The organism is Rhodopseudomonas sp. RCAM05734 (assembly GCF_052658035.1).
On record NZ_CP199742.1, the window covers coordinates 1,361,542 to 1,416,950 of the forward strand.

A 55,409-nucleotide genomic window follows, 5' to 3' on the forward strand; every position below is an offset into this window, starting at 1 on the left:
TGAGTGACGGCGCAGCGACGTCCATCACGAAGCCGCTCCTGTTTCCCGGACGCGCTGCGACGTGAGTGACGATGCGCAGCATCGTCCGAAACGGTGCTGCGCAGATCCGGGATCCCGGTCTGTTGAGTGACCGGGGCCCCGGATCAGCAGCGCACTACGCCGCGTCCGAGGCACGAGAGATGAGTTCAGAAATCCAGATCCACATAAGTGCGCGACGCCGGGACGCCGGCCAGCCATTCGCTGAGCAGAGGACGGAATGACGGGCGGGATTTCACCCGCGCGTACCACGCCTTTGCCGCGTCGTCCTCGCTCCATGGCACGTCGCCCAGATAGTCGATCGCCGACAGATGCGCGGCCGCGACCAGGTCCGCATAGCTGAGCCGGTCGCCGGCGAGAAAGTTCCGCGTGCGCGCCAGCCAGCCGATATAGGCCAGATGATAGCGCACATTGGCGGTGGCGGCGCGGATCACGTCCATGGACGGCGCGCCGCCGCCGACATCCTCGCTCATGAAGCGCTTGTAGATGCGCTCGTTGACCAGAGGGCCGGAGGCCTCCTCGAAGAACTTTTCGTTGAACCACGCCATCAGCCGGCGCACCTCGATGCGCTCGGCCATTGCCACCGGCAGCAGCCGGCGGTCGCCCATCGCAGGACCATGGGCCTCGTCGAGATATTCGGCGATGATACCGGCGCCGGGAATCGGCGGAAAACCATCGGTGACCAGCACCGGCGTATTGCCTGCGGGATTCAGCACCAGAAACGCTTCCCGCCGCTCCCATGTGCGTTCCTCCACCAGGCGCAGGTCAAGGCCGTATTCGCCGACGATGAGACGGACGAAGCGCGACTGCGGACAGAACGAGTGATGGTAGAGCGTGAACATGAAGGCCTTGATAGGGATGCGATCGTTAACAAAACGTCTCAATGGGGGGAGCACCAGCCATGCGGCGGGAACGCGCAAACTAGCGAAGCGAACGATGGAGGCAAGGTGCCATTTCAGTGTTTTTGCGATTGCGGCAATGGACCGAATAGGCGAGAAGAACCCGGCTTTTTCAGGCCGGGGCCGAGCAAGGACGTATAAAATCCATGATGTCTGATGTAATACGGGCGATCATCCTCGGCATCGTCGAGGGCGTGACCGAGTTCCTTCCGGTATCATCCACCGGCCATTTGCTGCTGGCGGAGCGCTTCTTCGATCTGGGCGAGGGCCCGTTCTGGAAGAGCTTTGCGATCCTGATCCAGCTCGGCGCCATTCTCGCCATCGTCGCGCTGTATTTCGGCAAGTTGTGGCATATCGCGCTGAACATGTTCACCGATCCCGCGGCGCGGCGCTTCGTGATCGGCGTGCTGGTCGCGTTCCTGCCGGCAGCGGTGATCGGCGCGGCGGTTGGCAGCTATATCAAGCTCTATCTGTTCAATCCCTGGGTGGTCTGCTTCTCGCTGATCGTCGGCGGCGCGATTCTGCTGTGGATCGACCAGCTCGATCTCGATCCCGTCTATGACGACGCCACCACCTTCTCGCTGCCCATGTATTTCAAGATCGGCTGCGCGCAGTGCCTGGCCATGATCCCCGGCGTGTCGCGCTCCGGCGCCACCATCGTCGGCGCCATGCTGCTCGGCGCCGACAAGCGCGCGTCGGCCGAGTTCTCGTTCTTCCTGGCGATCCCGACCATGGTCGGCGCCTTCGTCTACGACCTCTACAAGAGCCGCGGCGAGATGACGATGGATCACGGCTATCTGATCGCCATCGGCTTCGCGGTGTCGTTCATCACCGCCATCATCGTGGTGAAGGCATTCCTCACTTACGTCACCCGGCACGGCTTCGTGCTGTTCGCCTGGTGGCGGGTGGTCGTCGGCACCGTCGGCCTGCTGGCGCTGGCACTGGGGCGGTAGGGGCTTTCGAGGGATCCATGCCCCGGACGCGATGCAATACGAAGTATTGCTTCGCAGAGCCGGGGCCGCGTCGGGCTCCGGCATTTGGTACGGTCCCGGTTCTGCGCAGCAGCACTCCGTGCTGCGGCGCGCCCGGGACAAGGGATTCTTAGTTCACACCGTTATGGGCGAACTGGCCGGTGGCGCGGAAGCGCCAGAGATATTGCGGGGCGATCGCTTCCAGCGAATCGGCTGCAATGCCGAGGCCGTCCAGCGTCAGCCCGGCCGCCTTGGCGGCGTCCGACACCACATTGTCGGTTCGCAGCAGCGCCACCTGGTCCGGCGTCAGCTTGAAGGCGCCCGGTGCGAACTGCAGGAACATGGCCTTCATTTTGGCGATGCCGAACGGCACCGGCACCAGCATGCGCTTGCGCTCGATGGTGGCCAGGATGATCTCGACGATCTCGCGCATGGTCAGCACTTCCGGGCCGCCCAGCTCGTAGGTGGCGCCAGGCACCGTCTTGCCGTCGACGGCGTCGGCCACGGCGGTGGCGACGTCGCCCACATAGACCGGCTGCATTTTCGTATCCGCGCCGAACACCGGCATCACCGGCGCCATCCGGGCCAAGGTGGCGAATCGGTTGGTGAACTGGTCCTCGGGGCCGAACACCACCGAGGGCCGCAGGATCGTTGCATTGGGCACCGCTTCCAGCACCGCGGCCTCGCCGGCGGCCTTGGCGCGGGCATAGGCGGATTCGGAATTGGCGTCGGCGCCGATCGCCGAGACATGGACCATGCGGGCCCCGATCGCCTTCGCGCCCTCGGCAATGGTCCTGGCGCCCTGCGCCTGCACGGCGTCGAAGCGCTGCGCGCCTGATTCGGTCAGGATGCCGCAAAGATTGACCACGATGCTGGCGTCGCGCATCGCCGCGGTCACCGAGGCCGGGTAGCGCAGATTGGCCTGCACGGCATGGATCTGGCCGACCTTGCCGAGCGGCTGCAGGTGGCCGGCGAGTTCCGGCCGGCGCACGGCCACCCGGACCCGGTAATCGCGCTTCACCAGCGCCCGGACCACATGGCGGCCGAGAAAGCCCGAGCCGCCGAAAACCGTGACGAGGGTATCGATGGGGGCGGTCATGGCGGGGTTCCTCGGGGTCGGTGGTGCGGCGCAAAACGGGTTTGAAGAGGCACTTTCGCGATACGCCATGACGGTTGCGCTGTACAGCGGATTTGAACCGCGAAAGCAATTTGACAATCGTGTAACCGGTCCGTACTAACCGCGCGTCGGCCCAGGTGGCGGAATTGGTAGACGCGCTGGCTTCAGGTGCCAGTAGCTTAACGGCTGTGAAGGTTCGAGTCCTTTCCTGGGCACCATTCCCACAATACGTTGTTGTAATTGCTCAACTTCCCCTTCTCGGGGGAATTTGGCCGTCTCTCTGGTACACAGAGACGGTACACATGCTCCTGCGAATGCCCTCACCGATACGGCTCAAAAACTCCACCGCTCACTACTTGCGTAGACGTGTCCCGGCGGACGTGCTCGCCGTGGCGATTGGCGTGACGCTTCGTATCCCGGTCGGAGAAGATGTCGTCCCCGTGCGCGTCGGTGGCACCGGCATCGTCAAGGTGTCCCTGCGCACCACAGATCCGAAGCAAGCCAAAGAGCGGCAGGCTACGGCCTTGTCGTACCTCAACAGCTTCTGGCAGTCGTTGCGGGACGGCCCGGCTCGCTTGACGCACCAGCGCGTGATCGGGCTCGCCGGAGAATGGTATCGCCAGACAAAGAAGGAATGGGAGGCCGACCCCGGGCGGGCCTCGCTCTGGGGGATACTGAACCACGCGGCCCAGAAGTGGGACATGGTCAAGGCACAGGCAGAGATGGAGCCCTACGTCGCCGAGCTTCTTGAGCAGAGGGCGCTGCAGGTCGATGACGAAACGCGGGTTAGGTTGGCAACCGCCATGCACGGTGCGTTCAAGGACGCCACGGCGCTGCTGGAGCGGCGCGGTAGAGGGGACTACGGCCCGGACACGATAGAGCAGCGGTTTGGCGTGTGGGCGCCGGAAGCCGCCCTGAACGGCACGCCTGCGAAGGTGCCGACCATGACCCTTTTCGCCGATTGGGAACGGGAAGCCCGTCTCGCCAATCGCACCGACAAGACAATCAGCGAGTACAGGTCCCTCATGCAGCGTTTCGTGGACTTCGTTGGCCATGACGATGCCCTGCTGATCACCCCGGATGACGTGATCAGATGGAAGGATGCCCGGCTTGCGGCTGGCATCTCGTTGAAGACGGTCAAGCACACCGATATAGCGGTCCTCAAATCAGTGCTCGGTTGGGCTACGGAGAACCGACGCATTCCAGCCAATCCTGTGCCGCAACTCAAATTGAAGTTGGGGAAGAAGAACCAAGAGCGCGAGCGGGGTCTCACAGCGGTTGAAGCGATCGACATCCTGCGGGCTGCGAGCGCCTACAAAGCCGCTCCGAGAGAACTTGCGCAGACGGCTGCAGCCAAGCGGTGGGTGCCCTGGCTGTGCGCCTACACGGGCTCGCGGGTCGGCGAGATGGTTCAACTTCGCCGGGAGGATGTTGAGCAGCGGGGCGCTTACCTGATTGTCACGATCACGCCAGAGGCAGGCAAGGTGAAGGACAAGAAGACGAGGCGCGTGGTGCTGCATCTGCATCTCCTCGACATTGGCTTCGTCAAGTTCGTGAACAGCTCCCCGGATGGCTACCTCTTCGTGAAGGCCAAAGACCGGGCAGAAGCCGATGGGCGTGTCCGCGCTGTCAAGAACCGGCTGTGCGAGTTCGTGCGGAAGATCGTTCCGGACGAGCGGGTTGCGCCCAACCACGGATGGCGACACCGCTTCCAGACGGTCGGTCGTGACGTGGACGCGAGCGAGGGTATCGTGAATGCCATCTGCGGCCACGGGCGGCGCGATGTGGCCGACGACTATGGTGATCGGACCTTCACGGCGATGGCGGTCGCGCTGGCCAAGTTCCCCCGGTACGAACTCAATTAGTCTGCCATGCGATTGCTAGTGGCTCGCCCACGAGACGTTGCTTGACACTAGTCAGCTTGCGTCACCAGTCTATCCGAAACGATTCGGGGGGCGTGGGCAGGCAATGGCGCAAGACGATGCAAGAGAGAATCAACTGGTTGACCTGTTCAATCTAGAGCGCCCCGCTAATCGGGTTAGGCATGGCGTGGACGCTGTCCTAACTGTCTCAGGCACAGAGGTTGAATTTGAGTTGAAGTCGGTCACGACAGCTCGTGGCGGTCTGAGCACTGTCAGAGACCTCGGTAAGGATCACATCGAGAAGTGGCGTAACAAGCACTGGATCGTCGCATTCTACGACGGCGTGAAAATCCAAGAATGCAAGTACGGTAGCCCGGATGCGATGGCATTCTGGGTAAACAAGATCTGGTCTTCGATTAAACCTGACTTCGACATAGCAGAACACGTTCCGCCGTTGCTGACGCTCAAGGCTATGGAGAGCGTCATCGGCAAGAAGTCCTTCTACTCCCTGAATGACGCTAAGGCGCTGCACAAGGCGCAGTACACAGCAAGTCAGTACAAGGACATGATGGACGTGAAGGAAGGCTACAGCCCTGACCGAATGCTGGAGATATTCCGGCATAGGACGGCGTATCTGATCGAACGAGGATCAACTCTGAACAACCCCCACATCCCGATGGCCTTCCTAGAGGCCCTTCCATCGCTCGATAAGAAGGAGCCAGCAAAGAGCCTCAGGAAGCTCGTTCGCGCTTGGCTGAAGGCGTCGAAATAGGTTTGGATTTTCCGAGGGCTACCGCGACGGCGCGAGCGACAGCGTATCCCATTGGGGGAGAGACCGAGTTGCCGATCAGACCAAGCGCTTTGTAGACGGGAGCCTCGAATGGCCAGTCAGCGGGGAAACCCTGCAGGACCATACAATCCTCGATAGACAGCCGGAAGTCGCCGTTCTTGGCAACAAACGCGGACGCCGCTACCCTGTTCGCCGCCACGCCGTTGGGCCAGATGCGTAACTGTGCCCACGTGTTCGCTGATGTCGCACTATTCACTACACTCGTGGTGTTCCGAGGGCCGGTCCATCCACTGCGTATAGTAGGGGCCAATCCGTCGAAACCTATATCGGGGAGCCCCAAAGCCTCGCGAGCGCCCATAGTTCGCAGTAGACCATCGGTCGTTTGTCCGGTGGTGTGGGTTGGCCTTGGCGCTTGGAAACGATCAGCGGCTTCTTTGTCGGCAAATCCGACGAATAACACCCGCTTCCGACGCTGCGGCACACCGAAGTCCGCAGCCTCAAGGGTAATCATCTGTATGCGATAGCGGCTCTTCAACGGCTCGAAGATCGTCTGCTGAACGTAATCCTCGAACTTCTTGGTAGCCAATCCCGAGACGTTCTCACATACGAATGCACGGGGGCGCGCTTCGCGAACTGCCCTGACAAGTTCGGGAATCATATCTCGCACATCCGCCGCGCCGCGCCGGCTTCCCCCGTGGCTAAATGGCTGGCACGGAGGACCACCGTGCACCACATCAACCTTCCCTCGGTAAGGCTTCCAGTCAATCTGGGTAACGTCGCCGGCATCCCCGGCAAAGACCTTCCAGCGGGGACGTGCGGTCTTGAGAAGCCCTTCCACCATTGGAAGGATGTCATATGATGCTGTGTGTTTGTACCCGGCTCTGTCGAACCCAATGTCGAGACCGCCGCCGCCGCTGAATAAGCTCAGTGCAGACAACCCGTTTGACCGCAGCTTGGGCATCAAGGTGTAAGGATCGAGGCGCGGCGTGGGAATGGGTAGTTTGGGAACGTCACACTCGCCACGCATGGCACGCGCCTTCGCGGCCCCAGAAGCAAGACTGGTCTGCCTAAACCGCTCCCGTTCAACGTCGCTGATGTCCCAGCCGCTGTACCACGGCGCATCGGTGCCGCGAGCGGTGTAGGGCTTTTCTTTGAGCGATTCTGCCAATGGGAACTCCGATGTCTGTCCCCGAACAAGGGCAGAGAGACTGCTGGCACGCTCTACGGTTACGTTCCCGAGGATGCAATGGCTGTGATTATGATTCAATCCGCGCCGTTTGTGAATCCCCTAAGTGTCCATTCGGCGGCGGCTGCAAATACACTGATCGGGGCAGACAGATCGTTATGCCGCTCCTACCCTTGCAGCTCACCAGCAGCGCCCGCTGCACCGTCTGCCATGCCTTCTAGGGCGCGATACACGGAAGCCCGACCAATCCCCAGCGCCTTTGCTATGGCTGACGGCCCCATGCCCTCCGCCTTCAATGCCTTGACCTTCACGATGTCGATGCTGGGCTTGCGTCCTTTGTAGACGCCACGGGCCTTGGCATCCGCGATCCCTTCGAGTTGACGCTCCTTACGCAGGTTGGTCTCGAACTCGGCGAACACGCCCAGCATGTCGAAGAAAGCCTTGCCTGCTGCGGTGCTGGTGTCGATTGGCTGCTCGGTGGCCTTGAGGCTCGCTCCCTTGGCCCTGATGGTGCGGGCGATGTCCTGCAGGTCACCGATGCTTCGAGCCAAGCGGTCGATGCGGGTCACCATCAGCACGTCACCTTCCCGCAGGAAGTCGAGGACGGTCTGCAGCTCAGCTCGGCCAACGGTTGTCGTGCCGGAACGCTTCTCCGACCGGATCAAGTCGCACCCGGCGAGGCGCAGCGCGGTCTGCTGCAGTTCGAGGCTCTGGTCGGTGGTGCTGACGCGGGCGTATCCGATGATGGTCATGGTCGCTCCTGTGTCTCGTTAGGGTCTAGACCATGGTGGGATAGTGTCTCATAATCCGCAAGTCAACCCTTATGAGACGGGAATTGTTGTCTCAGACGATGCCTCGCTGGGCTGTACCCATCCGAGACGATGGCAATCGGGCTTTACTGTCCGCGTTGGAGCGACAGGCTTTGGAGTTGAGACGAAACATCCAGTGAGCCAGACATACCGGCCCCACATGGTGGCCGTGGTTGCCCGTGACGACATGACCTAAGCCTGCAAGTCGAAGCATCAACACGGCGCGGCGACGCTCGCTGATGCAATCCGATCAATCATCAACACCGCAGGACGGTTCGCCTTGGCTGAGCCCACCCATTGGGATCGACCCCCGGTACGGGGAAGTCAGCTCCAATTCCAGTCGAGGGGTGGGCTTCGCACATTTCTGTCAGAAAATCCGGGGTGTGTACTCGCTCCAGCTTCGCCAGTGGCCTCGGCAGGCTGGGGACATGACACAGCCGTTTGCTTCAAACTCCAGGACCTTCGCAGCGTTCGTCCAGCGCCGCGCTCTGGGAGCTTCTCTGGCCACCCACGCGCTACCGGCTCTGGCCCGAAATGAAGCGTGCAGCACGAGTGAATTGGCGCCGAAGATGAGCATGGGCATCACCTTCGAGCGCCGACGCAATCAGCTATGCAGCGGCGAGATGATCGCAGCGACCCGGTCCACAGCCCTTGGATTGTTCGGGGATGGCTAACCTTCGCCTAAAACCAAAAACAGACAGATCGCCACAATGCCCAATCACTTCAGCATGACTGTCACAACCTACCCACCGTCAGGGAGGCTATAGGGCGGGTTCGGCGAGTGAGCTATAATTGATCCTTGAAAAGGCCCAGCACGAAGGGACACCCTTAGGATCACCCTCATACGGGGTCTCTCTGGGGGGCTCCTTGATACTGGGCCACTTACCCGACTTGATCACAGTCATCCTCAGTGCAGCTCCCTATGCACTATAGGGTGTGTAAAGGGGCGCGCTAAAGGGAGGAGGGCAACCAAATCTCAGGTTGTATCCCTACCGCGCACGCCCGCTACGGCTTCCAGACGGCCTATGGGTTAGCCAAGTAGAACTCGCGCAGAAGCCAGACAGGGAAGGCGTGCCCCTGACCATCATGACGATGCCGTATGCGATGCTCCTCGCAGAGCGTGGCGAGGGAGGCAGCATCGTCAGCGAAGGTTTGTGCTGGGTTTGCCAACAGATCGGCAGGTTCGTTGAAGGCGGTCCAGTACGCCTCTACAGTTAAGAGTTGAGCAGGATCGCGCCCCACCCGTTCGAGGGCGGTGGCGGCTGCGGCCGCATGCTGTGTTGCGGTGTTGTTTGGCATCATTGATCCCCAAGACGATTGCCGCTCGCAGAGCGCCTACGAATGGCAGGGGATGTTGACCTCCCGCAGGATCGCAAAGGCGGTGGCGGTGGTCAAGGTAACTGCGCAACGATAAGCGTACATTCGGCTTGCTTCACAGTACACGGAGCAGGTACACAGAGGGCAAGGGACGGTCAAAATCCCTGAGCATAATCAATGCCATGCAACGGTGATGGCCCAATCCTTTCCTGGGCACCATTCCCCCTTTTAAGTCATTGACTTAAAAGAGAATAAGCGAGATCAGCGGCTTGCCGCGACCGGCCTGCGCGTGCGCGCCGGAGATCCCGTGGGCCTTTGCCGGCCGGCGCAGAGTGAGGCGCCGAAGGCCGCGGCCTCTGTCAGCATTTTCCTCCGACATTCAGTCAGCAGCCCGAAGCGCCCGAGCCGCCGGATACCATCCGCGTCTTCCCCACTCGCCCAGGCATTCCGGGAATCGCCGCGCTTTGCCGACAGGCGCGTTCGCAACTGCGGTTGAGCGTCATGGATGCTTTGGCGCCGGTGGTGCTCACGATCAGCTGCGAGGACGCACCACGAGGTTCCGGCCTCCGCCAGCCGGCTTCGCCGCCTGTCGCATCGGCAGCCACGCCACCGGGCGTGGCGTGGCAACGACGACCTCAGCTCGTCCGCGGCGCTTCCTTGACGCGGCTGACAAGTTGCGTTGGATCGACGAAGCGCATGGCGATCAGGAGCCAGACCAGCGTCACCACCATGTAGACGATGGCCATGGCGTCGACCGATTGCGGGGCGCGGACGCCGGCGGCGAACACCGCGTAGTACAGCGCCACCACCAGCGTCTGCGAGTCCGGACCGGCGGTGAGGAAGGTCAGCTCGAACATCGCGATGGTCCGCACCATCACCAGCAGCGACGACGCCAGAATGCCGGGCAGCAGCAGCGGCGCCAGCACGTACCAGAAGATCTTGAGCGTGTTGGCGCCGAACACCCGCGCCGCCGATTCCAGGTTCTGGTCGATCTGCTCGATGAACGGCACCATGATCAGGATCACAAAGGGCAGCGCCGGCACCAGGTTGGCGAGGATCACGCCCCACAGCGTGCCGGCGAGATGCGCCTTGTACATCACCGTTGCGAACGGGATGCCGTAGGTGATCGGCGGGATCACCAGCGGCAGCAGGAACAGCAGCATCACCGCCTTCTTGCCGGTGAATTCGCGGCGCGCCAGCACATAGGCCGCCGGCACGCCGATCACGATCGACAGCGCCACCACCGCGAACACCACCTGCAGGGTGACGATGAGGATGTCGTACGGCTGGAATTCCTTCCAGGCTGAGAAATACCATTTGGTGGTGTAGCCTTCGGGCAGCCAGGTGCCGAGCCAGCGGGTGGCGAAGGAGTTGGTCATCACCGCCGCCACCATCAGGGCGATGTTGATGACGAAGAACGTCATCAGACCGAGCAGCAGGCCGTTCCAGGCGCGGGCGAGAATACGTGCCATAAGACTAGCCTTTCCCGCTGCTGGCGGGGCCACGATAGAAGAAGTTGCGCGTCGACGACACCGCCAGCACGACGGCGAGCTGGGTGAAGCCCATGATCATGGCGATCGCCGAAGCATACGAGTAGTCGTATTCCTCGAACGCCGCTTCATAGGCCGCGAGCGAGATGACGCGCGTGGAGCCGGACGGCGCGCCCACCAGCACGGCGGAGGGAAACACCGAATAGGCCTGCACGAACGACAGGCAGAAGGTGATGGCGAGGCCGGGCATCAGCAGCGGCAGATAGATCTGGCGGAACTGCTCCCACGGGCTGGCGCCGAGCGTCGCCGCGGCGCGCGCCAGCGTCGGGTCGATGCCGGTGACGTAGGAAAGCGTCAGCAGGAAGGCGAAGGGAAAGCCCGAGATCACCAGCGAGATGAACACGCCGATGAAATTATGCGTCAGGCGGATCGGGCCGTCATACAGGTGCACAAGCTGCAGAAATTGCGACAGCCAGCCGCGCGGGCCGAAATAAGTCAGCATGCCCTCGGCGATCAGCACGGTGCCGAGCGTGATCGGCACGATCAGCAGCGTGGTGATCACGCGGCGGTAGCTGCTCTTATGGCGCATCCGGAAGGCGATGGGCAGCGCCAGCGCCATGTTCAGCAGGGTCACCGGCAGCGCCAGCTGCATGGTGGTGATGATGGTGCGCCATTGCCGGCTGTCGGAAAAGAATTTTGTGTAGTTCGACAGCCAGTCGCCGCCCTTGGTGGGCTGGAACGAGATCACGAAGCCGTAGAGGAAGGGATAGACGAACAGCACGATCATCAGCAGCGCCGCGGGGACGACCAGCAGCGCGATCCTGTCGGTGCGCGGGACGTGCGTCGCCGTGGCGGAGGAGGAGGGCGCGCTCATGACTGCGCCTCGCGCGGATAGATCAGCACCCGTTCGGGGGGCACCGAGAGCTGCACGGTTTCGCCCAGTCGCATGGTCGCCGGCCCGCGGGCATGCAGCTTGATGCCATCGGCAGTCTCGACGTCGAGCAGCGAGTCGCGGCCGCAATACTCCACATTGGTGACGCTTCCGCCGATGGCGTTGGCGTCGCTCATGCCCGGACCGATCTCGTCCGGCCGGATCGCCACATAGACCTTGGGGCCGGTCAGCGGCTGCATGGCGATGCCGGTGAGCCGCAGGCCGTGGCCGGCGACGGTGACGCGGTCGCCTTCGGTCTTCTCGACGTCGAGCTCCAGCACGTTGCGATAGCCCATGAAGCGGGCGACATGGATATTGGCCGGTTCGCCATAGACTTGCGGCGGCGTGCCGACCTGCTGGATCTTGCCGTCCTTCATCACCACGATGCGGTCGGCCAGCGACAGCGCCTCGTCCTGGTCATGGGTGACGTAGATCGTGGTGCGGCCGAGCTCGCGATGGATGCGCTTGATTTCCGAGCGCATTTCCAGCCGCAGCTTGGCGTCGAGATTGGACAAAGGCTCGTCCATCAGCAGCAGCGGCGGCTCGATGACGATGGCGCGGGCGATCGCCACGCGCTGCTGCTGGCCGCCGGAGAGTTGGCCGGGCAGCTTGTGCTCCTGGCCCTCGAGCTGCACCAGCTTGAACGCCCTGGCGAGGCGCGCATCGGTCTCGGCCTTGGGCACGCCGCGCATGGTCAGCCCGAAGGCGACGTTCTTGCGCACGGTCATGTGTGGGAACAGCGCGTAGTTCTGGAACACCATGCCGAAGCCGCGTTTCTCCGGCGGCAGCACGTCGATGCGGGTGTCATCGAGGGAGATGCTGCCCTCCGACAGCGGCATCAGCCCGGCGATGCAGTTCAGCGCCGTGGTCTTGCCGCAGCCGGAAGGTCCGAGCAGCGCGACGAATTCGCCGCGGCCGATGGTGATGTTGAAATTGTCCAGCGCGTTGAAGATCGCGCTGCCCGGCGCGCCGAAACGCCGGCACACCGACTCGAGACGCAGCTGCTTGAAGTCGCTTGTCATGAATTACTCGCGCGCAGGAGATGAAGTGCATCTGCGAAGGTCGAATGCGGCCTTCGCAGATGTCGTCGTGTCGGGTTGCCGCAGAGCCGCAGGCCTACTTGCTCTTCGCGGCGCCGATTTCCTGATCCCAGCGCCGGAAGGCGTAGACCAGCTTCTCCGGCAGCAGCGGAATCTGCTTCGGGTTGTCGGCGATGAACTTGGCGTATTCCGGCCGGCCGAATTCGGCGATTGCCTTCTGGCTGGCGTCCGGCGCCATCGACAGCGGCACGTCCTTGACCGACGGACCCGGATAGAAATAGCCAAGGTCGTAGGTGGTGGCCTGGGCTTCCTTGCTCAGCAGATAGCTGGTGAGATCGATCAGCACCGCCATCTTCTCCGGCGACACGCCGCGCGGGATGCACAGGTAGTGCGCGTCGAGGATCCAGTTGAAGTTCTTCAGGAAGAACACCTTGGCTTCCTTCGGCACGATGCCGAGCACGCGCGGGTTGATGTCCCAGCCCATCTGCGACGGGATCATGTCGCGCGAGCCCTCGCCGAATTCCTTCATCACGATGCCGGTGCCGGTCGGGTAGTACTCGACGTACTGGCCGAGTTCCTTCAGGAAAGCCCAGGTCTTGTCCCAGCCCTTCTCCGGATCGGACGGGTCCTTGTCGCCGAGAATATAGGGCAGGCCCATCATGAAGACGCGGGCCGGGCCGGAATTGGCCGGGCGCGCATACATGAACTTGTTCGGATTGGCCTTGGCCCAAGCCAGCAGCTCCTCGGCGGTGGCAGGCACCTGCTTCACCTTGCCGGGCATGTATTCCATCACCGGGCCGGCCTCGCAGAACGACACGCAGACGCCCTGGTTGACGGCCAGCGCCTGCATCTGCTTGGCGCCGGGCAGGAAGATGTCATCGAGCTTCGGCAGCGACGAGGCATAATCGGTGACGATCGGCACCCACAGCTTCTGGTCGACGCCGGTGGACAGCACGTCGATGCCGGTCAGTACGCCGTCGATGTCGACGCGGTTGGCATCCTGCTGCGCCTTGATCTTGCCCGGCAGTTCCGGGGCCGGCGCCTTGGAGAAGGTGATGCGCGACACCAGTTTTGGATTTTTGTCGCGATAGGCCTCGATGGCACTTTGGGTCAGCGCCAGATTGCCGGCGACGTCGACGATGTTCAGGGTCACCGGCGAGGTCGGCATTTTCAATGTCTGGGCGAAGGCGCGGAGATCGAAGCCGACGGTGCTGCCGGCAAGGCCGGCCACGACGGCGCGTCGCGTAGGTCTGAAATTCATGGTCGTTCTCCCTTGGGTTTGCCGATGTTTCGGCTTGTTGTTCTGGGTCTTCGGGACGAAGCGTCAGTCCGAATTGACGTAGTGCGGAAACATCTTGCTGATCTCCACGGCGTTGGCGACCGTGCCGGCTAGGTGGTGCCGCGTCATGGCCTGGGCGGCATCGGGATCGCCGGCGGCGATGGCGTCGACGATGGCGCGGTGGTCGGCCATGATCGCCTCGGCCTTGCCGGGCGAGGGCAGATGCAGCCGTCGGAGCCGGTCGATATGGCCGCTGCGGCTGCGCACCAGTTCCCACAGCCCCTGCCGGTCCGCGGCGGCATAGAGGTGCTGGTGGAAGGCGTTGTCCTCGGCCATGAAGGTCTTGAAATTGCCCTCGGCGCTGAACTGCTGCTGCAGGGTAATGATGCGGTAGAGGTCGTGCACCAGCTCGTCGCTGTGATCGAGCGCCAGCGTCCGCACCAGTTCAAGCTCCAGCGCCTGGCGCAGAAAGTGCGCCTGCTGGGCCAGGAAAATGTCGATCCGGCTGACCACCGTCGCGTGCTGCGGGAAAACCTCGACCAGGCCTTCATCGTCCAGTCGCATCAGCGCATCGCGCACCGGCGTGGCACTGACGCCGAACTGCGCCGCAAGGCTGGCGCGCGACAACGGCGCGCCCGGCGGCAGGTCCAGCGAAATGATCATGCTGCGCAGCCGCTCGAACACCTGCGGCGCCGCCTGGCGGTCACGGTCGAGCCGTTCAGCGCGCGGGACGATGCGACGGGGCTCTGGCTTGGGCGCGTTCATGTTGAAGCCGGACCATTCGTCACATGGCGGCTTGCCAGTGACGTACTAATATATTAGTGCTTTAGCTAATCAGTCAAGAACATCGTATCGGGAGGGCACACTATGAGCAGGACTACCCGGATTTGCGCCAGTCTGGCCGGAATCGCCGGCCTCGTTCTGTCGGGCCTTGCGGCCCAGGCGCAGCAGAAGACCGAGATTGCGCTGTCGCGGCAGCCCGGCATTTTCTACATGCCGAGCCACATCATGGAAAAACAGAAGCTGATCGAGAAGCACGCCGCGGCGCTCGGCCTGCCCGGCATCACGACGAAATGGGTGACGTTCTCCGGCGGCGGCGCGCAGACCGATGCGCTGCTCGCCGGCGGCGTCGACATCCTCAACACCGGCACCGGCAATCTGTTGCTGCTGTGGGATCGCACCAAGGGCGGCGTCAAGGGCATCGTCGCCACCTCGGCGCAGCCGATGACGCTGATCAGCCGCGACCCGCATATCAAGTCGATCAAGGATTTCGGCCCGGGCGACAAGATCGCGGTGCCGACCGTGAAGATCTCCACCCAGGCCATCGTGCTGCAGATCGCGGCGGCGGAAGCCTTCGGTGCCGACCAGTGGTCGAAGCTCGATGCCAACACCGTGCAGCTCGGCCATCCCGATGCCTATGCGGCGCTGTCGAACTCGCAACACGAGGTGCGCAGCCACTTCTCGATCCCGCCCTTCACCTTTCTGGAGATGAAGAACGTGCCCGGCGCTCATGTGGTGCTAAACTCGCCGGACGTGATGGGCGGACCGCTGAGCCAGGCGCAGTTCTTCACCACCACCAAATTCGCGGACGCCAATCCGAAGATCATCCAGGCGGTGCGCGATGCCACCAAGGAAGCGCAGGACCTGATCCGCTCCGACACCAAAACCTCGGTGGAGATCTACAAGGAGATCACCGGCGACAAGACCAGCGTCGAGGACCTGCTGACCTGGCTCAAGGAGCCCGGCATGATGGAGTGGAATTTGCAGCCGCAGGGCACCATGAAATTCGCCGCCCATCTGTACAAGACCGGCACGCTGAAGACCCAGCCGAAGGCCTGGACCGACTATTACTTGCCGGCCTCGGCCGATCTCAAGGGCAACTGATGACCGCTCTGCTCGATGTCAGCGGCGTCACGCTGCGGTACAAGACCTCCAGCGTCGTCGTCACCGCGACGGAGAAGGTCTCGTTCAGCGTTGATCGCTCCGATCGCTTCGTACTGCTGGGGCCGTCCGGCTGCGGCAAGTCTACGCTGCTCAAGGCCGTCGGCGGCTACATGACGCCCAGCGAAGGCACGATGCGGATCAACGGCCGGGAGATCACCGAGCCCGGCGCCGACCGGATGATGATCTTCCAGGAGTTCGACCGGCTGCTGCCGTGGAAGACGGTGCTGGAAAACGTGATGTTTCCGCTGCTGATGACGCGCAAGCTCGACAGGAAGGACGCCGAAGTCCGCGCCCGCGCCTATATCGAGAAGGTCAGTCTCACCCGCGTCGTCGATTCCTATCCGCATACTCTGTCCGGCGGCATGAAGCAGCGCGTCGCCATTGCCCGCGGCATGGCGATGGAGCCGGACATCCTGCTGATGGACGAGCCTTTCGCGGCACTGGACGCGCTGACGCGGCGCACCTGCCAAGACGAGCTGCTGCAGCTGTGGGAAGAGACGAAGTTCACGGTGATGTTCGTCACCCATTCGATCGCCGAAGCGATCAAGATCGGCAACCGCATCCTGCTGCTGTCGCCGCATCCCGGCCGGGTCAAGGCCGAGGTGATCGACGTGGACAAGGTTTCCAGCGAGGACGGCAGTGCCGCCCGCCTTGAAAAGCAGATCCACGATCTGCTGTTCGCCGACAGCGCAACCGCGCACTGAGGATCACGTCATGGGCGAAGCCAGAATCCTGATGCGCAGCGACGCCGTCGCAGCGGCCGATCCGGCGGCGGTGGAGCGCAAGCTCAGCCTTCCCGAACTGCTGTGGAATGACGGCTTCGTCCGGAAGGCCGCCATCATCGTCTTCCTCGCCGCGGTGTGGGAGATCTACGGCACCCTGCTCGACAATTCGCTGCTGTTCCCGACCTTCCACGACACCGTCATCACCATGTTCGACAAGGTGAAGGACGGCACCATCCCGCTGCGGGCCTGGGCGTCGCTGAAGGTGCTGTTCATGGGCTACGGCGCCGGCATCGTGCTGGCCGCTTTGTTCACCGTATTGGCGATCAGCACGCGGATCGGCACCGACTTCCTGGAAACCATGACCGCGATGTTCAACCCGCTGCCGGCGATCGCGCTGCTGCCGCTGGCGCTGATCTGGTTCGGCCTCGGCAATGGCAGCCTAGTGTTCGTGCTGATCCATTCGGTGCTGTGGCCGGTGGCGCTCAACACCCATTCCGGCTTCAAGAGCGTGTCGAACACGTTGCGCATGGTCGGCCGCAACTACGGCCTGCGCGGTCTGCCCTATGTGGCGCGCATTCTGATTCCCGCGGCGTTCGGCTCGATCCTCACCGGTCTGAAGATCGGCTGGGCCTTCGCCTGGCGCACCTTGATTGCCGCCGAACTGGTGTTCGGTGTGTCGTCGGGACAGGGCGGGCTCGGCTGGTTCATCTTCGAGAACCGTAACCTGCTCGATATTCCCGCGGTCTTCGCCGGGTTGTTGACCGTGATCGTGATCGGCCTGATCGTGGAAAACCTGATCTTCCGCACGATCGAGCGCAACACCGTGCAAAAATGGGGTCTCCAGACCTGAATCGGTGGGATGGGTAGAACTTTTTGCGAAACCCATCAGGAATTTGAGAAGAGAGCGATGGGTTTCGCAAGGGCTCAACCCATCCTACGAAGGATGCTTTCATGACCGACCGTAAGAAGACTCCCGACCAGCTCCGCAGCGCGCGCTGGTTTGCGCCCGACGATCTGCGCGCCTTCGGTCATCGCTCGCGTGCGATGCAGCAAGGTTATGCGCCCGAGGAGTGGAAGGGCCGTCCGGTCATCGCCATCCTCAACACATGGTCGGATGCGCAGCCCTGCCACATGCACTTCAAGACCAGGGTCGATGACGTCAAGCGCGGCATCCTGATGGCCGGCGGCTTCCCGATGGAATTGCCGGCGCTGTCGCTGTCGGAATCCTTCCTCAAGCCGACCACCATGCTCTACCGCAACATGCTGGCGATGGACGCCGAGGAACTTTTGCGCGGGCACCCCGTGGATGGCGTGGTGCTGATGGGCGGCTGCGACAAGACCACGCCGGGCCTGCTGCTCGGTGCCACCAGCGCCGGCTATCCCGCGATCTATCTCCCGGCCGGTCCGATGCTGCGCGGCAACTGGAAGGGCAAGGTTCTCGGCTCCGGCTCCGACGCCTGGAAGTACTGGGATGAGCGCCGCGCCGGCAAGATTTCCGACAAGGAATGGGTCGAGGTCGAAGGCGGCATCGCCCGCAGTTACGGCACCTGCATGACCATGGGCACCGCGTCGACGATGACCGCGATCGCGGAATCCATCGGCATGACCCTGCCCGGCGCCTCGTCGATCCCCGCCGCCGATGCCGGCCACATCCGCATGGCCAGCGAATGCGGCCGCCGCATCGTCGACATGGTGTGGGAGGATCTCACACCCAACAAAATTCAAACGCGCAAGGCGTTCGAGAACGCCATCACCGTGGCCATGGCCATGGGCTGCTCCACCAATGCCATCATCCATCTCATCGCCCAGGCGCGCCGCGCCGGACAGGACATCGGCCTCGACGATTTCGAGATCGCCTCCCGCAAGGTGCCTGTCATCGCCAACGTCCGCCCCTCCGGCGACAAGTACCTGATGGAAGACTTCTACTACGCGGGCGGCCTGCCGGCGTTGATGAGCCGCATCAAGGAGCATCTGCATCTCGACGTCATGACCGTCACCGGCAAGACGCTGGGCGAAAACATCGCCGATGCCGAAGTCTACAACGACGACGTCATCCGCACCGTCGACAAGGCGATCTACGCCGAGGGTGCGCTCGCCGTACTCAAGGGCAACCTGGCGCCCGACGGCTGCGTGATCAAGCCGTCGGCCTGCGAGCCGCGCTTTCTCAAGCATACCGGCCCGGCGCTGGTGTTCGACGACTATCCCAGCATGAAGAAGGCCACCGACGACGAGAATCTCGACGTCACCGCCGACCACGTGCTGATCCTGCGCAATGCCGGGCCGCAGGGCGGGCCGGGCATGCCGGAATGGGGGATGCTGCCGATCCCCAAAAAACTGGTGAAGCAGGGCGTGCGCGACATGGTGCGCCTCTCTGACGCCCGCATGAGCGGCACCAGCTACGGCGCCTGCATCCTGCATGTGGCGCCGGAAGCCTTCATCGGCGGGCCGCTGGCACTGGTCGAGAATGGCGACATGATCACGCTGGACGTCGATGCCCGCACCATCAACCTCGACATCTCCGACGAAGAAATGGCGAAGCGTCGCGCCGCGTGGACGGCGCCGGAGCGCAACTACGAGCGCGGCTATGGCTGGATGTTCACCAAACATATCCAGCAGGCCAACGAAGGCTGCGACTTCGATTTTCTCAAGACGGACTTTGGCGCCCCGGTGAAGGAGCCGGTGATCTACTGACACATTCGCCACGTCGTCCCCGCGCAGGCGGGGACCCATACACGCTGGAGACATAGCTGGACACCCAACTCGTAGTTTCAGCTTCATCGACAGTGGTTAGGGATCCCCGCCTGCGCGGGGACGACAGTTGAGGGGGTCGCGCCAGTGTCGGTGCCCCCAAGCAATAAACACAAGTCATCCGCTCAATCTGGAGTCCCCCATGTCCAAACTCTCCGACGCCACCCGCGCCAAGCTCAAGACCATCTCCACCGCCACGGTGGCCACCGCTTTGTTCAAGCGCGGCTTCCGCAGCCAGTGCATCCAGGACGTCCATCCGCTCGGCCCGGACCAGCCGACCCTGGTCGGCGAGGCCTTCACCCTGCGCTACATGCCGGCGCGCGAAGATCTCAACAAGCTCGACGTGTTCCGCGACCGCAGCCATCCGCAGCGCAAGGCGGTGGAGGACTGCCCGCCCGATGCGGTGCTGGTGATGGACAGCCGCAAGGATGCCCGCGCCGCCTCGGCCGGTGCCATCCTGGTGACGCGGCTGATGAAGCGCGGCGTCGCCGGCGTCATCACCGACGGTGGCTTTCGCGACTCCGCGGAAATCGCCAAGCTCGGCTTCCCGGCCTATCATCACCGCCCGAGCGCGCCGACCAACCTGACGCTGCATCAGGCCATCGAGATCAACGGGCCGATCGGCTGCGGCGATGCGCCGGTGTTTCCCGGCGACGTGATTCTCGGCGACAGCGACGGCGTCATCGTCATCCCCGCGCACCTCGCCGACGAGATCGCCAACGAGGCCTTCGAGATGACCGCGTTCGAGGATTTTGTTACCGAGCAGGTGAATGCCGGCAAATCGATTCTGGGCCTCTATCCCGCCACAGACGAGCAGACCCTGGTCGACTTCGCGGCCTGGCGCAAAACCAACAACCGGTAGTCGGCTTCGCATACGATCCATCTGTCCGCGCCCGCGCGCAACCCTAATCAGAAAGACCAAGCCATGTTGATGTTCAACAATCTGATCGACGGTGAATGGCTGTCCGACGGCGCCCGTTCGCCCAACGTCAATCCGTCCGACACCAAGGACATCGTCGGCGAGGCCGTGCGCGGCACCCGCGCCCAGGCGGAAGCCGCCGTCGCCGCGGCCAAGGCCGCGTTCCCGTCGTGGTCGCGATCGACGCCGCAGGTCCGCTACGACATCCTCAAGAAGGCGTCCGACGAAATTCTCGCCCGCAAGGACGAACTCGGCCGCCTGCTGTCGCGCGAGGAGGGCAAGACCCTGCCGGAGGGCGTCGGCGAGGCCGCGCGCGCCGGGCAGATCTTTGCGTTCTTCGCCGGCGAGTGCCTGCGCATGGCCGGCGAGAAGCTGGCGTCGGTCAGGCCGGGCATCGACATCGAGGTGACCCGCGAGGCCGTCGGCGTGGTCGGCCTGATCACGCCGTGGAATTTCCCGATCGCCATTCCGGCCTGGAAGATCGCCCCGGCGCTGGCCTATGGCAACACCGTGGTGATCAAGCCCGCCGATCTGGTGCCGGGCTCGACCTGGGCGCTGGTCGACATCCTGCATCGCGCGGGCCTGCCCAAGGGCGTGCTCAACCTGGTGATCGGCCGCGGTTCCGAGGTCGGTGCCGCGCTGCTCGAACATCCCGATGTCGCCGCGATCTCCTTCACCGGTTCGGTGGCCACCGGCCAGAAGGTGGCTGCCGCCTGCATCGCCTCGCGGCCGATGAAGAAATTCCAGCTGGAGATGGGCGGCAAGAATCCGCTGGTGGTGCTCGACGACGCCGACCTGAAGGTCGCGGTGGAAGCCGCCGTCAACAGCGCGTTCTTCTCCACCGGTCAGCGCTGCACCGCGGCGTCGCGGCTGATCGTCACCAAGGGCATCCACGACAAGTTCGTGGCGGCGCTGACCGAGCGCCTCGGCGGTCTCAAGATCGACGACGCGGTGAAGGCCGGCACCGATATCGGCCCGGTGGTTGACCAGAGCCAGCTCGACCAGGACATGAAGTATGTCGCCATCGGCAAGGAAGAGGGCGCCAGGCTTTCTTTCGGCGGCGAGCTGCTGAAGCGCGATGCACCCGGCTTCTATCTGCAGCCGGCTCTGTTCACGGAAGTCACCAACACCATGCGCATCGCGCGCGAGGAGATCTTCGGGCCGGTCGCCGCCGTGATTCGCGTCAACGACTATGCCGAGGCGCTGGCGACCGCCAACGACACCGAGTTCGGCCTTTCGGCGGGCATCTGCACCACCAGCCTGAAATATGCCTCGGACTTCAAGCGCAATTCGGAAGCCGGCATGGTGATGGTCAATCTGCCGATCGCCGGCGTCGACTATCACGTGCCGTTCGGCGGCCGCAAGGGCTCGAGCTTCGGCCCGCGCGAGCAGGGCCGCTACGCCGCGGAGTTCTACACCGTCGTCAAGACCGCCTACACGCTGCCGTAACAGCGCAAGCATCGATGTTGCGCCGGCGGTCCGCCGCCGGCGCAACATGCTCCTCCGCCGGCGAAGAGTAGATGTTTGGTCCCAGCATTTGATGGTGCATTATTCTCCGACGGTTGGAAGGATGCGCTATGGGACAGGTTCACCACGGGAGCGCCACAACGACAGCGGCGGTCCGTCGAGCGATACAACATAGTCAAGAGAGCCTGAGGGTCTTGGCCAGGCGGCATGGGATCAATCCCAAGACCGTCGCCAAGTGGAAGGCGCGGGCCTCGGTCGAAGATCTACGAACCGGGCCGAAAGACCCGAAGTCGACGGTTCTGACGGTCGAGGAAGAGGCGCTTATTGTCGCCTTCCGGCGGCACACGCTGCTGCCGCTCGATGACTGCTTGTATGCCCTGCAACCAACCATCCCGCATCTGACGCGCTCGTCACTGCATCGCTGCCTGCAGCGCCACGACATCTCGCGATTGCCTGAAGTCGAGGGCGACAAGCCAGATCGGCGTAAGTTCAAGACCTATCCGATCGGCTACTTTCACATCGACATCGCCGAGGTCCGCACCGAGCAGGGCAAGCTCTATCTGTTCGTGGGGATCGACCGGACCTCAAAGTTCGCCTTCGTCGAGTTGCACGAGAAAGCCACTCGGCGCATCGCCGGCGACTTCCTGCGCCACCTGATCGCGGCCGTGCCCTACAAGATCCACACCGTGCTGACCGACAATGGCACGCACTTCACCACGCCCGGTGCCGGTGGCTCAGCGGTCCCTGAGATCAAGCTGGCCCTCGAGCGTGGCGAGCCGGTCTGGGCCCATGGCTTTGAGTTGGCTTGCGCCCAGGCCGACATCGATCATCGCCTCACCAAGCCCAAGCACCCCTGGACCAATGGCCAGGTCGAACGGATGAACCGGACTATCAAGGAAGCGACCGTCAAGCGCTTCCACTACGAGACCCACGACCAACTCCGTCGCCACCTCGGCGACTTCATCGACGCCTACAACTTCGCGCGTCGGCTAAAGACCCTGCAGGGCCTCACACCCTACGAGTACGTTTGTAAGATCTGGACAAAAGAGCCCACCAGATTCAATGTTGATCCGACCCATCAAAGTCCGGGACTAAACAAGTAGAGCGGGATTCATCTCCGTGGAATCGTGTCCCGGACGCAGTGCAATGCGCCTCCGTAAGGAGGCGTAGTGCGCTGCAGAGCCGGGACCGCCAAAGGCTCCGGCGTCTGATGCGATCCCGGATCTGCGGAGCGGCACTTCCGTGCGAAGCTTCGCTTCGCTAGGCCGCACCGCGTCCGGGACAAGATTGAAATGCTTCAGTCTTGATGGATCAGAGTCTAGCTCGTTCGATCTTTCGGGCCGCTCAATCCGCGAACTGGTTGGTGGCGCGGATGATCGGGGCCCAGCGGTCGATTTCGCTGATCAAGGTGGCGTTGAGCGCGGCGGGCGTGGCCTGGTCCTGCGTGACAGGGTCGGTGTTGATGTCGTTGAAGCGCTTCACCAGCTCGGGGTCGCGCAGCGCCTCCTGCAACGTCCTGGATAGTTTCTCGATGATTGCGTCGGGCGTGCCCTTCGGCGCGTAGATGCCGTGCCATGCGCCGACCTCAAAACCCTTCAGCCCCGCTTCGTCGGCGGTCGGCAGATCAGGCATCGACGACAGTCGCGTCTTCGTGGTGATGGCGTAGCTCTTCACCAGCTTGCCGGCGATGGGCCCGGTGGTGTTGGTGGTCTGGTCGCAGGTGAGGTCGATCTGCCGCGCGATCAGGTCGTTCATCACCGGACCGTTGCCCTTGTAGGGCACGGACAGGATCTCCTTGCCGACCGCGGTCATGAACAGCATGCCGCACAGCTGCGAGGCGGCGCCGAGGCCGGCATTGCCGAAGGTCATCTTGTCGCCGTTGGCCTTGATGTAGGTGACGAGTTCGGCCAGCGTATTCGGCGGCAGGTCGGGACGGCCGATGATGGTCATCGGCGCGTTGGTGACCAGGCCGATCGGCGCGAACGCCGTTTTGGTATCGTAGGGCAGCCGGCGATACAGCGTTGCGGCGGTCGAGATGCCGATGTGATGGATCAGCAGCGTGTAGCCGTCGGGCTCGGCGCGCGCCGCGCGGGCTGCGGCAATGGTGCCGCCGGCGCCGGTGGCATTCTCGATAATGATGGTCTGCCCCAGCAGTTTCGACATCGTCGCTGCGGTGACGCGCGCCACCGTATCCGTCGCGCCGCCGGCCGCGAACGGCACCAGCATGGTGATGGCCTTGCTGGGATAGGTCTGCGCACCGGCGGGCGTGGTCGCCATGGCGAGTGCGATGGCAGCAATGGCTTTCAGCTTCATAGTTGCCTCCCTGATTGTTGTTTTATGAGTCGCGGCCATGGCCCGCATGTCGCGGGTCACGTCGTTTAGACGTTGGAGCTGTGGATCGCCGCGACCACCGCGTCGGTCACTTCCTGGGTCGTCGCGGTGCCGCCGACGTCCGGGGTCATGATGCCGGCGCCGGTGACCTGCTCGACCGCGCGCATCAGCCGCGCCGCGGCGTCGGCCTCGCCGAGATGGTCGAGCATCTGCGCCGCGGTCCAGAAGCTGGCGACCGGATTGGCGATGCCCTTGCCGGTGATGTCGAAGGCCGAGCCGTGGATCGGTTCGAACATCGATGGGAAGCGGCGCTCCGGATCGATATTGGCGGTCGGCGCCACGCCGAGGCTGCCGGCCAGCGCGCCGGCGAGGTCCGAGAGGATGTCGGCATGCAGGTTGGTGGCGACGATGGTGTCGAGGCTTTTGGGATGCAGCGTCATCCGCACGGTCATGGCGTCGACCAGCATCTTGTCCCAGGTCACATCAGGGAATTCCTTCGACACTTCCTCGGCGATCTCGTCCCACATCACCATGCCGTGGCGCTGCGCGTTGGACTTGGTGACCACGGTGAGGAATTTGCGCGGGCGCGACTGCGCCAGCTTGAAGGCGTAGCGCATGATCCGCTGCACGCCGACGCGGGTGAAGATCGCCACCTCGGTGCCGACCTCCTCCGGCAGCCCGCGATGCACGCGACCGCCGCAGCCGGCATATTCGCCCTCGGAGTTCTCGCGCACGATCACCCAGTCGAGGTCGCCAATCCCGACATTGCGCAATGGCGAGGTGATGCCGGGCAGGATCTTGGTCGGGCGCACATTGGCGTACTGGTCGAAACCCTGGCAGATTGGCAGCCGCAGCCCCCACAGGGTGATGTGGTCGGGCACATCCGGCGCGCCGACGGCACCGAAATAGATCGCATCGAATCTTTTGAGCTGGGCGAGGCCGTCGGCCGGCATCATCACGCCATGCTTGCGATAATAGGCCGAGCCCCAGTCGAAGGTCTCGACGTTGAACTTCACATCGCCGATGCGCTGCTGCAGGCTTTCGAGCACGGTGGTGCCGGCTTCGATGACTTCGGGGCCGATACCATCGGCCGGAATGGCCGCGATGGAATATTCGCGCATGGGATGTTCCTCACCTGGGTCGTCTTGTTTTGTGCCTGACGCTTCGAACTTCGCCGCACGTGTCCCGGATCTGCGAGGCACCGCGCCCAAGGGGGCGCGCTGCATCGCGTCCGGGACACGCTGACGTCGACCCGCGTGGCGACGGCACCCTGCGGCCTCGCTCCTCCCGGCTCAAGCGCGTTGGTTTATACAAATAAATGATATAATCCGGGGTGGGAGAGGCCCGATGGATCTGCATCAGTTGCGCTGTTTTGTGGCCGCCGCCGAAGAACTGCACTTCGGACGCGCAGCGCAGCAGCTCGACATGATGCCGTCGGCGCTGGGCCGCCATGTCCGTATGCTCGAGGACGATCTCGGCACCCGGTTGCTGACGCGGACGACGCGCAGCGTGGCGCTCACCGACGACGGTGCGGTCCTGCTCAAGCAGGCCCATGAACTGCTGGCGCAGGCCGATCGGCTGGCGGCCAGCTTTCGCGCCCGCGGGCGGGCGCGCGCCGCGACGATCCGCGTCGGCGCCATTGACAGCGCCGCGGCCGGCCTGCTGCCAGCGCTGCTGCACGATATGCGCGACCGCCAGCCGGGCGTCGGCGTAAAGCTGGTGGAAGACAAGACCATCCGCCTGCTGCCGCAGTTGCTGTCGGGCCGGCTCGATCTGGCGTTCGTGCGGCCGCCGGATAGCGCCGACAAGCGGCTGCAGTTTCTGTTTCTGTTTCACGAGACCGCGGTCGTCGCCGTGTCCGAACGGCACTCCTTCGCTAACCGGACCAGCCTGACCATTGCCGATCTGGCCAGCGCGCCGCTGATCGTGCCCGAGCGCCGGTCGCGGCCGCACAGCCATGACCTGACCATGAAGCTGTTTGCGGAAGCCGGCCTTCAGGCCCACGTCGCCCAGATCGCGGACGAGAAGCAGACCATCGTCAATCTCGTCGCCGCCGAAATCGGCGTCGCCATCGTCCCGCGATGGACGTCACGGATGGCGGCGCGCGGCGTCCGCTACGTGCCGCTGGCGCTGTCGGCCATGAACAGGCTTCCGCTCGCTGCCGCCTGGACCCGCGGGACCCGCGATCCCGCCCGGGACACCCTGATCGAGATGCTGCAGGCCAACCTGTCGCGCTACATGATTGAGGCGTAACAGGTAGTGGCAGACGATCATTTCATCTCAATCCGGATGTCCGATTCATGCCAGTGACCACCCGACAGGGCGACGCCCTCTACTGGGACCGGCAGGGCCGCGGCCCGGCGCTCATTCTCGGCGCCGGCCTCGGCGGCGTCGGCAACTACTGGACGCCGAACATGGCGGCGTTGACGCAGCACTTCACCGTCTACCGCTTTGACCAGCGCGGCACCGGGCAGTCCTGCCGGACGCCTGTGGCCTCGATCGAGCAGATGTCGGCGGATCTGGTGGCTGTGATGGACGACGCCGGGCTCGAGCGCGCGATGTATCTCGGCCATTCCACCGGCGGCGCCATCGGCGTGGCTACCGCGCTGGATCATCCCGGCCGGCTGTCCGCCATGATGATCTATGCCAGCACCACCTGCGGCGATCCCTATCGCCGCAAGATCCTCGGGCTGCGCTCCCGGCTGTACGGCGAACTCGGCATCGCCGCCTATGCGCAATACAGTTCGCTGCTGCTCTATCCGCCGTACTGGATCAATGCGCACGAACAGGAAATCGCTGAGGCCGAGGCGGCGACCACCGGCCAGCTTGAAAATGCCGAAGTCCAGGACAGCCGGTTCGATGCGATCCTCAACTTCGACCGGCGGGACGAGCTGTCGCGTATCGCGATTCCCACCCTTGTGGTCTGTGCGGACGACGATATCCTCACCCCGAAGTACTTCTCCGAGGAGTTTGTCCGACTGATACCGGGGGCGCGAGCATACTGGGCGGCGCGCGGCGGCCACGCGCTGTCGCGCACCGAGCCGGACTTGTTTGCGCGGATCGCGATCGATTTCTTCCAGGGAGTTTCGGCCTCATGAAGATTCTGCGTGCTATCCTGCTGACGACGATCGCGCTGGCATCCTGCGCCGCGGCCCGGGCCGATGACTGGCCGCCGCACAATCTGCGCATCCTGGTGCCGTTCCCGGCCGGCGGCAGCTCCGATACGCAGGCCCGGGTGATCGCCGATGAATTGTCGAAGCGACTGGGCAGGCCGGTGGTGGTCGAGAACAAGCCCGGCGCCGGCGGCAATCTCGCCGCCGCCGAGGCCGCGCGCGCCACGCCCGACGGCACCACGCTGTACATGGGCACGACCGCCACCAACGCTGCCAACGTCAATCTCTACGAAAAGCTGTCCTACGATCCGGTGCGCGACTTCCAGCCTCTGACCCTGGTGACGATCTATCCGCAGGTCATCGTTCCCGGCGAGCGCTTCAAGGATCTCGACCTCGCCGGGCTGATCGCGGCGATCAAAAGCGACGGCGACAAGCTCAATTTCGGCTCTTCGGGGGTGGGCTCGCCGACCCATCTCGGCGGCGAGCTGTTCAACCGCGAGACCGGCACTCACCTGATGCATGTGCCGTATCGCGGCCAGGGACCGGCGATCACCGACCTCATCGGCGGTCGTCTGGACATGATGTTTCCGTCGATTCCCGACGCGCTGCCGATGTTGCAGGCGGGCCGGCTGCGCGCGGTGGCCATCATGGCGGAGCAGCGCTCGAAGGTTTTGCCAGATGTGCCGACCACCGGCGAACTCGGTCATCCCCGCCTGCTCAGCGCCATCTGGGGCGCGCTCTACACCACGGCCGGCACACCGAAACCGGTGGTCGACCGCCTCAGCACCGAGCTTGCGGCGATCGTCGACTCCGCAAAATTCAAGGAAAAGTTCGAGGCGATGGGTTTCGAGGTGCGCTCCTCCACGCCGGAGCAGCTCGCCGCCTTCGGGGAGTCCGAGACCCGGCGCTGGGGCGAGATTATCAAGGCGCTGGGTATCCGGCTGAACTAACCCTGCCGTCTCGACTGCCCGGCGAGCGTTCTCCCGGCCGGTGCAGGGCTGGGATGATTTCACTTTTTCCGGGATGTGAAATAGCATTGCCTGCTGGTAAAGGCGGGCGATGAAGAAGAAACCTGTTGTCGGAGTGATTGGCAATTCGCACCTCATCGAGGGGCGCTTTACCGTGCAGGCGGTCGGCGAGCGCAACCTCCGCGCCGTGGCCGAGGTCGCCGACGCGCTGCCGCTGATGTTCGCCGGCGCGCCCGATATCACCGACATCGGCGCGCTGCTGGACGTGGTCGACGGCATCCTGCTGACTGGCGCCCGCGCCAACGTCCATCCGGCCCGGTTTCGCGCCGAGCCGCATCCCCGCCACGAGCCTTATGACGATGCCCGCGACGCCATGGCGCTGGCGCTGGTCGAGGCTTGCGTCGCCCGCGGCGTGCCGCTGTTCGGCATCTGCCGCGGCTTCCAGGAGATGAACGTTGCCTTCGGCGGCTCGCTGCATCCGGAAATCCGCGAGCTGCCGGGGCGGATGAACCATCGCATGCCGCGGCTGGAGACCGGCGAGATCCACCCGGATGCCAGCGTCGTCTTCGCCGACCGGCATGCCGTCAGCCTGGTGCGGGACGGCCGCTTCGCGCAACTGCTCGGCTGCGAAACCATCCGGGTCAACTCGCTGCACGGCCAGGGCATTCTGGAGCTCGGCGACCGCGTGGTGGTCGAGGGCGTGGCGGAGGACGGCACCATCGAGGCGATCCGCATCGCCGACGCGCCGGGCTTCGCGCTTGGGGTGCAGTGGCACGCCGAATACGATCCGCAAAGCAATCCCATCAACCGCACCTTGTTTCAAACCTTTGGCGCGGCATTGCGCGGCTAGCGTCGGCTTAGAATTGTGTCCCGGACGCAGTGCAATGCGCCTCCGTCAGGAGGCGTAGTGCACTGCAGATCCGGGACCACCACAAACGATACCGCCTGATACGGTGCCGCTCCGCGTCCGGGACAAGATTGAAATGCTTCAGTCTTGATGGATCAGACTATAGGTCGGCTCAGCCGGTCAAACTCGCCCACAGGGCTTCTGCGGCGCGGCCCTGATGTGCGGCGGGGCGATACAGGCGGATGTCCACCGGAATGTGCCAGCGCTTGCCGCCGGCGACCACCAGCCGGCCGTGGTCGAGGTCATCCTGAGCGAGACTCCGCGGCAGCCAGGCGATGCCGCGTCGTGCCGCCGCCATCGACAGCAGGGTCGCCGCCAGTTGCGAGGTGAACACCGGGTCGAGTGCCGCCGCCGCCGCGCGGGTGGCGACGATGCGTCCCAGGCCGGAATCGCGGCTGTAGGCGAGATAGGGCCGCGGCTTGCGTACCGCCGCGTCCAGCGACCACATCGCGGCCCCGCCCGATGTCACGGCGCATAGCGGCAGCAGCACGTCGTGGCCGATCACCACACTGCGGAACTGGTCGGATGGCAGCCGGTCGGAGCTGTCGCCATGGGTGTGACACAGCAGAAACTGGGCGCGCCCCCGGCGCATGATCTCCTCGCATGCGGTCATGGTATCGGAGGTCAGGTTGATGGCACCGAGCGGCGCGGCGCGTTCGCGCTCGCGAATCCACTTCGGGAAAAACGTGAAGGACAGTGCGTGGGTGGCGGTGAACGACAGCGCGTCGGTTTCGCGGCCGCCCATGGCGCGCGTTTCCTGCCGCAACTGGCCGATGTCCCGGGCCAGGGCCTCGGCGCGCCCGTGCAGATGCGCGCCGGCCGCGGTCAGCGCGACGCCATGGGTCGAACGCGTCACCAGCCGCGTGCCGATCCAGCTTTCCAGCGCCTGGATGCGGCGGCTGAACGCCGGCTGCGTCACATGGCGCGCTTCTGCCGCGCGGGTGAAATTCAGCGCATCGGCCAGCGCGACGAAATCCTCAAGCCAGCCTAGATCCATTGGTTATGCCGATTGTGCATGACAAAATCAGCTTATGGCATTGGCGTCGCCGGGCGTCCAGACGTAGGAGGGGGCAGCCACGAGCCCCTCATCCAGGAAATCGCCATGCGCATCGTTGACGTCCGTGAGATCACCCAGCCGATCGCCTCGCCGATCCGCAACGCCTATATCGACTTCTCCAGGATGACCACCAGCCTGGTTGCCGTGGTCACCGATGTCATCAGGGACGGCCGCCGCGTGGTCGGCTACGGCTTCAACTCCAACGGCCGCTACGGCCAGGGCGGTTTGATTCGCGAGCGTTTCCAGAATCGCATTCTCGAAGCCAAACCCGAGAGCCTGCTCAACGACGCCGGCGACAATCTCGATCCCCATAAAATCTGGGCGGCGATGATGTCCAACGAAAAGCCCGGTGGTCATGGCGAGCGCTCGGTGGCCGTCGGCACGCTGGACATGGCGATCTGGGATGCGACGGCGAAGATCGCGGGCAAGCCGCTGTTCCGCATGCTGGCCGAGAGCAAGAACCGTGAGGCCAATCCGCGGGTGTTCGTCTATGCCGCCGGCGGCTACTACTATCCTGGCAAGGATGACAATGCGTTGCGCGCCGAGATGCGCAGCTATCTCAACCGCGGCTACAACGTCGTCAAGATGAAGATAGGCGGTGCACCGATCGAAGAGGACCGACGTCGCATCGAGGCGGTGCTGGCCGAGATCGGCTCGGAGGCGCGCCTCGCGGTGGATGCCAACGGCCGCCTCGACCTCGAGACCGCCATCGCCTACGCCAAAATGCTGCGCGACTATCCGCTGTTCTGGTACGAGGAGGTCGGCGATCCCCTCGATTATGCGTTGCAGGCATCGCTGAGCGAATTCTATCCCGGCCCGATGGCGACCGGCGAGAACCTGTTCTCGCACCAGGATGCGCGCAATCTCTTGCGCTACGGCGGCATGCGGCCGGACCGCGACTGGCTGCAGTTCGATTGCGCGCTGTCCTATGGGCTGGTCGAATATCTGCGCACCCTCGACGTGCTCGACCAGTTCGGCTGGTCGCCGTCGCGCTGCATCCCCCATGGCGGCCACCAGATGTCGCTCAACATCGCCGCCGGCCTTGGGCTGGGCGGCAACGAAAGCTATCCCGACCTGTTCCAGCCCTATGGTGGCTTCCCCGACAGCGTGAAGGTCATCGACGGCCACATCACCATGCCGGAGCTGCCGGGCATCGGCTTTGAGGGCAAGTCGGACCTCATCAAGGTGATGCGAGAACTGGCGGAGTAGACTCACGCAGGCACCGCGTCGTTCCCCGGACGCGGTGCACTGCGCCGCGCTTGCGGCGTAGTGCGCTGCTAATCCGGCAACTGTAATTTTCGTGATCAAGCGTGAAAGGGCGCTTGATCACGAAGCACCGCATTGAGGGTGACGAGCAGCTTGCGAGCGACGGCGATCAGGGCGATTTTGGCGGGTTTGCCCGCGTCTCTCAGGGCACGATAGGCTGCTGCGAACCGGGATTTGGTTCGAGTGACGGAGACGGCCGCCATGTAGAGGGCTTCGCGGACCCGGCGCCTGCCGCCGTGGATCTTGCGGGCACCGCGGAACTTGCCGCTATCGACATTGAAGGGCGCCAGTCCAGCCAAAGCGGCGATGGCCTTTGGCGAGCGGGAGCCGAGTTCCGGCATCAGTGCCAACAGCGTGGCGGCGCAAACCGGGCCGATGCCCGGCACCGAGCGCATCAGGCGTTGTGCGGCGTGCAGGCCCTGCTGCCCGGCAATCAGGGTGGCGATCCGCCGATCGATGCGCTGGATAGCCTGATCGAGCCAGGCGATATGCTGCATCAGCTCGTCCAGCAGGTCGGCGCCGGTTGCGGCAAGGCGGGTGCGCTCCTGCTTGCGGCAGGCGACGAGCTGATCGCGGCGCTTGTGCAGGTCGGCAAGCTGCTCCCGCGCCGGGTCGGTGGTGCCGTCGGCGCCGGGCCGCAGGCATTGGGCCATCGCCGCCAGCATCCGCGCGTCGATTGCGTCGGTCTTGGCGAGCAAGCCGATGGAGCGGGCGAAATCCCGGGCGCGGGCGGGGTTGACCCGCGCGAAAGCGATGCCGGCCGCGCTCAAGGCCCGGCGCAGCGCCTTGTCGTAGTGGCCGGTGGCCTCGAACAGCACGAATACATCGCTGCCGGCCCACCCCGCGATCAAGGCGTTGACCGCCTCGGGGAGGTTGTCGATGCGGCGCACCGTGCCGATGTTGCTGTCGAAGACGTCAAGAAAGTCCTTGGAGATATCGATTCCAACGAAGCCAGGATGTATGATCATGATGCTTGTCCCAGTGCTGCGAGGTCCGCGGCGAACGGCCTCGATCAACTGTTCAGGTGTGGGTAATGTAGCGCGGGCGGGTGCCAAGCCGGATCACGGTCTTCATGACCAGGGGCCCAACGGCATCCCGCCCGCACCCATCATGACAGATCCCGACTACACAGGGGCCCACGCTTGAGTAAGGTGTATCTGGATCCCGGATCTGCGCAGCAGCATGCGATGCTGCGCATCGCTGCCGCAGCGCGTCCGGGAAACGGCAGCAGCGGCGCGTGAACAATGCAAATTTCCCAATCACTGATATTGACAAAAATCCTATATCAGACTTATAGTCCCCTCGTCCTGCTCAACGAGGGGCGCTGTCATGAGGCGTCTTGAGAGTGGAGGAGGATGCGGTGTCCCGCGCGCGTGCCTCGCAAGCACGCCCCAGGAGGCTGGGGTCACCGTCCGGGCCCTACTACGGGGGCTCTGCCTTGAGTGGCTGGACGCGGATGGCGAAAGGCGGGCGAAATCCCGCCGGGGTGGCTCCCAAAGGGAGTTCACGTGCCAGCCCGGAAGCACGGTCCCCTCGCCATAAACCCCGCGGTGGCGCGCCCGCAGGCGCCGCGAGCTGCTTCGCCGTTGTGACGGCGGTGCGGATCGCGTCCCAACCACCATCCTAGCGCCTGCCGGCGCGCCGCTCCCCTCATGTCTGGAGGGGAGATCTGCTCATACCTCGGACGCCATGGGCGCCGCGAGAATGCGAGGGCTTGGCTGTTTGACATTCGAATCGAAAAGCGAGGCGGCACGCGCCGATGCGCAGCGCACGTCTAGGAGCAAGGGCCGAAGCCGGCGCGCTCGCGCGCGCGCAATGCCTCTCGTCACCCCGCAAATTGGGCGCTAACGTCGCCCGCAGCCCACGAATCGCGGCGCCAGCAAAGGTTTTTGACGTCCATGACCACCCGACTGCACCGCGGCGACCTGCCGGATCTCAGCCGCTACACCGATTCGGTGGCCATCGACACCGAGACCATGGGCCTCAACCCGCATCGCGACCGGCTCTGCGTGGTGCAGCTGTCGCCCGGCGATGGCAGTGCCGATGTGGTGCAGATCCCGCTGGGGCATACCGACGCGCCGAACCTGAAGAAGCTGCTGGCCGATCCGAAGATTGTGAAGATCTTCCACTTCGCCCGCTTCGACCTCGCCGCCCTGTACAACGCGCTCGGCGTGATGCCGTCGCCGGTCTATTGCACCAAGATCGCGTCCCGGCTGGCGCGCACCTATACGGATCGCCACGGCCTCAAGGACCTGGTGCGCGAACTGATGAATGTCGATCTGTCGAAGCAGCAGCAGTCGAGCGACTGGGGATCGCAAAATCTCAGCGATGCGCAGGTATCCTATGCCGCCTCCGACGTGTTGCACCTGCATGGGCTGCGCGACCGGCTCAATGTGATGCTGGCGCGCGAGAATCGCAGCGAACTGGCGCAGGCGTGTTTCGATTTCCTGCCGACCCGGGCAAAGCTCGACCTGTCCGGCTGGGAGAACGAGGATATTTTCGCGCATTCTTAAGCCGGATATCCGACAAGGGCTGACGTCCGAAGCGACGTTCTGAAGCGCCCGCACGCCCCGTTTCGGTCACAGTCCTCGCCGCAGTGTAGGCGGGGCTGCAAAATCGGGCGTTTCAGGGTAGATTGCCCGGGTCAGCCCGGCTTTGGAGCAGCGTTGAGTTCGGTACAGATCCCCAGCTATCAGGCCGGAATGGACGTGCGGTTTGCCGCCGCGGCGCGTCACAGCCGGCTGGTGCGCGTGCTGCGAATCGCGGTGCCCGGCGTCGTGCTGCTGGCGATGGCGGCGATCGTCGGCGTATCGGTGTTCAATCCGTTCCGGATCCTGGCCAACCTGCCGATCGACATGGGCAATCTCGTCGTGTCCGGTACCAAGATCACCATGGAGACGCCGCACCTCTCGGGTTTCTCGCCGGACGGGCGGCCCTACGAGCTGTGGGCCAAGGCTGCGACCCAGGATCTGACCGATCCCGATCACGTCGAACTGACGACGCTGCGGGCCAAGGTCATGATGGAAGACAAGTCGACCACGACGATGGATGCGCGCAGCGGCATCTTCAACAGCAAGACGCAGATCCTCGAGCTGCAAAAGGATGTCTTCCTGCAGTCGTCCACCGGGTATGAGGCGCGCATGACCCACGCGGTGATCGACATCGGCAAGGGCACAGTCGCCTCCGATGAGCAGGTCGATGTCAAATTGCTCAACGGCACGCTGGTCGGCCAGCGGCTGCGCATCGTCGACCACGGCGAGGTGGTGCGGTTCGAGGGCGGCGTGGTGATGAACCTGGTGATGGACCCGCCGACGCCCCCTGAGAGCGAGCCGGCCAAACCCGCGCCGGAGCTTGCGCCGCAGCCGGAATCATATACCCAGCCGGCCAAGGCGCGGCCCTCCAAAGACAAACGCGCGAACGCAAAATGAAATCGACGATGAATTTGATCAGCCGCAGCATTCGGTCGCGCCACATTCTGGCGACGGTCATGATCGTCCTCGGGACTGCCATGGCCGGCGATGGTCTGGCCCAGAGCGCGGTCCAGGGCGTGCCCAATGCCATGCAGGGATTTTCGCAGAACCGCGACCAGCCGATTCAGATCGAGGCGGCATCGCTGGAGATGCGCGACAAGAAGAAGGAAGCGACCTTCTCCGGCGATGTGAAGGTGGTGCAGGGCGACACCACGATGAAGTCGAAAACCCTCGTGGTATTCTACGACGGCGGCAACACGGCGCCTGCTGCTGGCGCCGCGGCGCCGACCAAGTCCGCGAAGGCGCCGATCAAGGCGGCCGCGCCGGGGCCAGGCGGCAGCTCGTCGATCCGCCGCCTGGAAGCGCGCGGTAATGTCGTGGTCACCCAGAAGGACCAGGTCGTGACCGGAGAGACCGCTGTGTTCGACACCAGGAGCAATCTGATCACCATGTCCGGCGGTGTCGTGCTGACCCAGGCCAAGAACGTGCTGAAGGGCGATCGGCTGATGGTCGACATGACAACCGGCGTGTCGCGGGTCGAATCCGACAGCGGCCGGGTGCAGGGCCTGTTCCAGTCCTCGGGGCAGGGCGCCCCGGCAATTCCGGCGCCCGGCGCTGCAAAGCCGAAATAGCCGGGCCCGGGACGGGGTCTACGGTTGCCGGTCGGCCCGCGACCCGCTATCGGCTGTGGCCGCACGCGGCCATGTCGCGCCGATATGCCGGCTTAACGACACCTTGGCGTTTTTCTGACAAGGTCCATCTTCACAGACGTGCTGACACTGCAGATCGAATTCCGCGCCGTTTGGCGGATGACCCGAAAAGGCTGAGCAAGGCGGAATGGTTGATCTCCTCGGCATGTTCCGTCGGCGCGCCCCGAAACGCGGTCCGCAAGGGTTTGCGCGGTCGCACGCCGACATCACTGCGGTCGGCGACAGCATGGGCGACATGCTGAAAAACCCTGTCCGTGACGCGCCGCCGCTGGCGCGCGAGACGTCGCGCGCCGCGCCGGTGGCGCCGCCTTCTGCGCGTCCGGAGCCGCCGCGCGCCATGCCATCGCAGCCGAAGCCGCGCAGCAAGGCCAATGGGGCCGCTCCGCCGCGCGCGGGCTACCTCGCCGTCCATAGCGTGGAGAAGAGCTTCGGCAAGCGCCAGGTGGTCCGCGGCGTCAGCATCTATGTTCGCCGCGGCGAGGCCGTCGGCCTGCTTGGTCCCAACGGCGCCGGCAAGACCACCGTGTTCTACATGATTACCGGCCTGATCAAGGCCGACCGCGGCGCCATCGAACTCGACGGTCACGACGTCACGCAATTGCCGATGTACCAGCGCGCCCGGCTGGGAATCGGCTATTTGCCGCAGGAAGCCTCGATTTTTCGCGGTCTCACGGTGGAAGAGAACATCCGCGCGGTGCTCGAGGTGGTGGAGCCCAGCCGCAAGAAGCGCGAGGCCGAGCTCAATGCGCTGCTCGACGAGTTCAACATCCAGAAGCTCCGCAAGTCGCCGTCGATCGCGCTGTCAGGCGGCGAGCGACGGCGCGTCGAAATCGCGCGCGCGCTGGCGACCCGGCCCAATTACATGCTGCTCGACGAACCCTTTGCCGGCATCGATCCGATCGCGGTGGGCGACATCCAGGATCTGGTGCGGCATCTCACCAACCGCGGCATCGGGGTACTGATCACCGACCACAATGTGCGCGAAACCCTGGGGCTGACAGACCGCGCCTACATCGTTTATGCTGGAGAAATCCTGACCGAGGGCAGTCCGGAACAGATCGTCGCCAACCCCGATGTTCGGCGCCTTTACCTTGGCGAGGAATTCCGCCTCTAGTCCAAATTTACAATACGTCAAGCCGTGTACATTGGTTTTAAAAAGCGATAAGCAAGAAACGGACCAACTTTTGGATCGGTTTTTGTCTCCATGGCTCTGACGCAGAGACTAGAGTTCCGCCAGTCCCAGTCGCTCGTGATGACGCCGCAGCCGATGCAGGCGATCAAGCTGCTGCGGCTGTCCAATCTCGACCTCGCCACCTTCGTCGAAGACGAGCTTGAACGGAATCCGCTGCTGGAGCGCGCGAGCGACGGCAGCGAGACGCCGGTCGCAGGTGAGCCGGCGCCCGAGCGCGAGCGCGCGGAGTTTTCCGAATCGCCCGACCATGACGAGATGGGCGCGACCTACAGCCACGACGGAAGCGACGACAGCGCGCAGTTTTCCGACCGTAGCGGCAGCGACGGCCTCGAGTCCCAGCAGCCCGACGAATGGATGAATCGCGACCTCGGCACCCGCACCGAGATCGAGCAGACCCTTGATACCGGGCTCGACAACGTTTTTTCCGAGGAGCCGGCCGAAGCCGCGGCGCGCGCCGCCCAGGACGCAGCGCCCACCGCCTATACCGAATGGGGCGGCGGCGCTTCCAACGACGACAGCTACAATCTCGAGGCCTTCGTGGCGGCGGAGGAGACGCTCGGCGGGCATCTGGCCGAGCGGCTGGCGGTGGCCTTCACCGATCCCGCCAAGCGCATGATCGGCCAGTATCTGATCGATCTGGTCGATGAGGCCGGCTATCTGCCGCCCGATCTGGGCGATGTCGGCGAACGTCTTGGCGCCGCGGTTCAGGATATCGAGTCGGTGCTTGGCGTGCTGCAGAAATTCGATCCGCCCGGCGTCTGCGCCCGCAGCCTCAGCGAATGCCTGGCGATCCAGTTGCGCGAGCAGAATCGTTACGACCCCGCGATGCAGGCGCTGGTCGAGCATCTCGATCTGCTGGCCAAGCGCGACATCGCCAGCCTGCGCAAGATCTGCGGCGTCGATGACGAGGATCTTGCCGACATGATCGGCGAGATCCGAAGGCTCGATCCCAAGCCCGGCCTGAAGTTCGGCTCGGCGCGGATGCAGACCGTGGTGCCGGATGTCTATGTGCGCCCGGGCCCCGATGGCGGCTGGCATGTGGAGCTCAACAGCGACACCTTGCCGCGAGTGCTGGTCAATCAGGTCTATTACAGCGAACTGTCGAAGACGATCCGCAAGGACGGCGACAAGTCGTATTTCACCGACTGCCTGCAGAATGCCACGTGGCTGGTGCGCGCACTCGATCAGCGCGCCCGCACGATCCTGAAGGTGGCCACGGAGATCGTACGCCAGCAGGATGGTTTCTTCACCCAGGGTGTTGCGCATCTGCGGCCGCTGAATCTCAAGGCGGTGGCCGACGCGATCCAGATGCACGAATCCACGGTGTCGCGCGTGACCGCCAACAAATACATGGCGACCAATCGCGGCAGTTTTGAATTGAAGTATTTCTTCACCGCCTCGATTGCGTCGGCCGACGGTGGCGAGGCGCATTCCGCAGAAGCGGTGCGGCATCACATCCGGCAGTTGATTGACGGCGAGAACCCGGCGGTTATCCTGTCTGATGATACCATCGTGGAACGGTTGCGCGCCACGGGCATTGATATTGCGCGTCGCACCGTGGCGAAATACCGCGAGTCCATGCGGATTCCGTCGTCGGTGCAGCGTCGCCGCGACAAACAGAGCATGCTCGGCAATGCACTCACAGCACCCGCCACAGCGTCCGAACGGACGACGTCCGACAGATCCCGCGACATCGCACCAGCTTGATTGCACTCCGTTCAAATCGGAATACTGTCGGTTCAACTCAAGACGAATCGAGGCCTGACAATGACTCTTCGCATCTCGGGAAAAAGCATCAATGTCGGCGACGCATTGCGCGGTCGCGTCAGTGAGCGCACCGACGAAGTGCTGCGAAAATACTTCGATGGCAACTATTCTGGCCACATCACGCTGAGCAAGGATGGTTTCGGTTTTCGCACCGACTGCGCGCTGCATCTCGATTCAGGCATTACCCTCGAGGCCGACTCCAATGCGGCCGACGCTTACGCAAGCGCCGACCAGGCGCTGATCCAGATCGAGAAGCGACTGCGGCGCTACAAGAGCCGCCTGAAGGACCGCTCTGCGCGCAAGGCCCATGCGGCCGCAGAGGCGATCGCTGAAATCGAAACGCCGACGCTGGATGCCCCGAGTTATGTGATCGAGGCGATCGTCGACGAGGACGATGTCGCGGAATACAATCCGGTGATCATTGCCGAAGCGACCACGTCGCTGAAGCGGCTGTCGGTCAGCGAAGCGGTGATGGAACTCGACTTCACCGGCGCTCCCGTCGTGGTATTCCAGCACGGCAGCAGCGGGCGGGTAAACATCATCTACCGGCGTCCCGACGGCAATGTCGGCTGGGTCGATCCGCCGGTGGTTAAAGCCTCCTGACGCCATTGACGGCCTGAAAGCCCGTCCCTATGGTCCGCCGCCTTTGACTGGCAGGGTCGGTCAAACGGATTTCGCACGGATCGGTTCCGGTGCTAGAATACGCTCGGGCATTCTCGCCCCGGGCGTATTCTGACTGCGTTCCTTCCACCTCTTGTCCAATGCTGCCAGTCTGAATTCTCTCTCCACAGCTGACGGTCCAACATCCTCGGAACGGTCCATGACGATTACCGATCTGGTCGCGCCCGAAGCAATACTTCCCGCGTTGAAAGTGAACAGCAAGAAGCAGGCGTTGCAGGAGATGTCCGCACGCGCAGCAATGCTGACCGGTCAGGTAGACCGGGTGATTTTCGAAGTGCTGATGCAGCGGGAGAAGCTCGGTACCACTGCCGTCGGCTATGGCGTGGCGATTCCGCACGGCAAGCTGCCGAAGCTCGAGCGGCTGTTCGGGATGTTCGCGCGGCTGGAGCGCCCGATCGATTTCGAGGCCATGGACGGCCAGCCAGTCGACCTGGTGTTCCTGCTACTGGCTCCGGAAGGCGCCGGCGCGGACCATCTAAAGGCCCTGGCGCGCATCGCCCGGCTGCTGCGCGATCAGGATGTCGCCAAGAAGCTGCGCGCCTCGAAGGATGCCCAGGCGATTTATTCGGTGCTGGCGCTGCCGCCGGCAACGGCGGCCTGACTATCACGCCACCACATTCCTTGCTCCGCGGCGTCAGCCGCAGAGCTGGAATGAAGAGCGGCGGCCTGACGCGGTCAGTGGACGCTGACGGTCTGCAGTTCCTGGCTCCATGCATTGGCGATCGCCGCTTCGCGGCTGTCGGTCAGCATGATCGGAGCGCCGTTGGCGGCATGCAGCGCGAACAGCTTCAGGCCGGGCGCAATCCGCGGTGCCTGCGGGAAGAGTCCCGGCACGTCCTCGGACCGGATCTGCTTCACATAGGCGATGTGACCTTCGCCCAGGCTCGCCAGCGCTTCGGTGGTCACGCTGGCATTGTCATTTTCGTAGACAGTATTGAATTCACTCATGGTCTCGACTCCTTCTGTTAGACCAAGCGGTCGAGTCCGCTACTCGTTCCATCCAAAGCGCCGGATCGGTCGAGACCGCCGTCACTTTTTCGGGTCACGCATTATTCGTGCTCATTGATAGCGATTGTCTTAACGACCCTTTCAGGCTCAGGCCTGGCGAGGTCGACCGACAACAACCCGTTCTTCAGATCCGCACCCAGCACCAGCATGCCCTCTGCCAGCACGAACGTGCGCTGGAAGTGGCGCGCGGCAATGCCGCGATGGATATACTGGCGGGATTTATCGTCCTGCTGGCGGCCCCTGATCACGAGCTGGTTTTCCTCGGTGGTCACATCGAGTTGCTCGCGGGTGAAACCCGCGACGGCCAGCGTGATCCGCAGGCGTTCGGGCTGGCCGCTGTTACGGTCGCACCGCTCGATGTTGTAAGGAGGATAGCCGTCGGCACCTTTGACGACGCGATCGAGCGCACGCTCGATTTCGTCGAATCCTAGAAGGAACGGACTGGACAACGAAGGAACACGAGACATTTAGACAAAGCCCTCTCGAAGCGACTTTGGGTATTCGGGGCCCTTACGGCACCCCATCTTCACCGGCCGGCGGATTGCCCTCCGGTCAATGAACAATATGGGCACGACATTCCGGCTGTTCAAGCACCCGCAAACTGCGCCAATTTGATTGTAAAATGCTGAATCGGGTCAAATATCGATCCGCGCCCGGCCGTTGGCGCTGAACAGATGGAGCTTGTCGCGCGGCGCGATGGCGCGGATCTGCTCACCGATGGCGGGGGCGATCTGGCCGGGGACCCGGACGATCACCTCGCCCGGAGGCAATTCGCCGGGGGTTGCGCTGACGCCCTGTGCGCCCTGACGGGAGCCGTAGACAAAGGTCTCCGGGCCGACCCGTTCGATCGCTTCCACGGTCAATTCCAGGGCGATGCCGCCCTCTGCCGTTGCGTCGGTGGAGATAGCCAGGTCTTCCGGGCGTACGCCCAGGATGCCCGCCTCGGCCTTGCCGCGGCTGTCGCCGGCGAACTGGACGCCGATCTCGCCGGGCCGCATCGTGATCAGGTTCATCGGCGGCGCGCCGATGAAGGACGCCACGAAGGTGGTGGCCGGCTTGCGGTAGATGTCGAGGGGATTGCCGATCTGCTCGACCTGGCCGCCATTCATCACCACCAGGATATCGGCCAGGGTCATGGCTTCCAGTTGATCGTGGGTGACGTAGATCGAGGTGGTCTTGAGCCGGCGCTGCAGCTTGCGGATCTCGACCCGCATGGCCACGCGCAGCTTGGCGTCGAGATTGGACAGCGGCTCGTCGAACAGAAATACCTTCGGCTGGCGCACGATGGCGCGGCCCATGGCGACGCGCTGGCGCTGCCCGCCGGACGGCTGCCGCGGCTTGCGGTCGAGCATGGCGCCGATCTCGAGAATCTTCGCGGCCTCGCGCACGCGCGCATCGATCTCCGGCTCCTTCATGCCGCGGTTGCGCAGTCCGTAGGCCATGTTGTTGTAGACGCTCATATGCGGGTAGAGCGCGTAGTTCTGGAACACCATGGCGATGTCGCGGTCCGCCGGCTCGATCTGGTTGACGACGCGGCCGCCGATGTCGATTTCGCCGGAACTGATGGTTTCCAGCCCCGCCACCATCCGCAGCAGCGTGGACTTGCCGCAGCCCGAGGGGCCGACCAGCACGCAGAACTGGCCGTCGGCAATTTCGAAGTCGATGCCCTTGATGGCTTCGAATCCGCCGGCATAGGTTTTTCGCACGTTACGCAGCGAGACGTTCGACATTTGCTTCCTACTTCTCGGTCTCAACAAGTCCGCGCACGAACAGTCGTTGCATGAACACCACCACGGCGACCGGCGGCACCATCGCAAGAATAGCGGTGGCCATGGCCAGTTGCCATTCGGCAAGTTCGTCGGTGGTCGTCAGCATCTTCTTGATGCCGGTGACGATGGTCTGCATCGAGTCCTGTGTGGTCACCAGCAGCGGCCACAGATACTGGTTCCAGCCGTAGATGAACTGGATCACGAACAGCGCCGCGATGGTCGTGACCGACAGCGGCAGCAGGGTATCCTTGAAAAAGCGGAACGGGCCGGCGCCGTCGATGCGCGAGGCCTCCAGCAATTCATCGGGGATGGTCATGAAGAACTGCCGGAACAGCAGCGTGCCGGTGGCCGAGGCGATCAGCGGCAGGATCAGCCCGGCATAGGTGTCGAGCATGTGCAGATCGGCGATCACCTTGTAGGTCGGATAGATGCGCACCTCGACCGGCAGCATTAGGGTGACGAAGATGATCCAGAATGCGGTCTTGCGGAACGGAAAGCGGAAATACACCACGGCATAGGCCGACAGGATCGAGATGAAGATCTTGCCGATCGCGATGCCCGCGGCCGTGATGAAGGAATTCAGCAACATCTGGCCGACCGGCTCACGGCTGTAACGCGACGCACCGACAAAGACGGCCCGGTAATAGTTCTCCATGGCGTGGCCGCCCGGCGACAGCGGCATGTTGCCGTTGACCACGGTGGCGGCGTCGTGCGTGGAGGCGATGAAGGCGATGTAGACCGGAAAGGCGACGATGAAGACGCCGAAGATCAGGATGGCGTAGGCGACGATATCGTTCCAGCGGCGGTGCTCGACCATCAGTACTGCACCTTGCGCTCGACGTAGCGGAACTGGATCGCGGTCAGGGCGATCACGATCACCATCAGCACGACGGATTGCGCGGCCGAGCTGCCGAGATCGCCGCCGAGCCGGCCATCGGCATAGACCTTGTAGACCATCGTCGTGGTCGTCCCGGCCGGGCCGCCGCCGGTCACGGCGTCGATGATGCCGAACGTGTCAAAGAACACGTAGACGACATTCACGACCAGCAGGAAAAACGTCGTCGGCGACAGCAGCGGAAAGGTGATGGTCCAGAACCGGCGCAGCGGCCCGGCGCCGTCGATGGCGCCGGCTTCCAGCACGCTGCGGGGGATCGACTGCAGGCCGGCCAGGAAAAACAGGAAGTTGTAGGAGATCTGCTTCCACACCGCGGCCATGACGACCAGCGTCATGGCATGGTTGCCGTTGAGCAGCGGATTCCAGTCGAAGCCGAGCAGGCGCAGCGGCCGCGCCAGCGTGCCGAGCGTGGGATGAAACATGAAGAGCCACAGCACGCCGGCGACGGCCGGGGCCACGGCGTAGGGCCAGATCATCAGCATCTTGAAGACGGGAGCCGCCTTCAGATTCTTGTCGGCCTGCGTGGCGAACAGCAGCGCGATGGTCAGCGACAGCGCCGCCACCAGCGACGAAAACACCACGGTCACGCCCATCGCCTTGTAGTATTCCGGCTGCGCGAACAGCGCCTGGTAGTTCTCCAGTCCGATGAAATCCGAACTCAGGCCGAAGGCGTCCTCGCGCAGGAACGATTGCCAGACCGCCTGGAGTGCCGGCCAATAGAAAAATACAAACGTAATGGCCGGCTGCGGCACCAGCAGCAGATAGGGCAGCAGCTTGTTCTTGAAAACGGCTGTCTTTTCCATGCAGGTCGACGGGTCCCGGAGAACGATCAAAACTCATGATGTCGTCACCCGCGAAAGCGGGTGATCCAGTCAACGCAATCGCCTGTCGGACAAACGGACGTCTGCGTTGACTGGGTCGCCCGGTCCATACGCGCAATTGCGCCTGGCCGGGCGACGACAGCGCCAGATATTACTTCGCGGACTTCTCGAACGTACGCAACATCGCATTGCCGCGGGTCACCGCAGCGTCGAGCGCAGCCTGCGCGGTCTTCTGTCCGGCAAGGGCCGCTTCCATTTCCTCGGCCCAGATGTCGCGCATCTGCACCATGTTGCCGAAGCGGAGGCCGCGGGAGTTCTCCGTCGGCTCCTTGTTGGTCAGTTCCTTCAGCGGCGTCTGCAGGATCGGGTTCTTCTCATAGAAACCGTCCGCCTTGGTCTTCTCATAGGCGGCCTTGGTGATCGGCAGATAGCCCGACTCCTGGTGCAGCTTGGCCTGGCGGTTGGTGTCGCTCAGGAACGTGAAGAATTTTGCGACGCCCTTGTATTCCTCGGGCTTCTTGCCGCCCATCACCCACAACGATGCGCCGCCGATGATCGAATTCTGCGGTGCGCCGGCGACGTCGGGGTAGTAGGGCATCGGAGCGGAGGTGAAGTTGAACTTGGCGGTGCCCTTGACGCTGGCGTAATAGCCCGACGAGGTCAGGAAGATCGGACATTCGCCGGAGCTGAAACGGCTCTCGCTGGCATTGGCGCGGCCGGAATAATCGTAGGTCTTGTCCTTCTGCAGGTCGATCAGCGTCTGCAGGTGCTTGACCTCAAGCGGCGTGTTGAACTTCAGCTCGGTGTCGAAGCCGTCGAGGCCGTTCGCCTTGGTGCCGATCGGCACGTTATGCCAGGCCGAAAACTGTTCGATATGCGCCCAGGTGGCCCAGGCATTGGAGAAGCCGCAGGTCGTGTATCCGGCTGCCTTGAGCTTCTTGGCGTCCTCGAACACCTCGGGCCAGGTCTTCGGGATCTCGGCGATGTCAGCCTTCTTCAGCGCATCGAGGTTGATCCACATCACCATCGAGGACGAGTTGAACGGGAACGACAGCATCTCGCCCTTCGAGGTCGAGTAGTAGCCGGTGATTGCAGGCAGATAATTGTTGGGATCGAACGGCTCGCCGGCGTCCTTCATCGGCTGGTAGACCGGCTTGATGGCGCCCTTGGCGCTCATCATCGTCGCGGTGCCGACTTCGAACACCTGCATGATGTGCGGCGCGGTGCCGGCCCGGAATGCGGCGATGCCGGCATTCATGGTATCGGGATAGCTGCCCTTGAACGTGGGAATGACCTTGTAATCGGACTGGCTGGCGTTGAAATCCTCAGCGAGCTTGTTGACGATGTCGTTGTTGCCGCCGGTCATCGCGTGCCACCACTGAATCTCGGTCACGGCGTAAGCGGGTGACGCCAGCACCAGGCTGGAGGCCAGCAGTGCGGCAAGGTTCAAGTGTCGGCGAATCATTCAATTTCTCCCGGGTGGCCGTCATCATCGTTGAATGCGCCGGGTACAGGCGCTGTGTGACGTTCAGATGACCGTATAGTCGAGGCGACGCTACGGCGAAAGTGTCAGCCAGGGAAAGCCGTCACATGGTCGTATCCGCAGCCCCGCGCGATGCGGCGTGACGCGCCGCATCGCATCCCGGGAACGCGACCTAGCGCTTGCGTTCAGGGCCGCTGACGGTCCCTTTGGCGACAAGATAGCCGATTTCATCGGCGGAATAGCCGAACTCCCCGAGCACTTCCGTGGCGTGCTCGCTGAATTTCGGCGGTACCCGGCGCAGGCTGGCCTTGGTGCGATCGAAACGGACCGGCGAGGCGACGCCCTTGTACCAGTCCTTTTCGATGATATCGCCGCGCGCGATGGTGTGCGGGTTGGCGAGCGCCTTGTCGATCGACTGCACCGGGCCGGCGGGAAGGCCGGCCGCGAGCAGGCGCCGGCACAGCGGCTCGCCGTCCTCGTCCTTCAGGATCGCCTCGAGCTCGGCGCGCAGCGCGTCGCGGTTGACGACCCGGTCGCGGTTGCGCGCGAACCGCGGATCGGTGCCCATCTCCGGCTTGCCGAGTTCCTTGCAGAGCTTGCGGAACGTGGCGTCGTTGCCGACGCCAACGAAGATATTGCCGTCGCGCGCTGCAAACACCGAATAGGGATACAGGTTGGGATGCTCGTTGCCGGTCAGCGCCGGCGGCTTGCCGCCATTGTAGAAGTAGTTCGCGGTGTGCGGGTGCATGATGGCGAGGCCGGTCTCGTACAAAGTGGCCTCGACGAACTGGCCGAGGCCCGATTTCGCCCGCTCTGCCAGCGCCATCAGGATGCCGACGCAGGCATAGAGCCCGGTCGCCATGTCGACCAGCGCGACGCCGATGCGCGTCGGGCCACTCTCCTGCGAGCCGGTCGCGGCCATCAGCCCGACCATCGACTGGATGATGGCGTCATAGCCGGGATGCCCGCCATGGGGGCCGTCGCCGCCGAAGCCGGAAATCCGGCAATGCACCAGCTTCGGGAATTTTTCGCGCAGCACATCGTTGCCGATGCCCCATTTGTCGAGCGTGCCGGGCTTGAAGTTTTCGATCATGACATCGGCATCTTCGAGCATGCGCATCAGCACCACGCGGCCGGCCTCGGAGGCGAGGTCGAGGCCGATCGAGCGCTTGTTGCGGTTGGCGCCGATGAAGTACGCCGCGTCGTCGTCGTGGAACGGAGGGCCCCAGTCGCGGGTCTCGTCGCCGGCCGGCGGCTCGACCTTGATGACGTCAGCGCCGTGGTCGGCCAGAATCTGCGTGCAATAGGGGCCACCTAGGACGCGCGACAGGTCGATCACGCGCAGGCCGGCGATGGCGCCGGGAGCAATATTGGGGATCATGAGGCGTTTCTGATGCTTTTGTTGTGGTCGTTCGACCCATAAACCATCCAAAACGCGTCTTCGCAAACGCAGGGCCGCCATGCGATTTCGGGTGTTGCCCCGAAGCGGACGGCATGGACGCGGAAAGCCGGCCCGCCAGAGACTGGCGAGCCGGCTTGGGTGCCCGATCAGGCGATCGTGGAGCGGACGTCGATATTGCCGCGAGTGGCATTCGAGTAAGGGCAGATCTGATGCGCTTTCTCGACCAGCGCTGCGGCCTCATCCTTGGCGAGGCCCGGCAACGACACCGCGAGTTCGACGTCGAGGCCGAAACCGCCCGCCGAGCGCGGGCCGATGCCGACCGTCGCGGTCACCGCAACGTCGGCCGGAATCTTCGGCCCGCCCTGCGACGCGACGAACTTCATCGCGCCGATGAAGCAGGCGGCGTAGCCGGCCGCGAACAGACTGCTCGGGGTTGTTGCCTGCACCGCCGGCGCCGCCGAGTTCCTTCGGCGTGGCGAGTTTGACGTCGAGCGCGCCGTCCAGGGTGGCGGCATGGCCGTCGCGGCCGCCGGTGGCCTTGGCGCTGGTCTTGTAGAGGACGTTGACTGACATGTGAGCTCTCCTTGTTCGAATTCAGTGCCTTTTATATTTCGCGCAATTAGATTGTGCGCAATATAAAAGAGCGGGGCCGCAATTTAATTGTGGTCAATTGATTGTGAGGCGGCGAGGGCCCAGATTGGCGCTGCGACGCATCGGGACCGGAGATGGCGATGGCAAGGAAGTCCGCGGCGTATCCGCCGCTGAAGCTCGACAACCAGATCTGCTTCGCGGTGTATTCCACCGCGCATGCCTTCAATCGCCTCTACAAGCCGCTGCTCGAGCGGCTTGAGCTGACCTATCCGCAATATCTGGTGATGCTGGTGCTGTGGGAGCGCGATGACGTCCCGGTCAAGGACATCGGCCAGCGGCTGTTCCTCGATTCGGGCACGCTGACGCCGCTGCTGAAGCGGCTCGAGACCGCCGGACTGATTCGCCGTACCCGCAGCGTCGACGACGAGCGCCAGGTGTTGATCGCACTGACGCCGCAAGGCCACGCGCTGCGCGACAAGGCCAAGAGCGTGCCGCAAGGCGTGCTGGCGGCCTCGGCCTGTTCAGTCGAAGAACTGGTGTCGATGAAGGATGAACTGGTGGCGTTGCGGGACAGGCTGACGGCGGCGCTGGAGGCATGAGCGTTAGAGGCGCTTCTTTGCGAAGGCGCGGCCGGATCCGGACTTCAGATATTGCTCGAAGGCAAAAGCCTGTCGTTCGTCGCTGAACGCGACATAGGTCTTGATTCGCCACGGGCGATATTTCGACGTGTGAGGCACTTCACCTGCATTATGCTTCATCAGCCGTGCGCGAAGATCATCGGCAATGCCGATGTAGAAGTGCTCAGAACCAAGGCTTTCGAGAATGTAGACGTACTTCATGGCCTTGCGGATCCATGACTTGACGTTGGCTGAGCTTACTGTGAGCGATCGCTAAAATTTAGCTGAACATTTCCTGTCCGCCTACGCCCTTCGGGCTCCGGCGTGACATCCTTCGCTCGCTTCGCCCGATAGTCTGGCGTGGCTTGCCGAGCCGAAGCTCGCGAAGCGAGCGAAGGATGGTGGAGCCAGGCGGGATCGAACCGCCGACCTCTTGCATGCCATGCAAGCGCTCTCCCAGCTGAGCTATGGCCCCTTAACCGGCGCGGGCTTCTGGAAAGTCCCGCGCGGCGAACCCAGATCACAGATCCGGGTTGATCTCAAGTCTCTTCGTCACCCGAAACGTCGCCAATGATGTCGGTGACGTCTTCGTCGCCTTCTTCCTCGTCGGCAATGAAGGTCGAATCATCGTCGTCGTCGTCGATGGTCTCGTCTACATCGATATCGTCTTCGGATTCCAGTACCGCGGCCTTCTTGCCGGTATTTTCTTCGGCGTCGGCTTCCTCGAGCGGCACCAATTCCTCTTCAGCATCGGCGACTTCCGGCGCTTCGGCAGCGGACGCAGCGGCGGAGGCCGCAGCGGCGCGCGACGCAGCGTCGGCGCGGGTCCGCGGCGGCGGAATCGGCGCAATCGGCACCACCTCACCCGTATACGGTGAAATCACCGGGGTTTTGCCGAGGTCGTAGAATTTTTTGCCCGTCGTGGGGCAAATGCGCTTGGTTCCGAGATCGGATTTGGCCACGTGTGAATCCTAGGGAATTTTTTGAAAAACGGTGCTTCACTTGGCTAGTTGCCACGCTGCTGTCAATAGCGCTCTGCGCGTGGCGTGACGCGGTGCCGCCCTTATGGTACGAGCCTGCCGCGCAAAGGAACACAATCTTGACCCATTCAGACGCCCGCGCCGACGGCCCCGCAACTGTGCCCACCCCGCTCGCGGCGCGTAAGAGCCCCGCTTTGGAGGGCCGCGTGCGCGTGCCCGGCGATAAGTCGATCTCGCACCGTGCCTTGATTCTGGGCGCGCTGGCCGTCGGCGAAACCCGCATTTCCGGCCTGCTGGAGGGCGAGGACGTTCTCAACACCGCCAAGGCGATGCAGGCGCTCGGTGCGCAGGTGGAGCGCACCGGACATTTCGCCTGGTCGGTGCGCGGTGTCGGCGTCGCCGGCTTCGCCGCGCCGCGGGCGCCGCTGGATTTCGGCAATTCCGGCACCGGCTGCCGGCTGGTGATGGGCGCCGTCGCCGGCTGCCCGATCGAGGCGACCTTTGACGGCGACGCCTCGCTGCGCAGCCGGCCGATGCGGCGCATCGTCGATCCCCTGGAATTGATGGGCGCCCGGGTGATTGCGAGCCAGGAGGGCGGTCGCCTGCCGCTGACCCTGCAGGGCGCGCGCGACCCGCTGCCGATCCTCTACCGCACGCCGGTGGCGTCGGCGCAGATCAAGTCGGCGGTGCTGCTGGCCGGCCTGTCGGCCCCGGGAATCACCACGGTGATCGAGGCCGAGGCCAGCCGCGACCATACCGAGCTGATGCTGAAGCATTTTGGCGCGCAGATCCTCTCCGAAAAGGACGGTGCCCACGGACGCCGGATTGCGCTCACCGGCCAGCCCGAGCTGCACGGCGCAGAGGTGGTGGTGCCGGCCGATCCGTCGTCCGCCGCCTTCCCGATCGTCGCAGCATTGATCGTGCCTGGCTCCGACATCGTGCTGACCGACGTGATGACCAATCCGTTGCGCACCGGACTGTTCACCACTTTGCGCGAAATGGGCGCCTCGATCGAGGAAAGCGAGGTCCGTGGCGATGCCGGCGAGCCGATGGCCCGGTTCCGCATCCGCGCTTCCGCCTTGCGCGGGGTCGAAGTGCCGCCGGAGCGGGCGCCGTCGATGATCGACGAATATCTGGTGCTGGCGGTGGCCGCGGCCTTTGCCGAGGGCACCACCATCATGCGCGGCCTCAAGGAATTACGGGTCAAGGAATCCGACCGGCTGGAGGCCACAGCGGCGATGCTGCGGGGCAATGGCGTCAAGGTGGAGGTCTCCGGCGACGACCTGATCGTCGAGGGTAGGGGCCATGTGCCGGGCGGCGGGGTGGTCGCCACCCATATGGACCACCGCATCGCCATGTCGGCGCTGGTGATGGGACTGGCGGCAGACCGTCCGGTGACCATCGACGACACCGCCTTCATCGCCACGAGCTTTCCCGACTTTATCCCGATGATGCGCGGGCTTGGCGCGGAGTTCGCATAGATCATGGCCACCGGCTTCGACCGTGACGCCCTGCTGGACTCGTTCGACCAGATCGGCCGCGCGGCCGTCGCAGCCGGCACCAGGCTGCAGATCGCGGTCTATGGCGGCTCGGCGCTGATGCTGGCGAGCAATTTCCGGTTCGCCACCGAAGACGTCGGCCGACATCGGCGGGGAGTGGCCGGAGTGGCTGTCGGACGTCGTCGCCCGCATCGCGCGCGAAAATGATTGGTCAGAGAATTGGTTCAACGATGCGGTGACGTTTCACCTCAGCGCACTGGAACGGACGGAGCGCGATCTTCTGGCGTTTGGCACCTTCCCCCGCGGCGGTGAAGCCGTCGGACTGTGCGTTATGATTCCTACCGCCCGCTACATGCTGGCGATGAAGTTGAAATCGCTCCGTATTTCGGATTTTTCCAAAGGCGAGCAGGACATGTCCGATGTGGCCCACCTGCTGCGGGTTCTCGGCATCACCGAGATCGAACAGGCCATCGAGATCCTGGCGGAGTTTTTCCCGAAAAGTGCCGCCGATGCCGACAAGCAACGCTTTGTGCTAAAGAGGCTTTTTGCCGGAGGCTTGGTGATCGATGCGCCCCAATACCCTCGCACAGGCGGCTGAGCGGATTGCCTCGGGCGAGCCGCTTGCAAAGGCCCTGCCCGAATTTCTCGATGCGTTCTATCTGGCCGGAACGCCGGCCGCAGCGTGCGGCGATGCTGAACGATGAGCCCGCCGCACTAAGCGATCCGCGCCTGCAAGGGCTATTCGGGGCCGTCGCCGAATATCTGGCCCATCAACATCGGCTTCCAAATGTTCCGCTGTGGGCTTATGCAAGCGACCGTTATCTCGATCGGGCATGGCATGTCTCGCCCTTCGCCGATGACGCCATGCGCGAATATCTGACCTTCGCCAGCCCGGCGGAATTCGCCTCGCGCAACATCTTCACCGAGGAGCGCCCGCTGCGCCGCGCCCGCTCCCCCCTCGCCGTTTAAGGTTTCTGCCTGACATGATCATCGCCATCGACGGACCGGCCGCTTCCGGAAAAGGCACGCTGGGCAAGCGGCTCGCCAGACATTACGGCTACCGTCATCTCGATACCGGCGTGATCTATCGCGCCGTGGCCAAGGCGATGCTGGACGCCGGCGCCGACCTTCGTGACGAAATGCTGGCGGTTTCGGCCGCTCTGGAGCTCGACCCCGGGAATTTCGGCGATCCGGCGCTCCGGGCGCAGTCGGTGGCCGACGCCGCCTCGGTGGTTTCGGCGATCCCGCAGGTCCGCCAGGTGCTGCTGAACTTCCAGCGCCGTTTCGCCGAGGATCCGCCGGGTGCCGTGCTGGACGGCCGCGACATCGGAACCGTGATCTGCCCGAACGCCGACGTGAAGATTTTTGTGGTCGCCGACCCGGCGGTGCGGGCCCATCGCCGCACCCTGGAAGCGAAAGCACGCGGCGAGGCGGCCGACGAGGCGGCCATTCTGGAGGATATCCTGCGGCGCGACGCACGCGACCAGAACCGCGCCACGGCGCCGTTGAAGCCCGCCGCAGATGCATACTTGCTGGATAACTCCAATTTGGATATAGAAGGCGGCGTCCGGGCCGCCATCGACATTGTCGAGGCCGTCCGAGCGGGCCGGCAGCGGGTTTGAGCTAGTTCATTTGGACGAAGTCAGACGAAACCGCTGCCGTCATTGGAGGAAAGCCCGCTCCTGGTCTTGAACGTCGGTTTCGACCGACTGCCTTGGCACCGGATGATCAACGTCTCAATCGTGCAGTCATGCTGCCGGCCCGTTCCTGTGATTTCCCGCAGGGCGGTCGTTAGGGGTTGCGGACCCCCGACACTACGCGTTTGAGGCGCCCATTCACCCGACTGCCGGCAATACCCGCACCTGGAGAACAAATGGCTTCGACCGATACTTACAATCCTTCACGCGACGATTTCGCCGCGATGCTCGACGAGTCCTTCGCAGGTGGCAACCTGCAGGAAAGCTCCGTCATCAAGGGCATTGTCGTCGCGATCGAAAAGGACATGGCCGTCATTGACGTCGGCCTGAAGACGGAAGGCCGCGTGGCGCTGCGTGAATTCGCCGTGCCCGGCCGCGAAAACGAACTCAAGGTTGGCGACGAGGTCGAAGTGTTTCTCGACCGGATCGAAAATGCGCTCGGCGAAGCCGTGCTGTCGCGCGACAAGGCGCGTCGCGAAGAGAGCTGGGGCAAGCTCGAGAAGGCCTTCAACAACAACGAGAAGGTTCACGGCGTCATCTTCAATCAGGTCAAGGGTGGCTTCACCGTCGATCTGGACGGCGCAGTGGCCTTCCTGCCGCGCTCGCAGGTTGATATCCGCCCGATCCGCGACGTCGCTCCGCTGATGAACAACTCGCAGCCGTTCCAGATCCTCAAGATGGATCGCCGCCGCGGCAACATCGTCGTGTCGCGCCGCACCGTGCTGGAAGAAACCCGCGCCGAGCAGCGTCAGGAACTGGTCCAGAACCTCGAAGAGGGTCAGGTTATTGACGGCGTCGTCAAGAACATCACCGATTACGGTGCGTTCGTGGATCTCGGCGGCATCGACGGCCTGCTGCATGTCACCGACATCGCATGGCGTCGCGTCAACCACCCGACCGAAGTGCTGACCATCGGTCAGACCGTCAAGGTCAAGATCATCAAGATCAACCACGAGACCCACCGTATCTCGCTCGGCATGAAGCAGTTGCTGGACGATCCGTGGCAGGGCATCGAGGCGAAGTACCCGCTGAACGCGCGCTTCACCGGTCGCGTCACCAACATCACGGACTACGGCGCATTCGTCGAACTGGAGCCGGGCATCGAAGGCCTGATCCACGTCTCGGAAATGTCCTGGACCAAGAAGAACATGCACCCCGGCAAGATCGTTTCGACCTCGCAGGAAGTCGAAGTGCAGGTTCTCGAAGTCGATTCCGTCAAGCGCCGCATTTCGCTCGGTCTCAAGCAGACCATGCGCAATCCTTGGGAAGTGTTCGTCGAGAAGTATCCGGTCGGCGCCACTGTCGAAGGCGAAGTCAAGAACAAGACCGAGTTTGGTCTGTTCCTCGGCCTCGACGGCGAAGTGGACGGCATGGTCCATCTCTCCGACCTCGACTGGAAGCAGCCGGGTGAGCAGGTCATCGACAACTTCAAGAAGGGCGACATGGTCAAGGCCATCGTCCTCGATGTGGATGTCGAGAAGGAGCGCATCTCGCTCGGCGTCAAGCAGCTCGAAGGCGATCCCTTCGCCGAGCCGGGCGACGTCAAGAAGGGCGCCGTCGTCACCTGCGTCGTGCTCGAAGTCAAGGAATCCGGCATCGACGTGCAGATCGTCGATACCGACTTCACGACCTTCATCAAGCGTTCGGAACTGGCGCGTGAGCGCACCGATCAGCGCGCAGAGCGTTTCGCCGTCGGCGAAAAGGTCGATGCGCGGGTGATCCAGTTCGACAAGAAGGCCCGCAAGGTCCAGGTCTCGATCAAGGCTCTGGAAGTCGCGGAAGAGAAGGAAGCCATCGAGCAGTACGGGTCTTCGAACTCGGGTGCGACGCTTGGCGACATTCTCGGCACCGCGCTCAAGCAGCGTACCGACAAGTAAGCGAAGCCTCGGCTTCAAACATCAGGGCCCCGGTGCAAACCGGGGCCCTTTTCGTTGCGGCCTTTGTTTTGACCTTGTTTTCTACATATTGCGTCGCAATTGATGTAATCCAGACACCGCAAATCAACGCTGTGCGGACCATAAGGGCCCGCCTGCGAATGCTTCCCGGAGATCCAAGATGTCGCTTGATTCCGATGTGATCGTCGACCGCCGCCGGATGCGGCGCAAGCTGACGTTCTGGCGCGTCAGCGCGGTGCTGGTGGCGATCGTCGCCGTGGTCGGTGCCGGACTCATCGTCAACCGCTCAGGCACCGCGCTGACAGCCTCCGGCTCGATCGCGAGGATCCATATCGAAGGCCTGATCCGCAGCGACAACGATCGTATCGAGGCGCTGGAGCGGCTGGAGAAGTCCGGCGCTGCGGCGGTCGTGGTCCATATCAATTCGCCGGGCGGCACCACCGCCGGCTCCGAGCAGCTCTACGACGCGCTGACGCGCCTGAAGGCGAAGAAGCCGATGGTGGTGGTGGTCGAGGGCCTCGCCGCGTCCGGCGGCTATATCGCCGCCATCGCATCCGACCATATCGTGGCGCAGCAGAGCTCGCTGGTCGGCTCGATCGGCGTGCTGTTCCAGTTTCCGAATTTCGGCGAGCTGATGAAGACCGTCGGCGTCAAAGTCGAGGAAGTGAAATCGTCGCCGCTGAAGGCCGCGCCCAACGGCTTCGAGCCCACCAGCCCGGAAGCGCGCGCCGCGCTGGAATCGCTGGTCAAGGATTCCTACGCCTGGTTTCGCGGCCTGGTGCAGACCCGGCGCGGCATGGACGATGCGCTGCTCGACAAGGTCGCCGATGGGCGGGTGTTCACCGGACGGCAGGCCGTCAATCTCAAGCTGATCGATCAGCTGGGCGACGAAAAAACCGCGGTCGAATGGCTGGTTTCCGAGAAGAAGGTCAAGAGCGGCCTGCCGGTGCGTGATTTCAAGCTGGCGCCGAAATTCGGCGACCTGACGTTCCTGCGCGCGGCGGCCTCCATTGCCCTGGACGCGGTCGGTCTCGGCGCCGTGGCGCGGCAGGTCGAACAGGGCGGCCTCGATCAGGCGGTTGCGCACCTCAGCCTCGACGGCATGCTCGCGCTCTGGCGGCCGGCAACTGCAAATTGAACCGATGTTCGCCTCGCGCTGCCTTGCTGCACAGCCGGGGCGCGTCGGAATATCTTTTTCAGCCGTTTGTCACCTGTTTTCGAGGCTCCCCGATTTCATTTAGCGTCTTGACAGCGCAAGGCATTTTCACGGAAATGGTTGCTCCCACTTCAGGGTCCCAGTCTCGATGATCAAATCCGAACTCGTTCAGCGTATCGCCGAGCACAACCCGCATCTGTATCAGCGGGATGTGGAGAACATCGTGAATGCGATCCTCGACGAGATCGTCGCGGCATTGGCGCGCGGCGACCGGGTGGAACTGCGCGGCTTCGGCGCCTTTTCGGTGAAGCATCGCCCGGCCCGCGCCGGTCGCAACCCGCGCACCGGCGCCCATGTGCCGGTGGACCAGAAGAGCGTGCCGTTCTTCAAGACCGGCAAGGAAATGCGCGAGCGGCTGAATCGCGACGCCGGGGCTCCCGAAGCGAGCGCGTGAAGCTGATCCGTCGCGCCATTGCGAGAGAGGCCGATGCGTAAATTTTTCACAGCTTTGGTGCTGATCCCGCTCGGTGTGCTGTTCATCGCGTTCGCGGTGGCCAACCGTCATCTGGTGACGGTGTCCTTCGATCCCTTCAATTCGACCGAT

Annotated in this window: 56 protein-coding genes, 2 tRNA genes and 1 pseudogene (2 of these 59 only partly in view); 33 read left to right on the top strand and 26 right to left on the bottom strand. The window is 63.7% G+C overall.

Annotation, left to right across the window (positions count from 1 at the left end; translation table 11 throughout):
* Both queG and ACUXVA_RS06635 read right to left on the bottom strand, forming a co-directional pair.
* Positions 1-25, bottom strand: the 5' portion of a protein-coding gene (queG, locus tag ACUXVA_RS06630; RefSeq protein WP_445493256.1) for a tRNA epoxyqueuosine(34) reductase QueG. The gene continues 1,100 nt to the left of window position 1, outside the view; the window shows 25 of its 1,125 coding nt (coding positions 1-25); it begins with the start codon at positions 23-25; its stop codon lies off the left edge, out of view.
* A gap of 160 nt (positions 26-185) precedes the next feature.
* Complete coding sequence (locus ACUXVA_RS06635) at positions 186-878, bottom strand: glutathione S-transferase family protein (protein ID WP_265081010.1); 693 nt, start codon at positions 876-878, stop codon at positions 186-188.
* Positions 879-1,081: 203 nt separating this feature from the next.
* Between ACUXVA_RS06635 and ACUXVA_RS06640 the strand changes: the two genes are divergently transcribed.
* On the top strand, positions 1,082-1,888 hold the full coding sequence (locus ACUXVA_RS06640) for an undecaprenyl-diphosphate phosphatase (RefSeq protein ID WP_265081009.1): 807 nt from the start codon (positions 1,082-1,084) through the stop codon (positions 1,886-1,888).
* Between the two features lie 148 nt (positions 1,889-2,036).
* Here ACUXVA_RS06640 and ACUXVA_RS06645 read toward each other — a convergent pair whose 3' ends face one another.
* Entirely contained in the window at positions 2,037-3,005 is a 969-nt protein-coding gene (locus tag ACUXVA_RS06645; RefSeq protein WP_265081008.1) for a complex I NDUFA9 subunit family protein, read from the bottom strand.
* Between the two features lie 149 nt (positions 3,006-3,154).
* Here ACUXVA_RS06645 and ACUXVA_RS06650 point away from each other — a divergent pair.
* The 3 genes from ACUXVA_RS06650 (at position 3,155) to ACUXVA_RS06660 (ending at position 5,657) form a co-directional block, all read left to right on the top strand.
* A tRNA-Leu gene (locus ACUXVA_RS06650) sits at positions 3,155-3,241 on the top strand.
* 96 nt (positions 3,242-3,337) lie between these two features.
* Positions 3,338-4,888 (top strand): DUF6538 domain-containing protein, encoded by a 1,551-nt coding sequence (locus ACUXVA_RS06655; protein WP_445493259.1) that lies wholly within the window; start codon positions 3,338-3,340, stop codon positions 4,886-4,888.
* A 103-nt stretch (positions 4,889-4,991) separates the two neighbouring features.
* Entirely contained in the window at positions 4,992-5,657 is a 666-nt protein-coding gene (locus ACUXVA_RS06660) for a hypothetical protein (RefSeq protein WP_445491356.1), read from the top strand.
* Here ACUXVA_RS06660 and ACUXVA_RS06665 read toward each other — a convergent pair.
* From ACUXVA_RS06665 to ACUXVA_RS06700, 8 genes are all read right to left on the bottom strand, one after another.
* Complete coding sequence (locus ACUXVA_RS06665) at positions 5,617-6,843, bottom strand: DNA cytosine methyltransferase (protein WP_445491358.1); 1,227 nt, start codon at positions 6,841-6,843, stop codon at positions 5,617-5,619. The genes ACUXVA_RS06660 and ACUXVA_RS06665 overlap by 41 nt on opposite strands.
* A gap of 185 nt (positions 6,844-7,028) precedes the next feature.
* The gene (locus ACUXVA_RS06670; RefSeq protein WP_445491360.1) at positions 7,029-7,613 is read right to left on the bottom strand and encodes a recombinase family protein; all 585 of its coding nucleotides are present in this window, start codon (positions 7,611-7,613) and stop codon (positions 7,029-7,031) included.
* Between the two features lie 1,080 nt (positions 7,614-8,693).
* Positions 8,694-8,969, bottom strand: coding sequence for a hypothetical protein (locus tag ACUXVA_RS06675; protein WP_445491362.1), 276 nt, complete (start codon positions 8,967-8,969; stop codon positions 8,694-8,696).
* A gap of 653 nt (positions 8,970-9,622) precedes the next feature.
* Positions 9,623-10,459: an ABC transporter permease gene (locus ACUXVA_RS06680; RefSeq protein WP_445491364.1), complete on the bottom strand. Its 837-nt coding sequence runs from the start codon at positions 10,457-10,459 to the stop codon at positions 9,623-9,625.
* Positions 10,460-10,463: 4 nt separating this feature from the next.
* Positions 10,464-11,351, bottom strand: coding sequence for an ABC transporter permease (locus tag ACUXVA_RS06685; RefSeq protein WP_265081006.1), 888 nt, complete (start codon positions 11,349-11,351; stop codon positions 10,464-10,466).
* Positions 11,348-12,430 (bottom strand): ABC transporter ATP-binding protein, encoded by a 1,083-nt coding sequence (locus ACUXVA_RS06690; protein WP_265081005.1) that lies wholly within the window; start codon positions 12,428-12,430, stop codon positions 11,348-11,350. Before ACUXVA_RS06690 ends, ACUXVA_RS06685 begins: the two co-directional genes overlap by 4 nt.
* A 94-nt stretch (positions 12,431-12,524) precedes the next feature.
* A complete protein-coding gene (locus ACUXVA_RS06695) occupies positions 12,525-13,709 on the bottom strand; it encodes an extracellular solute-binding protein (protein WP_265081004.1) in 1,185 nt (394 codons plus the stop codon).
* A gap of 63 nt (positions 13,710-13,772) precedes the next feature.
* On the bottom strand, positions 13,773-14,492 hold the full coding sequence (locus ACUXVA_RS06700) for a GntR family transcriptional regulator (RefSeq protein WP_265081003.1): 720 nt from the start codon (positions 14,490-14,492) through the stop codon (positions 13,773-13,775).
* Positions 14,493-14,594: 102 nt separating this feature from the next.
* On the opposite strand from ACUXVA_RS06700, the gene ACUXVA_RS06705 reads away from it, so the two are divergent.
* From ACUXVA_RS06705 to ACUXVA_RS06735, 7 genes are all read left to right on the top strand, one after another.
* Positions 14,595-15,611, top strand: a complete 1,017-nt coding sequence (locus ACUXVA_RS06705) for an ABC transporter substrate-binding protein (RefSeq protein ID WP_265081002.1) — start codon at positions 14,595-14,597, stop codon at positions 15,609-15,611.
* Positions 15,611-16,375 carry an ABC transporter ATP-binding protein gene (locus tag ACUXVA_RS06710; RefSeq protein ID WP_445491369.1) on the top strand — a complete coding sequence of 255 codons (765 nt, stop codon included), beginning with the start codon at positions 15,611-15,613 and terminating at the stop codon, positions 16,373-16,375. Before ACUXVA_RS06705 ends, ACUXVA_RS06710 begins: the two co-directional genes overlap by 1 nt.
* A gap of 10 nt (positions 16,376-16,385) precedes the next feature.
* Entirely contained in the window at positions 16,386-17,246 is an 861-nt protein-coding gene (locus ACUXVA_RS06715) for an ABC transporter permease (RefSeq protein WP_445491371.1), read from the top strand.
* A 101-nt stretch (positions 17,247-17,347) separates the two neighbouring features.
* Positions 17,348-19,087, top strand: a complete 1,740-nt coding sequence (gene araD / locus ACUXVA_RS06720) for an L-arabinonate dehydratase (protein ID WP_445491373.1) — start codon at positions 17,348-17,350, stop codon at positions 19,085-19,087.
* Positions 19,088-19,286: 199 nt separating this feature from the next.
* On the top strand, positions 19,287-20,006 hold the full coding sequence (locus tag ACUXVA_RS06725) for a ribonuclease activity regulator RraA (protein WP_265080999.1): 720 nt from the start codon (positions 19,287-19,289) through the stop codon (positions 20,004-20,006).
* A 63-nt stretch (positions 20,007-20,069) separates the two neighbouring features.
* Positions 20,070-21,512 (top strand): aldehyde dehydrogenase family protein, encoded by a 1,443-nt coding sequence (locus tag ACUXVA_RS06730; RefSeq protein ID WP_445491375.1) that lies wholly within the window; start codon positions 20,070-20,072, stop codon positions 21,510-21,512.
* Between the two features lie 128 nt (positions 21,513-21,640).
* The gene (locus ACUXVA_RS06735) at positions 21,641-22,633 is read left to right on the top strand and encodes an IS481 family transposase (RefSeq protein WP_445491377.1); all 993 of its coding nucleotides are present in this window, start codon (positions 21,641-21,643) and stop codon (positions 22,631-22,633) included.
* 241 nt (positions 22,634-22,874) lie between these two features.
* Here ACUXVA_RS06735 and ACUXVA_RS06740 read toward each other — a convergent pair whose 3' ends face one another.
* Positions 22,875-23,843, bottom strand: a complete 969-nt coding sequence (locus ACUXVA_RS06740) for a tripartite tricarboxylate transporter substrate-binding protein (protein WP_265080997.1) — start codon at positions 23,841-23,843, stop codon at positions 22,875-22,877.
* A gap of 65 nt (positions 23,844-23,908) precedes the next feature.
* Positions 23,909-24,982: a tartrate dehydrogenase gene (locus ACUXVA_RS06745; protein WP_265080996.1), complete on the bottom strand. Its 1,074-nt coding sequence runs from the start codon at positions 24,980-24,982 to the stop codon at positions 23,909-23,911.
* Between the two features lie 226 nt (positions 24,983-25,208).
* Between ACUXVA_RS06745 and ACUXVA_RS06750 the strand changes: the two genes are divergently transcribed.
* The 4 genes from ACUXVA_RS06750 to ACUXVA_RS06765 all read left to right on the top strand — a co-directional run bounded on the left by ACUXVA_RS06750 (position 25,209) and on the right by ACUXVA_RS06765 (position 28,792).
* Positions 25,209-26,114, top strand: coding sequence for a LysR family transcriptional regulator (locus ACUXVA_RS06750; protein ID WP_265080995.1), 906 nt, complete (start codon positions 25,209-25,211; stop codon positions 26,112-26,114).
* Positions 26,115-26,161: 47 nt separating this feature from the next.
* A complete protein-coding gene (locus ACUXVA_RS06755; protein ID WP_265080994.1) occupies positions 26,162-26,959 on the top strand; it encodes an alpha/beta fold hydrolase in 798 nt (265 codons plus the stop codon).
* Positions 26,956-27,924 carry a Bug family tripartite tricarboxylate transporter substrate binding protein gene (locus tag ACUXVA_RS06760; RefSeq protein ID WP_445491381.1) on the top strand — a complete coding sequence of 323 codons (969 nt, stop codon included), beginning with the start codon at positions 26,956-26,958 and terminating at the stop codon, positions 27,922-27,924. Before ACUXVA_RS06755 ends, ACUXVA_RS06760 begins: the two co-directional genes overlap by 4 nt.
* 109 nt (positions 27,925-28,033) lie before the next feature.
* The gene (locus tag ACUXVA_RS06765) at positions 28,034-28,792 is read left to right on the top strand and encodes a gamma-glutamyl-gamma-aminobutyrate hydrolase family protein (RefSeq protein WP_265080991.1); all 759 of its coding nucleotides are present in this window, start codon (positions 28,034-28,036) and stop codon (positions 28,790-28,792) included.
* A 169-nt stretch (positions 28,793-28,961) separates the two neighbouring features.
* Here ACUXVA_RS06765 and ACUXVA_RS06770 read toward each other — a convergent pair whose 3' ends face one another.
* Entirely contained in the window at positions 28,962-29,846 is an 885-nt protein-coding gene (locus ACUXVA_RS06770) for a LysR family transcriptional regulator (protein WP_265080990.1), read from the bottom strand.
* Between the two features lie 99 nt (positions 29,847-29,945).
* Here ACUXVA_RS06770 and ACUXVA_RS06775 point away from each other — a divergent pair, with 99 nt between their 5' ends.
* On the top strand, positions 29,946-31,115 hold the full coding sequence (locus tag ACUXVA_RS06775; RefSeq protein ID WP_445493261.1) for a mandelate racemase/muconate lactonizing enzyme family protein: 1,170 nt from the start codon (positions 29,946-29,948) through the stop codon (positions 31,113-31,115).
* A gap of 95 nt (positions 31,116-31,210) precedes the next feature.
* On the opposite strand, the gene ACUXVA_RS06780 is transcribed toward ACUXVA_RS06775, so the two are convergent.
* Positions 31,211-32,140 carry a transposase gene (locus ACUXVA_RS06780; protein WP_265080989.1) on the bottom strand — a complete coding sequence of 310 codons (930 nt, stop codon included), beginning with the start codon at positions 32,138-32,140 and terminating at the stop codon, positions 31,211-31,213.
* 930 nt (positions 32,141-33,070) lie between these two features.
* Between ACUXVA_RS06780 and ACUXVA_RS06785 the strand changes: the two genes are divergently transcribed.
* The 7 genes from ACUXVA_RS06785 to ptsN all read left to right on the top strand — a co-directional run bounded on the left by ACUXVA_RS06785 (position 33,071) and on the right by ptsN (position 39,593).
* Positions 33,071-33,685 (top strand): ribonuclease D, encoded by a 615-nt coding sequence (locus ACUXVA_RS06785; protein ID WP_445491384.1) that lies wholly within the window; start codon positions 33,071-33,073, stop codon positions 33,683-33,685.
* Positions 33,686-33,838: 153 nt separating this feature from the next.
* Positions 33,839-34,600, top strand: coding sequence for an LPS export ABC transporter periplasmic protein LptC (gene lptC, locus ACUXVA_RS06790; protein WP_265080987.1), 762 nt, complete (start codon positions 33,839-33,841; stop codon positions 34,598-34,600).
* An 8-nt stretch (positions 34,601-34,608) separates the two neighbouring features.
* On the top strand, positions 34,609-35,274 hold the full coding sequence (locus tag ACUXVA_RS06795; RefSeq protein ID WP_413776419.1) for an LptA/OstA family protein: 666 nt from the start codon (positions 34,609-34,611) through the stop codon (positions 35,272-35,274).
* A 205-nt stretch (positions 35,275-35,479) separates the two neighbouring features.
* A complete protein-coding gene (gene lptB, locus ACUXVA_RS06800) occupies positions 35,480-36,466 on the top strand; it encodes an LPS export ABC transporter ATP-binding protein (RefSeq protein WP_265080986.1) in 987 nt (328 codons plus the stop codon).
* Positions 36,467-36,556: 90 nt separating this feature from the next.
* The gene (gene rpoN, locus ACUXVA_RS06805) at positions 36,557-38,251 is read left to right on the top strand and encodes an RNA polymerase factor sigma-54 (RefSeq protein WP_445491388.1); all 1,695 of its coding nucleotides are present in this window, start codon (positions 36,557-36,559) and stop codon (positions 38,249-38,251) included.
* Between the two features lie 60 nt (positions 38,252-38,311).
* Positions 38,312-38,914, top strand: a complete 603-nt coding sequence (gene hpf, locus ACUXVA_RS06810) for a ribosome hibernation-promoting factor, HPF/YfiA family (RefSeq protein WP_265080984.1) — start codon at positions 38,312-38,314, stop codon at positions 38,912-38,914.
* Positions 38,915-39,131: 217 nt separating this feature from the next.
* A complete protein-coding gene (gene ptsN / locus ACUXVA_RS06815; protein WP_265080983.1) occupies positions 39,132-39,593 on the top strand; it encodes a PTS IIA-like nitrogen regulatory protein PtsN in 462 nt (153 codons plus the stop codon).
* 74 nt (positions 39,594-39,667) lie between these two features.
* On the opposite strand, the gene ACUXVA_RS06820 is transcribed toward ptsN, so the two are convergent.
* From ACUXVA_RS06820 to ACUXVA_RS06855, 8 genes and pseudogenes are all read right to left on the bottom strand, one after another.
* Positions 39,668-39,940 carry a BQ00720 family protein gene (locus tag ACUXVA_RS06820; RefSeq protein WP_265080982.1) on the bottom strand — a complete coding sequence of 91 codons (273 nt, stop codon included), beginning with the start codon at positions 39,938-39,940 and terminating at the stop codon, positions 39,668-39,670.
* Between the two features lie 101 nt (positions 39,941-40,041).
* Positions 40,042-40,467, bottom strand: coding sequence for an Hsp20 family protein (locus ACUXVA_RS06825; protein WP_265080981.1), 426 nt, complete (start codon positions 40,465-40,467; stop codon positions 40,042-40,044).
* 168 nt (positions 40,468-40,635) lie between these two features.
* Complete coding sequence (locus ACUXVA_RS06830; protein WP_445491392.1) at positions 40,636-41,730, bottom strand: sn-glycerol-3-phosphate import ATP-binding protein UgpC; 1,095 nt, start codon at positions 41,728-41,730, stop codon at positions 40,636-40,638.
* 7 nt (positions 41,731-41,737) lie between these two features.
* On the bottom strand, positions 41,738-42,586 hold the full coding sequence (gene ugpE / locus ACUXVA_RS06835) for a sn-glycerol-3-phosphate ABC transporter permease UgpE (protein ID WP_265080979.1): 849 nt from the start codon (positions 42,584-42,586) through the stop codon (positions 41,738-41,740).
* Positions 42,586-43,467 (bottom strand): sn-glycerol-3-phosphate ABC transporter permease UgpA, encoded by an 882-nt coding sequence (ugpA, locus tag ACUXVA_RS06840; RefSeq protein ID WP_445491394.1) that lies wholly within the window; start codon positions 43,465-43,467, stop codon positions 42,586-42,588. Before ugpA ends, ugpE begins: the two co-directional genes overlap by 1 nt.
* 169 nt (positions 43,468-43,636) lie before the next feature.
* A complete protein-coding gene (gene ugpB / locus ACUXVA_RS06845) occupies positions 43,637-44,950 on the bottom strand; it encodes a sn-glycerol-3-phosphate ABC transporter substrate-binding protein UgpB (RefSeq protein WP_445491396.1) in 1,314 nt (437 codons plus the stop codon).
* 190 nt (positions 44,951-45,140) lie between these two features.
* A complete protein-coding gene (locus ACUXVA_RS06850; RefSeq protein WP_265080976.1) occupies positions 45,141-46,349 on the bottom strand; it encodes a CaiB/BaiF CoA transferase family protein in 1,209 nt (402 codons plus the stop codon).
* Positions 46,350-46,516: 167 nt separating this feature from the next.
* Positions 46,517-46,943: pseudogene (locus ACUXVA_RS06855) on the bottom strand (organic hydroperoxide resistance protein).
* A 158-nt stretch (positions 46,944-47,101) separates the two neighbouring features.
* On the opposite strand from ACUXVA_RS06855, the gene ACUXVA_RS06860 reads away from it, so the two are divergent.
* Positions 47,102-47,560: a MarR family winged helix-turn-helix transcriptional regulator gene (locus tag ACUXVA_RS06860; RefSeq protein WP_265080974.1), complete on the top strand. Its 459-nt coding sequence runs from the start codon at positions 47,102-47,104 to the stop codon at positions 47,558-47,560.
* Positions 47,561-47,563: 3 nt separating this feature from the next.
* Here ACUXVA_RS06860 and ACUXVA_RS06865 read toward each other — a convergent pair whose 3' ends face one another.
* The 3 genes from ACUXVA_RS06865 to ACUXVA_RS06875 form a co-directional block, all read right to left on the bottom strand.
* The gene (locus ACUXVA_RS06865) at positions 47,564-47,800 is read right to left on the bottom strand and encodes a GIY-YIG nuclease family protein (RefSeq protein WP_445491399.1); all 237 of its coding nucleotides are present in this window, start codon (positions 47,798-47,800) and stop codon (positions 47,564-47,566) included.
* Positions 47,801-47,977: 177 nt separating this feature from the next.
* A tRNA-Ala gene (locus ACUXVA_RS06870) sits at positions 47,978-48,053 on the bottom strand.
* A 64-nt stretch (positions 48,054-48,117) separates the two neighbouring features.
* Positions 48,118-48,540 carry a TIGR02300 family protein gene (locus ACUXVA_RS06875; protein WP_265080972.1) on the bottom strand — a complete coding sequence of 141 codons (423 nt, stop codon included), beginning with the start codon at positions 48,538-48,540 and terminating at the stop codon, positions 48,118-48,120.
* A gap of 137 nt (positions 48,541-48,677) precedes the next feature.
* Here ACUXVA_RS06875 and aroA point away from each other — a divergent pair, with 137 nt between their 5' ends.
* The 9 genes from aroA to ACUXVA_RS06920 form a co-directional block, all read left to right on the top strand.
* Complete coding sequence (gene aroA, locus ACUXVA_RS06880; protein ID WP_413776418.1) at positions 48,678-50,039, top strand: 3-phosphoshikimate 1-carboxyvinyltransferase; 1,362 nt, start codon at positions 48,678-48,680, stop codon at positions 50,037-50,039.
* Between the two features lie 3 nt (positions 50,040-50,042).
* The gene (locus ACUXVA_RS06885; RefSeq protein WP_265080971.1) at positions 50,043-50,264 is read left to right on the top strand and encodes a hypothetical protein; all 222 of its coding nucleotides are present in this window, start codon (positions 50,043-50,045) and stop codon (positions 50,262-50,264) included.
* A gap of 28 nt (positions 50,265-50,292) precedes the next feature.
* Complete coding sequence (locus tag ACUXVA_RS06890) at positions 50,293-50,655, top strand: hypothetical protein (RefSeq protein ID WP_445491402.1); 363 nt, start codon at positions 50,293-50,295, stop codon at positions 50,653-50,655.
* Positions 50,656-50,705: 50 nt separating this feature from the next.
* The gene (locus ACUXVA_RS06895; protein WP_445491404.1) at positions 50,706-51,026 is read left to right on the top strand and encodes a hypothetical protein; all 321 of its coding nucleotides are present in this window, start codon (positions 50,706-50,708) and stop codon (positions 51,024-51,026) included.
* 14 nt (positions 51,027-51,040) lie between these two features.
* Positions 51,041-51,679: a (d)CMP kinase gene (gene cmk, locus ACUXVA_RS06900; protein WP_265080968.1), complete on the top strand. Its 639-nt coding sequence runs from the start codon at positions 51,041-51,043 to the stop codon at positions 51,677-51,679.
* A 251-nt stretch (positions 51,680-51,930) separates the two neighbouring features.
* On the top strand, positions 51,931-53,631 hold the full coding sequence (gene rpsA, locus ACUXVA_RS06905; RefSeq protein WP_265080967.1) for a 30S ribosomal protein S1: 1,701 nt from the start codon (positions 51,931-51,933) through the stop codon (positions 53,629-53,631).
* Positions 53,632-53,809: 178 nt separating this feature from the next.
* A complete protein-coding gene (gene sppA, locus ACUXVA_RS06910; protein ID WP_265080966.1) occupies positions 53,810-54,787 on the top strand; it encodes a signal peptide peptidase SppA in 978 nt (325 codons plus the stop codon).
* Positions 54,788-54,953: 166 nt separating this feature from the next.
* A complete protein-coding gene (locus tag ACUXVA_RS06915; protein ID WP_265080965.1) occupies positions 54,954-55,259 on the top strand; it encodes an integration host factor subunit beta in 306 nt (101 codons plus the stop codon).
* Between the two features lie 33 nt (positions 55,260-55,292).
* Positions 55,293-55,409 carry the 5' end (the start) of a LapA family protein gene (locus ACUXVA_RS06920; protein WP_265080964.1) on the top strand. 282 nt of this gene lie beyond the right edge of the window, so the window shows 117 of its 399 coding nt (coding positions 1-117); its start codon is at positions 55,293-55,295; its stop codon lies off the right edge, out of view.

Excerpts from the sequence above, each read along its gene's own strand:
- ACUXVA_RS06635 (WP_265081010.1), bottom strand. The coding sequence starts at position 878 with ATGTTCACGCTCTACCATCACTCGTTCTGTCCGCAGTCGCGCTTCGTC.
- ACUXVA_RS06640 (WP_265081009.1), top strand. The coding sequence starts at position 1,082 with ATGATGTCTGATGTAATACGGGCGATCATCCTCGGCATCGTCGAGGGC.
- ACUXVA_RS06645 (WP_265081008.1), bottom strand. The coding sequence starts at position 3,005 with ATGACCGCCCCCATCGATACCCTCGTCACGGTTTTCGGCGGCTCGGGC.
- ACUXVA_RS06655 (WP_445493259.1), top strand. The coding sequence starts at position 3,338 with ATGCCCTCACCGATACGGCTCAAAAACTCCACCGCTCACTACTTGCGT.
- ACUXVA_RS06660 (WP_445491356.1), top strand. The coding sequence starts at position 4,992 with ATGGCGCAAGACGATGCAAGAGAGAATCAACTGGTTGACCTGTTCAAT.
- ACUXVA_RS06670 (WP_445491360.1), bottom strand. The coding sequence starts at position 7,613 with ATGACCATCATCGGATACGCCCGCGTCAGCACCACCGACCAGAGCCTC.
- ACUXVA_RS06675 (WP_445491362.1), bottom strand. The coding sequence starts at position 8,969 with ATGCCAAACAACACCGCAACACAGCATGCGGCCGCAGCCGCCACCGCC.
- ACUXVA_RS06680 (WP_445491364.1), bottom strand. The coding sequence starts at position 10,459 with ATGGCACGTATTCTCGCCCGCGCCTGGAACGGCCTGCTGCTCGGTCTG.
- ACUXVA_RS06685 (WP_265081006.1), bottom strand. The coding sequence starts at position 11,351 with ATGAGCGCGCCCTCCTCCTCCGCCACGGCGACGCACGTCCCGCGCACC.
- ACUXVA_RS06690 (WP_265081005.1), bottom strand. The coding sequence starts at position 12,430 with ATGACAAGCGACTTCAAGCAGCTGCGTCTCGAGTCGGTGTGCCGGCGT.
- ACUXVA_RS06695 (WP_265081004.1), bottom strand. The coding sequence starts at position 13,709 with ATGAATTTCAGACCTACGCGACGCGCCGTCGTGGCCGGCCTTGCCGGC.
- ACUXVA_RS06700 (WP_265081003.1), bottom strand. The coding sequence starts at position 14,492 with ATGAACGCGCCCAAGCCAGAGCCCCGTCGCATCGTCCCGCGCGCTGAA.
- ACUXVA_RS06705 (WP_265081002.1), top strand. The coding sequence starts at position 14,595 with ATGAGCAGGACTACCCGGATTTGCGCCAGTCTGGCCGGAATCGCCGGC.
- ACUXVA_RS06710 (WP_445491369.1), top strand. The coding sequence starts at position 15,611 with ATGACCGCTCTGCTCGATGTCAGCGGCGTCACGCTGCGGTACAAGACC.
- ACUXVA_RS06715 (WP_445491371.1), top strand. The coding sequence starts at position 16,386 with ATGGGCGAAGCCAGAATCCTGATGCGCAGCGACGCCGTCGCAGCGGCC.
- araD (WP_445491373.1), top strand. The coding sequence starts at position 17,348 with ATGACCGACCGTAAGAAGACTCCCGACCAGCTCCGCAGCGCGCGCTGG.
- ACUXVA_RS06725 (WP_265080999.1), top strand. The coding sequence starts at position 19,287 with ATGTCCAAACTCTCCGACGCCACCCGCGCCAAGCTCAAGACCATCTCC.
- ACUXVA_RS06730 (WP_445491375.1), top strand. The coding sequence starts at position 20,070 with ATGTTGATGTTCAACAATCTGATCGACGGTGAATGGCTGTCCGACGGC.
- ACUXVA_RS06735 (WP_445491377.1), top strand. The coding sequence starts at position 21,641 with ATGGGACAGGTTCACCACGGGAGCGCCACAACGACAGCGGCGGTCCGT.
- ACUXVA_RS06740 (WP_265080997.1), bottom strand. The coding sequence starts at position 23,843 with ATGAAGCTGAAAGCCATTGCTGCCATCGCACTCGCCATGGCGACCACG.
- ACUXVA_RS06745 (WP_265080996.1), bottom strand. The coding sequence starts at position 24,982 with ATGCGCGAATATTCCATCGCGGCCATTCCGGCCGATGGTATCGGCCCC.
- ACUXVA_RS06750 (WP_265080995.1), top strand. The coding sequence starts at position 25,209 with ATGGATCTGCATCAGTTGCGCTGTTTTGTGGCCGCCGCCGAAGAACTG.
- ACUXVA_RS06755 (WP_265080994.1), top strand. The coding sequence starts at position 26,162 with ATGCCAGTGACCACCCGACAGGGCGACGCCCTCTACTGGGACCGGCAG.
- ACUXVA_RS06760 (WP_445491381.1), top strand. The coding sequence starts at position 26,956 with ATGAAGATTCTGCGTGCTATCCTGCTGACGACGATCGCGCTGGCATCC.
- ACUXVA_RS06765 (WP_265080991.1), top strand. The coding sequence starts at position 28,034 with ATGAAGAAGAAACCTGTTGTCGGAGTGATTGGCAATTCGCACCTCATC.
- ACUXVA_RS06770 (WP_265080990.1), bottom strand. The coding sequence starts at position 29,846 with ATGGATCTAGGCTGGCTTGAGGATTTCGTCGCGCTGGCCGATGCGCTG.
- ACUXVA_RS06780 (WP_265080989.1), bottom strand. The coding sequence starts at position 32,140 with ATGATCATACATCCTGGCTTCGTTGGAATCGATATCTCCAAGGACTTT.
- ACUXVA_RS06785 (WP_445491384.1), top strand. The coding sequence starts at position 33,071 with ATGACCACCCGACTGCACCGCGGCGACCTGCCGGATCTCAGCCGCTAC.
- ACUXVA_RS06795 (WP_413776419.1), top strand. The coding sequence starts at position 34,609 with ATGAATTTGATCAGCCGCAGCATTCGGTCGCGCCACATTCTGGCGACG.
- lptB (WP_265080986.1), top strand. The coding sequence starts at position 35,480 with ATGGTTGATCTCCTCGGCATGTTCCGTCGGCGCGCCCCGAAACGCGGT.
- rpoN (WP_445491388.1), top strand. The coding sequence starts at position 36,557 with ATGGCTCTGACGCAGAGACTAGAGTTCCGCCAGTCCCAGTCGCTCGTG.
- hpf (WP_265080984.1), top strand. The coding sequence starts at position 38,312 with ATGACTCTTCGCATCTCGGGAAAAAGCATCAATGTCGGCGACGCATTG.
- ptsN (WP_265080983.1), top strand. The coding sequence starts at position 39,132 with ATGACGATTACCGATCTGGTCGCGCCCGAAGCAATACTTCCCGCGTTG.
- ACUXVA_RS06820 (WP_265080982.1), bottom strand. The coding sequence starts at position 39,940 with ATGAGTGAATTCAATACTGTCTACGAAAATGACAATGCCAGCGTGACC.
- ACUXVA_RS06825 (WP_265080981.1), bottom strand. The coding sequence starts at position 40,467 with ATGTCTCGTGTTCCTTCGTTGTCCAGTCCGTTCCTTCTAGGATTCGAC.
- ACUXVA_RS06830 (WP_445491392.1), bottom strand. The coding sequence starts at position 41,730 with ATGTCGAACGTCTCGCTGCGTAACGTGCGAAAAACCTATGCCGGCGGA.
- ugpE (WP_265080979.1), bottom strand. The coding sequence starts at position 42,586 with ATGGTCGAGCACCGCCGCTGGAACGATATCGTCGCCTACGCCATCCTG.
- ugpA (WP_445491394.1), bottom strand. The coding sequence starts at position 43,467 with ATGGAAAAGACAGCCGTTTTCAAGAACAAGCTGCTGCCCTATCTGCTG.
- ugpB (WP_445491396.1), bottom strand. The coding sequence starts at position 44,950 with ATGATTCGCCGACACTTGAACCTTGCCGCACTGCTGGCCTCCAGCCTG.
- ACUXVA_RS06850 (WP_265080976.1), bottom strand. The coding sequence starts at position 46,349 with ATGATCCCCAATATTGCTCCCGGCGCCATCGCCGGCCTGCGCGTGATC.
- ACUXVA_RS06860 (WP_265080974.1), top strand. The coding sequence starts at position 47,102 with ATGGCAAGGAAGTCCGCGGCGTATCCGCCGCTGAAGCTCGACAACCAG.
- ACUXVA_RS06865 (WP_445491399.1), bottom strand. The coding sequence starts at position 47,800 with ATGAAGTACGTCTACATTCTCGAAAGCCTTGGTTCTGAGCACTTCTAC.
- ACUXVA_RS06885 (WP_265080971.1), top strand. The coding sequence starts at position 50,043 with ATGGCCACCGGCTTCGACCGTGACGCCCTGCTGGACTCGTTCGACCAG.
- ACUXVA_RS06895 (WP_445491404.1), top strand. The coding sequence starts at position 50,706 with ATGCGTTCTATCTGGCCGGAACGCCGGCCGCAGCGTGCGGCGATGCTG.
- cmk (WP_265080968.1), top strand. The coding sequence starts at position 51,041 with ATGATCATCGCCATCGACGGACCGGCCGCTTCCGGAAAAGGCACGCTG.
- rpsA (WP_265080967.1), top strand. The coding sequence starts at position 51,931 with ATGGCTTCGACCGATACTTACAATCCTTCACGCGACGATTTCGCCGCG.
- sppA (WP_265080966.1), top strand. The coding sequence starts at position 53,810 with ATGTCGCTTGATTCCGATGTGATCGTCGACCGCCGCCGGATGCGGCGC.
- ACUXVA_RS06915 (WP_265080965.1), top strand. The coding sequence starts at position 54,954 with ATGATCAAATCCGAACTCGTTCAGCGTATCGCCGAGCACAACCCGCAT.